Raw genomic sequence first — 55,226 nt, forward strand, 5'->3', positions numbered from 1 at the left:
GCCGACAAACCCACCGAGAATGACCGACTCGAACTAGCCGCCTAAACTCCCACTGGCCTCATTCACCTTGACAAATTCCGCGGCAGCGTCTGACAGGATCTCACAATGACCCACTCTGAGCTTCACGCCATGAGTGTCGGGGAACTTATCGACACCTACTCCGAGATCCTTGACGAGCTGCGCCACCGCGGCCTCGTTCGCACCAAGAACGCCCCGGTCGGTGACCTTGCCGAATACGCGGCCTCGATCGCTTACGAGGGAAGGCTTGAGAAGAACTCTGCGAAGTCGTACGACCTGCTCGCGGGTGACGGTCGCCGGGTACAGGTTAAGGTGCGAAACGTAGTCCCGAGTACCAGCCCATCGCAGACGTTCTCCGCGATCAGGTCCGACGGTTATGACGTGTGCTTATTCGTCCTTGTCACAGACAACCGGGTCACCCTGGCCAAGGAATGGTCGATTGAAGACGTCAAAATGCATGGAAGGTTCCAAGCACACACGAACTCCGTCACCGTCCGGGTTGGGAAGGTCTTGGTGATCGGCACAGATGTCACGCCGATGTTGCAATCCGCTTGGACAGACATGCGAGGTATAGTCGCAACCGCCGATGTCAACGAAGTGCTCTGACTGATCGTTTGCTCAGGCCGGACGTCTCAGGGCTCTGCGTGCCGAAACACTTTCGCCGGCTTACCGACCAGGCCGGGCCGGTAGGCATCCGTTTCGACGAGCTGGCCCAGCATGTGCCGACGGAAGGTGTCCTTGCCGAGCGGTTCACCCGCAATCGCCGAGTGCAGGCGCAACAGTTCGAGCAGGGTGAACTCCGGGCCAAGCAGTCGCTCTGGGTCGGCCGAGGCCCGGTATGAAGTCCGCAGTGTGCCTACCGCCAACTCGAGAATCAGTTCGTGGTCATAGATCAGGTCACGAACCTCTGACACCGGTTTCAGGTCGTCGTGCGAGACGGATGCCGGCGGCACTACTACGAGGTGCGCCACTGAGATCACCCAACCACGATCATCCCGTTCTGGGGCGTCGAAAACATGCAACTGGCGCGGGTGCAGGCCCATAATATGGGCCTTGTCGCTCAGTGAACGGAGTACGGCATCGGCAAGGGTTTCGCGCTCGTGCACGAACGTTCCGGGCAGGCGCCACCCAGTCTGGTTCTGCACGAGCGCCACACAGAGCTTGCCATCTTTCACCGAGAGAACGGCCGTGTCCACAGCCACCGAAGGGCGCGGATAGTCGGTTAAGAGCTTGTCGGAACTGTCGCGGTAGATGGTCACTCGGTAATTATCTCAGATGTGATCTATATTGGTAATAGATCAAATATGATCTAAAAAACAGGGGAGACCAGATGAAGTAAACACGCGAACACCTCGACACCGCCCAACGCGACCGCGCCGCCGGCGTGCTCCTCGGAATGGCCTGCGGCGACGCGCTCGGCGCCGGGTACGAATTCGGTCCTCCTCTGTCGGCGAGCACCCCGGTGTTCATGAAGGGCGGAGGGGGCTTCGCCTGGGCACCGGGGGAGTGGACCGACGACACCTCCATGGCCGTTCCCATCGCCCAGGCTGCCGCGGACGGTCTGGACCTCCGCGACGAGAACGTTGTCGACGGCATCGTCGCCCAATGGGTTCAGTGGGCAAAGATGGCGCCCGACGTGGGGATTCAGCTGCGGGCGGTGCTGTCGAAGACCGAGCCCACGGCATCCGCTGTGCGTTCGGTCGCGAAGGCGCACCACGAACGCACCGGGCGCAGCGGCGGCAACGGCTCGCTCATGCGCACCGCTCCATCAGCAGCCTCACCCACTATGAGGCGGATGCCGGCGATGCCTGCGTGCTCTGGTGCCTCGCCATTCGGCACGCGGTGCTTGAGGGCGAACTTGACGTGCGCGTAGGCCTTCAGTTTCTGCCCGACGACCGGCGGGACCTCTGGGAAACCCGTATCGCGGTGGCCGAAATTAGCCAGCCGTCAGACTTCGCTCACAACGGCTGGGTGGTCGAGGCGCTGCAGGGCGCGTGGTCGGCGATCAGCACCACCAAAGCGACGGATGCGACGCACCTGCGTCTCGCACTCGAAGCCGCGGTGCGCGGTGGCCGCGACACTGACACCGTGGCGGCGATCGCCGGTGGTCTGCTCGGAGCGCGGTGGGGCGCATCCGCTGTTCCGGCCGAGTGGCGCCGGATCGTGCATGGCTGGCCCGCCTTGACCGCGGCCGACCTGGTGCGGCTCGGGAGTCGAGCTACCGGAGACGAGGCCGCCGTGTCGGACGCGGAGACTGAGCGCTTCGACGAGAAACTCACGGGTGTTTATATCCGTCGACTGAAACGAGAGGCTCAGGTGTCGTAGGACGGAATTCGCGGCATGATGGGCGCGATGACGAAACAGCCTTCGTCGTGGGCGACAACCCCGGCGACGCGACGATCAATGCAAGGCAACAAGGCGCGCGACACGTTACCCGAGCTGGCCGTGCGCAGAATATTGCATGCCCAGGGACTGCGCTACCGGGTGAACGTGCGCCCGCTTCCGGAGCTGCGCCGCACGGCCGACATCGTCTTCACGAGGAAGAAGATCGCCGTGCTGATCGACGGATGCTTCTGGCACGGTTGCCCCGAGCACTACACGCGCCCGTCGGCCAACCGGGATTTCTGGGATGCGAAGGTCAACAGAAACCGGGAACGTGACGCAGACACGGATCGTGCGCTCGAGAAGGCGGGTTGGACGGTCGTGCGGTTCTGGGAGCATGAGGCGCCGACGGACGTAGCTGAGTCGATAAGGGTTGCCGTGGAGTGCACGCCTAGGGCCGACGTCCAGGCCATTGGCACATCGGAATAAGGCGACTACTAAGCCGCAAACTGTTCGTATCGCGTGGCCAGTGCCTCTCGGGAAGGGCGATCGGCAGCGCGGCGGGGGAGCACGAGCGCTCTTCCGTGCATGTCCTGAAGCCCATGCCGCAGCATCGGTCCGTCGACCTCATCGAGAAGTGCATGGTCGATGCGAACGATGAAGTCGGGCGTGATTCCCAGAAGATCTCGGTCGTACGCGGCGTGGTGGATTTTGCAGAGCGCCAATCCGTTGGTCACGCGTGCAAAGCCATCTCTTTCGCCGTCAGGAATGATGTGGGCGGCGTCGAGGAGCGAGACATGCTTTAGGGAGCAAACGGCACAGCTGTCGGCATACGCATGCATGACCTTGGCACGAAATGCGGGTTGGTGAAGTCTTGCTCGCACGGTGCGTTCGGCGTACGCACGTTGGTCGGGTGGCAGCGTGGTGGGGTCACCGAAAAAGCGAAGAGACTCGTCCATCGTGATTGTGAATACCCGTGCGACGGGGTCATCCGCGACCACGTATACGGGGTAATGAGCTGCGTAGACGCCCGTGCGGATGGCTTCGAAATAGATGAGAGGAGCTTCAAGCTGATGTGCCCGCTGCAGCTTGACGTTGTCGCTGCTGTTCCCCGCTCGATAGTCGTACTTCACGAACGCTGCGGTATCGAGCACGTCTGCGTACGGACCGTCGACGGTCGTCATGATGCTCAGCGTGGAGCTGAATTCGGCGGGATTTCGGATTCCCCTGCCGCGATCGATCAATGGGAGCCGGAGCTCGCCGATGTAGAAATTTGCGAGCTCGTCACGACCGAATTCGTATTGCCCAGTGACCTCTCGCTCCTCGAGTAGGCGAAAGATCTCGAGGCGAAGCGCCTGCTCCTGTTCGTGCGAATACATACTGCAGTTCTACCAGCTCTCTGAGGGCTGCGCGCAGGGAAGAGCCATCGCCCGAAATTTGCTTATGCGGAAAGTTTGCGATCGCGCGAGCCACGTGGCGACCAGCTGGTTTGGGCACACGCGTTCCTCGACGGCCGGTATCGAGAGCGATCGCCGCACCTTAGGGCGGCGCGGAGCAGCCTGACGCCACTGAATTGGCGCCTCAGCGCCGTGCACGGAGCAGTGTCGGTGGCTCCTGCGACACTCATCTTGTTCCCGCCGGGAGCAACTTTGAAGGGGGAACACCATGACTGATCCGAACTACACCGCCATGCTGCTGGTCATCGATCGCAGTGGCTCGATGACAGGCATCCGCGATGACATGGTGGGCGGCCTCACCACGATGCTCGCCGAGCAGGCGGCCGAGCCGGGCATGCTCACCGTCGACATCGTCACGTTCGACACTGAGATTGAAACGCAGTGCTCGTTGGCCGACCCGAAGAACGTCACGATCTCGCTCGAGCCGCGGGGCGCCACGGCGCTCTTTGACGCCATTGGTCAGTCGGTAACTGGCTTCGGTCGGGTTCTGGCTGCGTTGCCCGAACACGCCCGCCCCGAAATCGTGCAGGTCGTGGTCGTCACCGACGGCGACGAGAACTCCAGCCGCGAGTTCGGCCTCGACGCCGTGCGCGCTCTCGTTACGCGCCAGAAAGAGCAGTACAACTGGGACTTCATGTTTCTCGGGGCTAACCAAAACGCAGTGCTGTCGGGTGAACGCCTCGGGTTTGACGCCGGCAGCTCTATGACCTTCATGGCGAGTACCGACGCGGTATCGAACATGAGTGCCTCCATGGGGCGTTACGTGAAAGACGTGCGCGGCAAGACCAAGCGCATGTTCGATGACGACGAGCGGTACGACGCGATGATGCCGGACCCGGAGGCGCCCATCCGCCCTTGATCTGCCCGGGTGTGATCAGCCCAAAGTGGGGGCGCGAAACGCGCCTAGGTAATTACCTAACCTGTCATTCTTGAAAAATATTGCAATCTATGGGGAGCCATAATGAATCGTCGCAGCCCGGCAGCACCGCTGCTTCTACCGATCGTCACTTTTGGCATTTATAACCTGGTCTGGTTCGTTAAAACCAAGAACGAAATCAATCTCATCGCCCAGAGCAGAATCCCCACTGCATGGCTCATCATTGTGCCAATCGCTAGCATCTGGTGGATCTGGAAGTACGCTGTCGGCGTTGAACAGACAACAAACGGGGGGATCAGTCGGCACGCCACCTTTTGGCTGCTTCTGTTGCTCGGCTTTATCGGTACGGCCATCGTGCAGAGTGCGTTCAATTCAGCGATTGACACTTCCGCACCGCACGGGAATCCCCTGGCGGAGCAGATCGCAGCCTGACCGGTATCGCGGGGAAGGCTACGACGACTAGCGTTTCTCGGCCCGAGTTCGGAAGCGCCTTGAGAAAGCCGATGAGCGACGATGGCTTTGGCATGTCTGCAACAATTCGCAGGTGCGTGACTTGAGTCGTGATCGCGAACAACTTCCGGTGTCGGGAGCGCACCAGCGCCCTCTCGACACCCCATGGACAGCCCCATCCGTGGGCCGCGCGCACGCTTCGTGTGTCGCTACAGTTCGAAGTGCCTGTCAAGGGCTCGGGTGGCTCGTCCGCTCTGTTTGCGGTGCGGTCTGGACCGTCCGCGAAATAACCGAGCCGACAGGAAAAAAGCAAGAAGAACCCGGGGGTCCGCCATTATTGGTTCAATGATTGCATCGCAATTCGCAGGAGTGGCAGCCGTGAAGTTGTGGGCGGGAATCTTGCCGTTCGTTGCCATGGCACTTCTCGTGCTCTTTCAACGTGCCCGTGCAAAGCGGATGGCGGCACGAGCGCACGCGGACGGCGCCTAACAGACGCCGTCTGGCCCTTGCCTTGCGCCCGGCTGCAGATCTGCACTGCACATGTACATCGCGATCACGCTGATGTACATTTGAGGCATGTCGAAGTCAAGCGTCACCGACGCCAGGGCGCGCCTACCCGAGTTGATTGCCCAGGCCAGCTCAGAGGCCGTCTTCTTGGAGCGTCGCGGAAAAGTCGCTGCTGTGCTGGTGAGCCCCGAGCAGTATGCACGCATGCAAGAAGCGCTTGAGGATGCTGAGGATGTCGCGGCGTTTGATGTGGCGATGGCCGACGAGGGCGACAACATTCCCTGGGAGCAGGTCAAAGCGGATCTCGGCTGGATGTGAGCAAATACCGGATCGAATTGCGCCCGGCAGCGGTCAAAGCGTTGCGTCGCATTGATCCGCAGGACCGCGGTCGGGTACAAGGCGCCATCGCCCTGCTGGGCGAAGACCCCCGCCCGCCGGGGGCGAGAGCGTTGCAAGGACGGGACGGCTATCGGGTGCGGGTGGGCAGCTATCGGATTATCTACACCATCCGCAACGACATCCTTGTGGTGGTCGTGGTCACCGTCGGCCATCGCCGGGACGTGTACGAGTAGCGCGTGGTGCAGTTGGGGATTGGGTAGGTCACGCAGACGATCCCTGCGCCGCGATGCAGCCGACCCACACCCCGTCACGAGCTCGGGTGATACCCACGAAGAGTTCGCGGCGGTCGCGCTCGTCGCGTTCGATCTGAGAATCGGTCCACCCCGCTCCGGTAATGCCCGGGAACATCAGGTGTTCGGCGATCCAGGGCAGCAGCACCTGCTTGAACTCCAGCCCCTTGGCGCGCTTGATCGTGCCGACCTTCACAGCACCCGTCGGGCCACCGTCGTAGTCGGTGAGTTCGACCACGGGAATCCCCGCGGTGCGAAGCAGCATTACCGCGTCACGCACCTGCCAGGTCGTGAAGCAGAGCACACCCACGTCACCCCAGCCCACACTCACACTCTGCGCGGCCCGGCGGATGTGCTGCACCAGTTTGCCATCGTGCTCGATTCGGGTGCGCGCCCGGGCGAAGAGGGGACGCTCGCCGTGTCGCGGCGAAATGATCGCGGCGGTGTCGGCTGCGGCACCTTCGATGTCGACGTAGCTGGCTCCGTCGACGACGCGGGTCGCCAAGGCGAGGATCTCGGCGGTGTTGCGGTAGTTCACGTCCATGACCACCCCGCGGCCGGCGACAGAGAGGCCGGCCTCGGCCAAGGTGTAGCCGCCGGGGTAGATGGTCTGTTGGCCGTCGCCGATCAGGGTGAAAGCATCCGCACCGTCACCGGCCACGGAGGCGAGCATGCGGATCATTGCGCACGACAGGTCCTGAGCCTCGTCGACGATGACGGCCGTGTACCCGACCATCGGTTTAGCGCGCAGAGCCGCTTCGGCGAGCAAAATCAGGTCGGCGTAATCATGTACGTTGCGGGTGCGCAGAAGTGATTCGTAGCGCTGATAAAGCGCCCAGACCGAGTGGCGCTGGTCGAAAGTGAGGCGGCGGCGCCGGCCAATGCGGGCGCAGTCGGCGTATTCATCGAAGGTGGTGAGACCTCGGCCCTTGATCACGTGATCAAGCTCCTCCCGCCAATACCGGGAACTGGTGTCGATCGCCATGAGCGGGCCGCTGGTCTGCTTCCAGGCATCGTTGAAGGCCTGATCGGCCAACTTTGGTTTGACGCGCACGTCGATGCCGCGCTCGTCGAGCACTTTGCGGGCGAACTGGTGAACGCCGCTGAACTCCACGCGACCCGCGACATCCGGTGCCATGCGGCCGAGCAGGTTGCTCAGCACATCGGGCAGCGTGCGCACGAAAGTGGTCACGAGCACGCGGGCGTTCGTCTGGGACCGTGCCAAGTAAGCGGCACGGTGCAACCCCACGACGGTCTTGCCGGTTCCGGCAGCCCCACGGATGCGGGAGGGCCCGTTGAAACTGCGGCGCACCAATTTGGCCTGGTCGGGATGCAGGAACGTCATCCACTCTTCGATTGGAGGGGCAAGAAGTCCCTCGAGGATCGCTGCCTCGATGTCGCTCTCGCTCGGAAGATGGTCTAGATTAAGAGCTGGTTGCGGGCCGATGATCGGTTCGGGCAGGGTCACATCGATTGGTGCCGGCTCGCCGATCAAGGGGAAGTACTTGATCGCAGCGGCCAACACCTGCTCGACGGCAGACGCGGTGAGCCGCTGTCCGCGGCGGGCGATGTGGCGCACGATGTCGCCTTCACCCACAATCTCGACGTTGCCGACAGACGCGTTCACCCCCTTGTGCCCGGCGAAAACGACCACGGGCCGCACCTCGCCTGGGGCGAGGCCGATCTCGGCCAGAGCCGCCTCCGTCTTCCAAGCGAGGTCGGCCAGACCGTCGAACTCGTCGGTGACATCGGCTTGCCCGCGGAATACCCGGCCCGCCGCGATGGTCGGGTCCTTCCAAGCTTTGGTGTCCACGATGAACAGGCCGCCGGGCCCGACGACGACCATGTCTACCTGAGCGCGACGGCTGCCGGGCCACTGGCGATCAGGCAGGAAATGGTAGCCAGCCGCGGCGAGTGGGGCGAGAACGTGGGCGATGCGTTTTTCGCTGTCGGCTGCGGCGAAGTAGTTGGCGGCCTTGGCCCGCGAGGATTCAGCGGCGAGCGCGTGCGCTTCTGAGAGCGCCAGCTGACGCGTCGCTTCGCTCCATGCCGATCCGCCTGCCGACATACGCCCCCCGCCTTTATATACACGTGAGCTTATCGGCATGTACTTGATCGGGGCGCCGCCTCGTTGCGGGGAGGCGGTGGTGCTGCCCCTGCAACGCACGGACTTCTCGCAACGGCGGCCGTGGGGCCTTGCTACACCTGTTTCTGATCAGTGTCTAAGTGTGGACGATCTCCCTGCCGAGCGGCATGCCCGCGACGGGAATCAGTTTGAAGTTGGCGATGCCGAACTGGATGCCGATAATCGTCAGGCATAGGCGATGCTAGAGATTGATTTTTCGAGAGCGACTAAGCAGACGGCATCCGCTTTTCTGGCTCGCAGCAGCGTGCGACTGCCCGAAATTAGCGGACCGGCCGAACACCAGGACTACCTTGCCCTGCTCGACCGCTGCCTGCTCGACCGCCACGGCTGCAAGCTGCTCCACGGCATCGACCCGTCAATATGTATCGCGACTCTGCCCTCAACTCATCCTGGCTCCGCTGAGAATCGCAAAATACGACGACGGTCGCGAGCGCGGCCGGGAGTCGATACCTCAATGGCCGGCCAGGCTGGCCAAGCGTTCTACTTTTCACCTGTCGGCGGTGATCAATGCCGTGGCGCTCTGATTCGCCAGAACCTCCCTAAATGAGCCCTGTCCGAGGGCCGTGGACGGGCTACGTGTTTACTAGAGTGCGGAGTACGGGCTGGAGCCCGCCTCGCGCACTCAGGACGATTGTTGGACTGCACGGCCATTCAGCCGTGGGCCCTGCAACCGGATCGAATTCGCCGAGCTAGCGAGAGGACAGCCAGCATGCCGCCGACTTGGCAGCCATCCGCCTGGGGCAAGGCACTCACACGCGCCGGCGACTGGAAACTCGCACTCCACGGCGACAAGGTCACGGTCACTCTCGGTGGCGTCGCTATTGTGACCGCGGTTGAGGATGTCGAGGCTGTCGTCGTCACCCGCGGCCTGTTCTGGAGTCATATCCGGATCGAGGTGGGGGAGTGGGTGAGTCGGCTCTACGGTATCCGCTCGAAGGACGCTGCCGCGTTTGAACAAGCCTTCGCCGCGTCACTTGAGGCGCTGCAACTTCGGCAGCGCATTGCGGAGTTCGATGCGGCGGCCCACCGAGCGAACCTTGACTGAACGGCTTCACTGTCGCGCTCGCGAAACACCTGCAGATCAAAGGGCGAATCACCGCCGGATTCAAGCCCGCACGATACACGTGGAGCTGTCTCGGGCTACGCGGGACCGGGCCAGCGCGTACACTCTTGCTATACGTATAGCATCAGCATACGGTTAGTCTGTGATCAAATCGTTTCGACACAAGGGACTCGCGCGGTTCTACGAGTCGGGCAGCAAGGCGGGAATTCGCCCGGATCACGCTGCAAAACTACAACGGCAACTCGCCGTGCTTGACAATGCCGTGTCGGTTGACGATGTACCGCCGTCCTGGCGGCCGCACGTGCTGCATGGGGACGGCGAGTCGGGTCGCGACGTGCACGGGCACTACGCGATTTGAGTTTCGGGAAATTGGCGCCTCACCTTCACGTTCGAGGGCACTGACGTCGTGCTCCTTGACTACGTGCACTATCACTGAATCAAATCGACACGAAAGGAATGAAGATGACCGGAATGTACAACCCGCCGCACCCGGGCCTGCTCCTTGAGGACTACCTCGGGGAGATCAGCCTGGCCGAGGCCGCGCGACGCCTCGGCGTCACTCGTGCGACGCTGTCTCGCATTCGCCATGGCCATTCTGGCGTGACCGCAGACATGGCGGTGCGGCTGAGTCTGCTACTGGGGACGAGCGCGGAACTCTGGCTGGGAATGCAGACCGCGTACGACTTGTGGAATGAGAAGCAGAAGCCGCGGCCGGATATTCTCCCGCTCGCAGGTTGATCGAATCGTCCGTTAGACCCAATCGCGTTCCTGATGTTCTCGGGGCCGATCTCACCTGGTCCAGTTCCTCCGGCCTGTAACGGGAGTTCGTGTCGAAGGTCTTCAGCGGCCTGCAGGTCTGCTCCCACCAGAGCGCTACGTGAGTCTCAGGAGTATGCTGCCTGCGTCGATTCGGATGGGAGCTGTGGCGATGGGTAACGTGGGCGCAGGCGAACCGAGCAACACTGCCCTCGCGAAATCCACCGGAGTTTCAGAAAGCACACTCGCGGGCTTTCCCTCTGAACGCGTCATCAGCGTCAATGTAGCCGAGGCCGGCGCCGCCGACGGAACAGGGCGAACCTACGATGTGGTGCTGGCGCCGGCTTCTGGCGCAAGCACTGACTTTGCCGAGACGATTTTCGCCACGCTGTCGACGGTCGTCATCGCAATCGTCGGCTTTTACTTCGGGCAGCGGGCCGCTACTTCGGGGGTTCAAGCCGCACAAGACCTACAGGCAAACGCCCAGCTGACCCGTGCGGAGATCGCATTAGAGCAGAAGAAAATGCAGACGACACCGGTGCCAGGATCGGGCTCAGGACTCGTTTCGGACGGTCTAGCCAAAGAGCGAGCACCGGCATCGCCGGAGAAACCAACGAATGGGGTGGGATCGACATGACACATGACAGCATCCGCTTAGCATCGCCCAAGCGGCCGCACGCCTCAGCCCGCACGTTCTTGGTGCTCGTACTTGCGGGGTTTCTCCTCACGGGCTCCAGTTGCGCTCGAAGTGGCACGAGCAGCCTCGATGATCTGGGGCGCATGCTCGGCCGATCTGCAAACGAGACCGAACTCATTGTAGGAGGCGGTTCTGCTGGTGCGGAGAAGAATGCCGCGCGTTGGCTCGAGGAAATGAAGGCCTATGGTGACAGCGATGTGCGGGCCGTCTGCAACCTTGCCCTGGCCATGTCGGGCTATGGAACACCGAAGACTCAGGCCGATCTTGAGCAGCTTCTGCAACTTACATCTGCCATCACGAATCCCACGGCTGAAGTGACAAACCTGCGGGACACGACGGCGTCTGCATTGATCGAGGGTTACGAATCAGCCTCCCTGGCAGCGGCAATAGTGGCGTTCGACGAGACCCTTTGCTGACCAGACGGGTGTGGTCAGGAGAACGTTGATCAACGTGATGAGTAGACGCAACTGAAGCAGAAACCGCGGCCGGATATTCTCCCGCTCGAAGGCTGGATGAGAGTTGCCGGGGCGCTGATGAGCACCGCCGCAGCTGCAGACTCAGGATCGGTGGAACGCGCCATAACCGGCCAGGTGCTGCTTACCGATATGGTTCGAGAAGGGGCTTGTCGCTGCGATTTGTTGTGGCCGTTCCACCGCGCGGTATTGCGACGGCGTTTCGACGTCGAATGACACTGGAGACTGAATAGTCATGATCTTTTTCAAAGCGCGGGTTCTGCTCTGGCCTCTTCTGCTGATCACCGTGCTGGTTGTCGCGGGGATGGGCGCCTCTTTCGCATTCGGGGGGATCAACGCTCTCGCTCTCAGCTCGCTGTTCAGCAGCAGCTCGAGCGAACGCGATTCGCAGGTGATTCAGTCCGTCACGCGCGTGCAAGAGATCACCTTGCTGAGCCTTCACATCGAAGGCATCAAGACGCGAGAAGACAATCGAGAGATTCTAGGTGTGGTCGTACCCGAGAGCGAGAAAACGACGATTCTCCAGTATGAGTTCGACGCAAAGTTGGGCTTCGATGGGTCACAGGTGAAGATCGAACCCACCGGCCCCGAGTCGTTTCGCGTGAGTATTCCTAAATTCATCGGCATCGGCTTTGACGATGTCGTGTTTAAAGACGCCCTCGAGAGCAACAACGCGCTGGGCTGGCTGGCACCGCGAGCCGCGCAAACTGAAATGATCAACAACATTCTCAGCGACGAGAACAAGCAGGAGTACATCAACCAAAACGAGGCAGAGCTGCAGGAACAGGCCACGGCGTTCTACTCCGGAATCATCGCAAGCATTGACCCTGAGGTCACCATCGAATTTGAGTTCGCAGGGTAGCTCCCTGCAGCGCGCCGTCGTCGCCGCATGAACCTAAGAGTGACGATGGCTGCCTTGTCTGGAGCGGTGACTACTACGCCGGAGAAAGTCTGTGGGCCGCTGGATGGGAACCCACCTAGTTGACCATCGCCATCGGGCGAAACGTACGACGGTTCTGAGGAGCTGCGGCACAACCGCTACATCAGCGCGCTGCCGCCATTCGTGGGAGCATGACGCATGCACAACTTCGTGAGCGAGATCGTCAATCAGGCACCGCAGCAGAACGGCTGGTGGCTCAACGGCGGCGGCTGGTTTGTGCTTGCCCTCGTCAATGCGGGCCTGGCCGAACAGAAGAACCGTTCCCGCTGGAACTGGTTTCTGGTCTCGTTGTTACTTGGGCCTATCGCCACGTTCTTCATCGTGGTCTGGGAACCCGTGACCGAGCCGCCACTAGAGCAACAGCTTGAGCCTATGCATCCGTTCAAAAGGCTGGACGACCGCTACCTCACCCTCGCCTTCTTGGCCTTGGTGCTCACGATCGGCGCGCTGCTCTTTGCGGCAGTCGGGAGTATCGGGTATATGTGGGTGGTTGCCGGTGTCGGTGCCGCGACTGTCGTGGTCTTTCTCGTACTCTTTCGTCGGGCACGTCAAAAGCGCATGGCGGCACGCACGCGCGCACTCAGCTCCTGATCGCCGACGGCATTACCTGAACGCTACGGCGTGTCGACGATCTGCTTACCGAGCGGCATCAGGGCCACCCGAATCAGCTTGAAGTTGGCGATTCCGAAAGGGATACCAATGATGGTGAAGCAGAGAGCGATGCCCGAGATCAAATGTTCGAGGGCGATCCACCAGCCGGCCAGAATGACCCAGACGACGTTGCCGAGAAGCGACGCGACGCCGGCATTCGGCGTCTCAACCACGGTCTTGCCAAACGGCCAGAGGGCGTAGACGCCAATGCGCGCGGCCGCAATTCCCCAGGGGATGGTGGCGATGAGCACGCACATGATGACCGCGGCCACCATGTAGCCGAGGAACAGCCAGAAGCCTGAGAGCACGAACCAGATGATATTGAGGAGGGTCTTCATGATGGTCCTATTCTCTCAAACCCCAACGCCGCCGAGATCAGCGCCGCGCACTCAACGACCGGCTCCGTATACCCTGGAACCGCGGTCGCCTCGTTGAGCCTTGAAAACGGGGCTACGATGCCCACCACGGCCACCACATTGCCGTGGTGGTCGAAGACGGGGGAGCTCACCGAGGCGACTTCGGGCTCGCGCTCCTCGAACGACGACGCCCAGCCCTGGGTGCGAATCTGATCCAGCAGCTCGGCGGGCAGCGCCTCCTCCGGCGCAACGGTCAGCAGCTCCTGTCGGGCGAATTCATCGAAGGCCAGAAAGACCTTGCCGGCCGAACCCAGGTGCAGTGGCATGACGGTGCCCACCTCGAGCACGCGGGAGATGGCGCGCGGCGAGCGCGCCGTGGCCACGACGGTTCGGTACTGCCGCCAGCGCACATAGAGCACCGATGACTCCTGGGTCTGTTCTCGCAGGGTCTGCAGCATCGGGCGGGAGGCCTGGATCACGTCGAGGCCCTGTGTGGCATTGATCGCCCAGCGCGCCACGCCCAGACCAATGCGGTAGCCGCTGCCGTCGCGGTCGAGAAAGCCCTCCGACACCAGGTTCTGAACGAGGCGCTGCGTGGTGCTCTCGGGTAGTCCGGCGCGTTTGCGAATCGCGCTCAGCGACAGGGTGGGTTCCTCCACGGTGAAGCAGTCCATGATTTGGCGAATCTTGCCCAGCACCAAAATGCGGTTGCCAGCTGTTTCAGTCACGAGGTGTCCTTGTCTGCGCTCTGCGAGCGAAACGTTCGTTTGTCACAGAGCCATTATTCATTGCGTTCGGGTGCAAAACGCCACTAGGGTTCATGTAACCACATTGCGAGTGGTTCACTCTCAATGCGAGTGAGCATCTCGACACCCGGCCTGTAAGGAATGCATGACGATGACGTCAACAGAAACAGCGCACGTACCGGCGGTTCAGCTCGATGCCTGCACCAAGGAGTTCGTGACGCCCCAAGGCGGCTCGTATTTCGCGGTGAAGGGCATCGACCTCACGGTGATGCCGGGCAAGTTTGTGTCGATCGTTGGCCCAACAGGATGTGGCAAGTCCACGGTGCTCAACATGGCCGCTGGGCTGATGGCGCCGAGCCAGGGCGAGGCGCGCAGTTTCGGCGCCCCGGTGGTGGGCGTCAACCGCCGAGCCTCGTACATGTTTCAGCAAGACGCCCTACTGCCGTGGAAGACCGTGCTCGACAACGTGTCGCTCGGCCTCATCATGCGCGGCGTTGGCAAGAAGGAAGCGGCCGCCGAGGCGCGCCGCTGGCTCGCCAAGGTGGGCCTGTCGAACTTCGAAGACCGCTACCCGCACCAGCTCAGCGGCGGCATGCGCAAGCGCACCTCCATCGCGCAGGCCTGGATCGTGAACCCCGACATTCTGCTCATGGACGAACCCTTTTCCGCCCTCGACGTGCAGACCCGCCAGATCATGGAGAACGAGCTGCTCGACATCTGGCAGGAGTCGGGCAAGGCCGTGATCTTCATCACCCACGACCTCGACGAAGCCATCGCCCTCAGCGACGAGGTCGTGCTGCTCAGCGCCGGCCCCGCGAGCCACGTGGTGGCCCGCTACGACATCACCTTGCCGCGCCCGCGCAACCTGCTCGAGATTCGTGACGACCCGCAGTTTGTCGAACTGCACCGGGAGATCTGGGGCAAGCTGCGCGACGAAGTGGCCAAGACCTACGCGGCAAAGGCGGCCTGACATGTCAACGACGACTACTCGAACGGATGCCGCGCCCGCCGCATCCGCTGCCCGCCGGCCCCGCAGCGGCGCGGCCCGGCCTCGCAGCGAAACGCCCGCGGCGCTGATGCGCTTCTACCAGCTGCTGCTCACCGCGGTGGTGCTCGGTGCCTGGGAAATTCTCGGCCGGGCCGGCGTGATCGATACGTTCTTCTTCTCGCTGCCGAGCGCCATCGGCGTGGCCGTGTGGGACTGGATCGTGACCGGGTTCATCTTTCCGCACCTCTGGATCACCCTGCAGGAAGCCCTCTACGCCTTCATCATCGGCACCGGGCTCGGCCTTATTCTCGGCTTTCTGCTGGCCAGGGTGCGTTTTCTCGAGCGGCTGTTTGAACCGTTCGTGCAAATGTTCAACGCCCTGCCCCGCGTGGTGCTCGCGCCCATCTTCCTCTTGTGGTTCGGGCTCGGCATCGAGTCGAAGGTGGCGTTCGGCGTCACCCTGGTCTTCTTCATCGTGTTCTTCAACGTGCTGCAGGGCGTGAAAAGCGTCGACAGGGTGTTGCTCGACAACGCCCGCATGCTCGGCGCCACCGAACGCCACCTCATTCAGCACGTCGTGCTGCCGAGCGCCCTCACCTGGATTTTCTCCAGTCTGCACATCAGCGTGGGCTTCGCCATCGTGGGCGCGGTCGTGGGCGAATACCTCGGCGCCGCCGCTGGCGTCGGCTACGTCATCGCTCAGGCCCAGGGCGTGTTCGACACCGAAGGCGTGTTCGCGGGCATGTTCATCCTCATGATCGTGGTGCTCTTCGTCGACCTCGGCGTGAACCGGCTCGAACGCTACCTGCTGCGCTGGCGCCCGGTTCCCGGCGCGTAAATACTGATCCTCCTAGAGAAAGAGAACACCGTGTCCCTGCCCAAAAAGTTCACCGTGGCCGCCGCAGCGTTGCTCACCGCCACCCTGTTCGCCGGCTGCAGCAGTACCGCAAGCGGGGGAGCGGATGCCGCAGCCACCCCCAAGGTCACCATCGGCATCGGCGGCCAGACCCTGCTCACCTACCTGCCCACCACCCTCGCCGAGCAGCTCGGCTACTACGAGGAGGAGGGACTCGACGTTGATCTGCAAGATCTGCAGGGTGGGTCGAAAGCCCTCACCGCGCTACTCGGCGGCAGCGTGAACGTAGTGAGCGGCTACTACGAGCACACCATTCAGATGCAGGCGAAGAACCAGAGCATCACCTCGTTCGTACAGATGGGCAAGTCACCCGCCATCGCCCTCGTCGTGGCTCCAGGATCAACCTCCGAGATCAAGTCCCTCGACGACCTCATCGGCAAGAGCGTTGGCGTCACTGCGCCGGGCTCCTCCACCCACACCATGCTTCGCTTTCTGCTCGAGGAGGCGGGCTTGAACCCCGATGGCGTCAGTGTCGTCGCGATGGGGGCCGGGGCCTCCGCTGTGGCCGCCATGGAGTCGGGTGGAGTTGTGGCCGGCGTGATGCTCGAACCCGACGTGTCCGTGCTCGCGGAGCGCACCGGCGCCGAAACCGTGAGCCTCGCCGACCTGCGCTCGCCCGCAGGCGTGGAGGAGCATTACGACACCGACATGTGGCCGTCGTCGTCGTTCTACGCGCAGAGCGACTGGCTCGCGAAGAATCCCGAGACCGCGCAGAAACTCGCGAACGTGCTCACCAAGACGCTCGCCTACATTGCCGAGCACACCGGAGCCGAGATCGCGGCCGAGATGCCGGAGACCTTCAGCGGCGGAAACCTCGAACGCTACGCCGCGCTCATTGAGGAGCTCAAGCCGCAGCTCACCGAAGACGGACGCAACAGCGAGGCCGGTGCCGAGGCCGTGCTCGACACGCAGCGCATCGCCAACCCAGAGGTCGGTGACGCCGAGATCGACCTCGCCGCCACCTACACCAACGAGTTCGTCGGCGGAAAATAACCACGTTGGGCGCCGCAGCATCCGCTTGGAAGGACTTGATATGACCAACGTGGCCCCGCTTGCCGGTGTACGTGTGCTCGAACTCGGCAACTTCATTGCCGCGCCAACGGCCGGGCGCATGCTGGCCGATTTCGGCGCCGAGGTGATCAAGGTGGAACGCCCCGGAACCGGGGACGAGCTGCGCAACTGGCGGCTGCACGCCGGAAGCACGTCGATGCTGTTTCGCACCATCAACCGCAACAAGAAGTCGATCGTGCTCGACCTCAAGACCGAGCTGGGGCGCGACACCGTGCTGGAACTCGTGGCGCACTGCGACGTGGTGCTCGAGAATTTTCGGCCGGGCACGTTGGAGAAGTGGGGGCTTGGGCCCGCCGAGTTGAACGCGGTGAATCCCAACCTCATTCTCACCCGGGTGTCGGCGTTCGGGCAGACCGGGCCGCTCTCGCAGCGCCCTGGATTCGCCGCGGTCGCCGAGGCGATGGGCGGATTTCGAGACCTCGTGGGCGACCCTGACCGGCCTCCCGTTCGGGTCGGCGTGTCGATCGGCGACTCGATCGCCGGGCTCTATGCGGCCTTCGGCTCGGTCATGGCCCTGTTTCAGCGCGAGGTACGACAGGGTCGAACGGATGCTGCGCTCGAGTTGCACGAACGCGTCATCGACGTAGCGCTCAACGAATCGATGCTGTCGATGATGGAATCGCTGATACCCGACTATTCCGCGTATGGCGTAGCGCGGGAACGTGTCGGCGGGCGGATGGACGGCATCGCCCCCACCAACGCCTACCTCTGCAGTGACGGCGCCAGCATCGTGATCGCCGGCAACGCGGATGCAATCTACCAGCGTTACATGCACGTGATCGGCCGCGACGACCTCGGGCGCGACCCGGAGTTGCAGAACAACGCGGCGCGGTGGCTGCGGCGGGATGAGCTCGACGCCGCCATCGGGGCGTGGACGTTGGGGCTTTCGGCGAGCGCGGCTTTGGGCGTCTTGGAAGAGGCGGGGGTTCCGTCTGGTCCTATATACACCGCCGCCGACATCTGCGCGGACTCGCAGTACGAGGCGCGCAACATGATCCAGCGCTTCGATGTCTCCGATGGGTCGCAGGTTTTGCCTGACGTGGGTTTCCCCGGCATTGTGCCGGTGATCGGCGAACGCTCGCTCGATATAAAGACCCTCGGGCCAGACCTCGGGGAACACACTCGAGAGGTGCTGTCTCGGGTTCTGGGCAAGACTTCTGCCGAGATAGACCACATCATGAGCGAATTGCAGCCCGCCTGATGTTCAGTTTCGAACCCACCGCGGTGCTGCGCGACGTCACCCTGCGCGACGGCCTGCAACTCACCGGCGGCATGCTCTCCACCGAGCGCAAGCTCGCGACCATTCGGTCATTGCTCGCGCTCGGAGTGGAGGCGCTGGAGGTCGGGTCGATGGCCCGGCCCGCCCTCGTGCCATCGATGGCGAATACCCTCGAGGTGCTCGGGGAGCTCACGCCCGCTGAGCTGGCGCGGTGCTGGGTATGGGTCGCCACGCCGCGGCATGTGGAGCGCGCCGCCGCCGCGGGCGCCCGCAACTTTCAGTACTGCTTCTCTGCAACGGATGCCCACAACCAGGCCAACATCGGCCGCACCACCGAGGCGAGTCTTTCCGCCATGCCGGCGGCCGTGGAGATCAGCCGTGATGTGGATGGGCAGATCCAATTGTGCATCGCGACCTCGTTCACGTGCCCGTTCGACGGGCAGGTCGACCCGTCGCGGGTAGTGCAGATTGCGCAAGACGAACGCGCAGCCGGGGCCGCGCACGTGGTGATCTGTGACACGCTCGGGCAGGCGGTTCCGGCTCAGGTGTCGTCACTCATTACGCGTGTGCGCCTCGAGACGCCGGCCCGCGAGATTGTTTTTCACGGGCACGACACGTGGGGGCTGGGCGTGGCGAACACGCTCGCGGCTATTTCCGCCGGGGCCACCATGGTGGACGGAGCGCTCGGTGGTCTGGGCGGATGCCCCTTCGCGCCGGGAGCCAGTGGCAACACCGCGAGCGAGGACATCCTCTTTGCCACACGCCCGCCGTGGCTGACACCCGACGTGTTCGGGTCACTCGTGCGCGTATCGGAAACGTTGCTGATGGAACTCGGCGAGCCGAACCGTTCGAAAGCCGCCCAGGGCGCCCGCTCACCCGCGAAGGCCTTCGACTGGGTGCTGTAGTTCGTCGAATACGTGGCTCGAAAATCCGTGGCGTCTAGCCGATCAGGGTGAGCATCAGTCGTGACTCTTCGCGCGCCTCGACCTCGTGCTCCAGGCCGGCATCGAGCCGCAGTAGGGCGCCAGGCACGAGGTCGGTGACCTGTCCGCCGGCGGTGACGCGTAGGCATCCGTCTAGGGCTTGCATCAGTAAAATCTTGGGCGCTGAGTGTTTCTTAAGAATGAAGTCGGCCTCAAAAGTGAGTACAACCACCCGCACCCCGGGAGAGGAGAGAACCGTGCTGTGACCGAGTCGACCGGGTTCCACCGCTGCGTCGGCTCGAACGTTCACGATGTGGGTGACGGGCAGTGTTGGATGTTCCATGATTCAACGCTAGACCCGCGCGCGCCTTTCTCTTGATCGACGCTGATTGCTAAAATTAACGATGTCTGGGAGCCAGCCCTGAGCATTCGTTTTAGGTGTATCGCTCGAAAGCATCGCTGGGTATCGTTGACGTATCGCTGTATATCGTTCGCAATACTTACAGGAGGCAATCATGGGCAATTCATATCCAACCGGCGGGTTCAACGCTGGCAACATCGACGGCATCTGGCAGGCGATGGAGCAGTTTCGTTCGCGGTTCGAAAAGCAGACCGGCACCCGCGCCGGCCGTGGTGAGGTGCGCACGGCGGTGCTCGCGCTGCTCGCTGAGCAGTCGATGCACGGCTACCAGATCATTCACGAAATCGAAGAGCGCAGTGGCGGTAGCTGGAAGCCCAGCGCCGGCTCTGTCTACCCGACCCTGCAGCTGTTGGCCGACGAGGGCCTGATCAGCGCCGAGGAGTCCAACGGCCGCAAGATCTACTCCCTGACCGATGAGGGTCGCGCCGCTGTCGCTGACGCTGACATGAGCGCGCCGTGGGAGACTACAGCGCCCAATTCTGGTCACGGACATGGTCATGCGGCATTGCCGAAAGCTGGGATCGAGCTCGCCCAGGCAGCGGCGCAGGTTGGTCGCACCGGCTCGCCGGAGCAGATCAAGCAGGCCGTCATGGTGCTTGACGACGCACGTCGTAAGCTCTACTCGATCCTCGCCCAGGACTGACGGGGTGCCACTGGCTCGTCGAGGTAGCTACGATTCGAATTCGGGCGCGGGCAACATGCGCGCCCGATACCGCCGCATTCTGCGTTTCGCCAGCTGGTATCTGGCCATAACGTGGTGGTTCGAGTTGTTCCTGCCTCGCATCGGGCTGGTGAAAATCGCGGAACGCACACGCTCCAAGCGGATGCGACACTTCGCCAAGGGTTTTCATGTGCTCGCGGCCGACCTGGGCGGTCTCATGATCAAGGTCGGGCAGTTCATGTCATCGCGCCTCGACGTGTTGCCGCCCGAGATCACCAAGGAACTCGAGGGGCTGCAGGACGAGGTTGCCCCGGTGCCGTTTGCGGCCATTCGCGCGGCCGCCGAGACAGAGCTGGGCATGCCGCTCGAGCGAGCCTTCTCCTTTGTCGACGAGACGCCGGTGGCAGCGGCATCGCTCGGGCAGGCGCATCGAGCGCGATTGACCGCCCTCGATGCCGCTGACACCGGGCTCGCCGACGTCATCATCAAGGTGCAGCGACCGGGAATCGATGAAATCATCGACGTCGACCTCGCGGCCCTGCGCAAGGTGGGCGGGTGGCTCAGCCATGTTCGGCTGGTGTACAACCGGGTCGACATGCCCGCGCTGGTCGAGGAGTTCGCGCAGACCAGCCTCGAAGAGATCGACTACCTGCACGAGGCGGCCAGTTCAGAACGCTTCGCGGCGGCCTTTCCCGACGACGACCGGGTGGGCGTGCCTGGCGTCGTCTGGGAGCGCACCACCCGCCGGGTGCTCACCCTCGAAGACGTAACGGCGATCAAGATCACCGACGTCGATGCCCTGCGCAAGGCGGGCATCGACCCGACAGAGGTTGCCCCGGTCTTCGCGGAGGTCATGTTCGACCAGATGTTCACCATGGGGTTCTTTCACGCCGATCCACACCCCGGAAACATCTTCGTCACCCCAGACGCCGACTGTGAGCGCGGCTGGAAGCTGACGTTCATCGACTTCGGGATGATGGGTGAGATCCCCACCAGCACGCGCACCGGGCTGCGCAAAATGCTAATCGCCGCCGCCTCGCGTGACGGGCGCGGTCTGGTCAATGCCATGAACGACGTGGGTGTGCTCCTTCCCTCAGCCGAGACGACGGAACTCGAACGCGCGATGACGACCCTGTTCGCTCGCTTCGGTGGCATGGGATTCGCCGAACTGCGCGAGGTCGACCCGCGCGAGTTTCGCGAGTTCGCCGTGCAATTCGGCGACGTTGTGCGCTCGTTGCCGTTTCAGCTGCCCGAAAACTTTCTACTCCTCATTCGCGCCATGTCGCTCACCTCCGGGGTGGCCAGTGCGCTCAACCCCGCGTTCAACCTCTGGGACTCGGTCGAGCCCTACGCCGCGCAGCTGTTGCGTGACGAGAGCGGCAACCTGGTGCAGGACATCGCCAAGCAGACAGTGGAGACGGTCGGGATCGCCGTTCGCCTGCCGAAGCGGCTTGACGGGTTGATCACCCGGATCGAAGACGGCAGCGTGGCGTTCGCCATCCCGGGCCTCGAGAAACGAGTCGCGCGCCTCGAACGCACCGTGCGACAGGCGGTCTCAGCTGTTCTCTTCGGCGTACTGCTGATAGCCGGCGTGCTGCTGCGAGCGGATGACACGGTGCTCGGCACCGTGCTGATGGTCGCGTCGGTAGCCCCCCTGTTGCACGCCCTGTTCGCGGGGCGCCGCGGAGTCTGAGCGAGGGCGTGGCCGCCGTCGACGTGGGCGGCGTGCCGGGCGCCATCCGCTTTGCGACCGCTTAGACCCGCCATGACGGCGGAGGCGATGGCTGGGTCGGCCGGACAGCGTCTCCGGTCCGTTAGCTTTCGCAGCCGACGCCGTCGCCGTCGCGGTCTAGGTGTCGTCCGTAGCCGGCGTCGCCAACGTGCACCGGAGCAGCACCCGCTGCTCGTGCCGCAGTGCAGTTATCGTAATACGCACTTGCCGGTGCCGGTGCCGGTGCCGGTGCCGGTGCCGGTGCCGGAGCAACCGGTGCGGCCGGTGCCGGTTCCACGACGACAGGTACTGGCGCGACGGCCACGGGAGCGGGCGCGAAAGCGGATGCCGTAGCCCGTTCATCGGGGCAAGCCTTGAGAATTCGGGTCATCGCGTCGTGCTCGGCCGGTGTCACCCACAGCCCGTATGTTGCCTTCACCGAAATCTGGCGTGCCACATAGGCGCACCGGTACGACTTCACCGGAGGTAACCATGTGGCTGTGTCGCCGTCACCCTTGCTGGAGTTCGTGCGCCCATCCACAGCGAGAAGGTTGAGTGGATCGTTCGCTAGGGACACCCGCTGAGCCTGGCTGAGTTGCTGAGCGCCGGTCTGCCACGCATTCGACAGCGCTACCACGTGGTCGATCTGTACCAGCGACGATGTCGAGTTTCCCCGCACAAAACTAATCGTTTTCCCCGTGTACGGCCCGATCAGCGTTCCGGTCAGAATGCGACAGGTTCCGGATTTTTCCGTGACAGTGAGGTCGCGAGCCAAGATATCGTTACGCGTGTCGCAGCCGTTCCGGTCGACATCGAGCCAGGCGGTACCGAAGCCACCGCTGCGGTTGTATCCAGTCTCGGGTGCCCGGCCCTTCACTGGCAGGGTCGCCAGCAGCGCGACGGCCGTGGTGTCGGTCGCCGCGGTATCGGCAAGAACGATGCTCGCGGCTTCCGATGCCGGCATCGTGGTGGCCGGATCGACCGGCGCTTCGTCGGTGAAGGCCAGGGGAGTTGGCTTCGGGCTATGCGTCCGGGTCGCGCTCGGTGTCGGTGCGGAAGTTGCTGTCGGTTGTGCACTCGTGCTCGCCAGATTTGTGTCGATGGATGCCGCTGCCAGCTACGATCCCGCGATGACCGCCACGAGCGCCCCGGCCAGAACTGCCCCTGCAATCCTGCGCGATGGGATGACCGCCCAGGACTGGCGGCCGGTGGCCAAAACATAGATGGCGGTGAGGGAGCCGATCGTGCCAGCCATCGTGAACAGGCCGGAGAATCCGCCGGTCGATGCGGCCACGAGCAGTAACACTTGTGACACACCGAGCATGATCCAGGTGAGTGTAGAGAATTTGGGTCCGTGGAGGCGAGCCCGCGAGGACCGCGGCTTCCGTTTACTGGCAGAAAATTCTGAACACAAATCAGTATTTTACTGATATTCTCTCGTGTTTAGGGATGATTCCGGCTATAATTGGGGGTGAAGGAGGCACCGACGCCATGACCCTCACCGCTCCACCCGCTCCACCCGCTGCAACCGGCCTCGTGCCGGAACCCGAGGGTTCCCGAGTTGAAGTCATTGGTCAAGCGGGTGCTTTGCTGGGCTTCGTTCTGGACGGAACACGGTTTGGTCACCTGGATGACGCTGAAGCCGTCGCGGTGTTGGCGGCGTTGGAAGAGCTCGGTCGCAGGGTCGATGGTGCCAGGCTACGGGCAACCACCGACATTGGTGTGCGCGCCGAAACCGACCTCGGCAACGGGTCGCTCGCCTACAAAAACGGATGCCGCAACCGGGTCGAGTTCATCACCCAACTCGCCGGCATCTCCGGCCGCGAAGCTAAACGGCGCCTGAAACTCGGCGAGACCGTCGTGGAACGCACCCCGATGGGCCTGCCCGTGCCAGCCCGATACCCGGTCATCGCCGACGGCCTGGAGAGCGGGGAGCTCGGGGTGGAGTCGGCGGAGATCATTGCCACCACATTGACCGCGCTGCACGGCAAGGTGATGCAGGACGATCTTGACCACGTGGAACGCGCCCTCGTTGCGTCGGCTACCGGAGCGATCACCCCGGAAACGGCCGGGCTACCGGGCGCGGGCATCCGCTTCGCCCCCGACCTGCTGCGGGCACAAGCCCTGGAATGGCAAGGACGGCTCGACCCCGACGGCACCGCCCCCACCGACGACCTCACGGAAGCGAAAAGCACGCTCACCTTCGGGCTGCTGCGCAACGGCCTCTACCCGCTGCGCGCCGACGTCACCCCCGAACTACGCGGCATCATGGACACCCTCTTCGACACCTACCTCTCGGCCCGGTCTCGCACACCGCGGTTTGAACCCACCGAATCCGGCGACGACCCCAGTGAGCTGGACGGCGTCGACGTTAGTGATCCGAACGCAGATGGTGAACGCTTCAGCGCCGACCCCTTCAGCGGCGACATCCGCTACGACGGCGACCGCCGCACCGCCGGCGAAAAACGCGCTGACATCCTTCGCTCGGTGTTCGAAGCGGCCGCCCGCGACCCGAAAACCCCGACCATGGGCGGTGCCGCCCCCACCGTCATGATCCACGTCAATGCCATCGACCTCGACCAGGAGCGCGGGGTTGGGTGGATCGACGGCATCGAAGCGCCCGTCTCGTTGCGCCGAGTGAAAGAAGCCATCTGCGCTGGCGGCGCCCAAAAGGTCATCATCGGCACCAACGGCGACATCCTCCGCCTCGGCGACACAGTGCGCTGCTTCAGCCCCAAACAACGAGCCGCGATCAGTGCCCGCGACGAAGGCTGCATCATCCCCGGCTGCACCACCCCCGCCCGCTGGTGCGAAACCCACCACGTCATCCCCTGGCGCAAACACGGCCCCACCACCATCGACAACGGCACCCTCCTCTGTTGGTACCACCACCACACCATCGACACCAGCGGCTGGAACATCCGCATGATCAACCGCCGACCCCAAATACGCGGGCCCCTCCTCTGGGACCCCACCCAAACCTGGCGCCCCGCACACACCCACCGCGCCAACACCCCCAGCCCCGAACCACCCTGGCGCACCTAATTGAACTTGGCGTAGTTCATTGAACCTGGCGTAGTTAGTCGAACCTGGCGCAAATAGTTGAACCAATTGAACCTGCGCAGCTAGCCGAACGTGGCCGCACCGTGTTCAGTCGTGGCAAGAGTGGCACGATCGGCACGGCGAGCGCTCGAACTGCGTCAGGGCAGCTGTTCAAGCCAGATGCGCATCAGGGCGATGTCGTCAACGGTGATGCCTACCGCGGAGTGCGGTGGAATGAGCAGCGACGGTGTCTCCAGCGTGGCGTTGAGCACCTTCTCCCCGTGAAGTTCCACGTCGGCATCGTCGATCCAGATAAACGGTGCAGGCACGTTCTGATCTTCTTCGATGCGCTGGGACTTCCACAGTCCCGTCTCGCCATCGGTTCGGCCGGGGCGTTTCGGAGGGGTCGTCACGTCGAGCATGCGCCCGCCGGCCAGTCCGTGCAGCTCGGGTACGAGCAGCTGCCGGGTGGCATCGAACTCGTTCCAGGAGGTGAGCCAGACCAGTTCTACTCCGTATTGCATCAGCAAGGAGTCGAGAGCCGTAATCAGGCGGGGAGCCCAGCGCACGTCACGGGTGGAAGCATGACCGTCGCCGTACTCGATGTTGATCGATGCCTTGGCCACGTCGCCCCAGGCCGGGTCTGGCTCGGAACGGGGGCACAGGCACCCGTTGACGGAGAGATAGAGTCTTGGAACGGTCATTCTGCCTGCCCATCGTGATAGGTGGCGCTGCCCGCATCGATGATGCGTGCTCGATCTGCCATATTGGCCATAGTGGTATCGCTGTTTAGCGTGAAATTATAAATTGTCGGACTCCCAAAAAGCTTCTGGATCCAGCTAAGCACGCAGGAGCGAGATGCGCCTCCCCGCGAACTGGGTGAACTTTAGTGCCGTGTCGCGCGGCTTATTCGTGGCATGTGTGCATGGCAAGCGTCCGCTTTTGTGCGCGCACCGACTACGTGCGCGAAACCGACGACGTGGTGGGTCCACCGAAGCCGGCCAAGGCCTTAAACCGCCAGTTCGGCCATGCGCGACAGCGCCAGCTGCGTGTACAGGGCCGTGCCATCGGCCAGGACACCGTCGTCAAAGGTTGCCGCGGGGGAGTGGTTGAAGGCGGCGGGGGCATCCGCTTGCCGCGGCGCGGCCGAGAGAAAGACAAAGGTTCCCGGTACCTGTTGCAACACTCGCGAGAAGTCCTCGGAGCCGCTGAGGGGGTTGACCATGCGTGTGAACCGTTTTTCGCCGAAGAGTTCGCCGACGACGCGCTCGGCCCGGCCGGTTTCGCCCTCGTTTGTGACGGTCAGCGGATATTCGGTGACGTAGTCCACCGTTACTTCAACGCCGTGCGCGGCCGCGATTCCCTTGAGCAGCCGAGGCACCACGCGCGCCAGCTTGGCGCGCGACTCGGGAGTGTATGACCGCACGGTCGCTTCAAGTCGCGCGGAGTCGGGGATGATATTGCGCTTGGTGCCGGCGTGCAGCACCCCGACCGAGAGCACCACCGGGTCGAACATGTCGAACTGGCGGGTGACCATCACCTGCAGGGCGGTGACCATCTCGGCAATCACCGTCACCGGATCCTGCGCCTGGTGCGGGGCAGAGCCGTGCCCGCCAGCCCCGTGCACCGTCACCGTGAGGCCATCGCTGGCCGACATCAGGGTTCCTGTGCGACTGGCGAATTGCCCGTTGGATGCGCCGGCCGACGTGACGTGCAGGCCGTAGGCGGCGTCGGCGCGGCGGCCGGCAGCGTCGAGCACGCCCTCGCTAATCATCACTCCCGCCCCGTCGTAGCCCTCCTCGCCGGGCTGAAACATGAGTACGACGTCTCCGGCGAGTTGGTCACGGTGGTGGGCGAGCAGAGTCGCCGCGCCCACGAGCATGGCGGTGTGCAAGTCGTGACCGCAGGCGTGCATGGCGCCGTCAATGCGCGAGCTGAACTCCAGCCCGGTGCGTTCCTGAACTGGGAGCGCGTCCATGTCGCCGCGCAGCAACACCACGGGCCGTGAAGCGGATGCCCCGACGCCGGTTCCGCGCAGCACCGCCGTCACCGAGGTCGTGTCGGTACCAAGACTGATCTCGTACGGAAGGCCCTGGAGGGCCTCGAGTACCTTCTCCTGCGTGCGTGGCAACTGCAGCCCGATTTCGGGTTCCTGGTGCAGTCGGTGGCGCAGGTCGGTGATGGCTCCGGCAAGTTCACGGGCATCTGAGAGTATGGTCACGGTTTCTCCTTTGAAGGCGACTGGTGGTTACAGTGTGAGCCGCAACGGGAGAGTTGTCGAATCAAACCAGGGTCTTGCGCAGAAACTCCCGGGTGCGCGGCTGCTGCGAGTGGTCGAAGACCTCGGTCGGCGACCCCTGCTCAAGAATGACGCCGCCGTCCATAAAGACGACCCGATCGGCGGCTGCCCGAGCGAAGCCCAACTCGTGGGTGACCACGAGCATGGTGGCGCCACTGGCCGCCAACGCGGCCATTACATCGGTGACTTCGCTGACGTTTTCCGGATCGAGGGCCGACGTCGGTTCGTCAAACAAGAGCAGAGCGGGTTCGAGGGCCAGTGCCCGGGCGATGGCGACGCGCTGCTGCTGCCCGCCGGAGAGCTGGCGCGGGTAGGCGTTGGCGCGATCGGCCAATCCAACCCGGGCCAGCAGTGTCATGCTGCGCTCGATGGCGTCGGCCTTGCTCAATTTGAGAATGGAGCGGGGGCCGTCGGTAATGTTCTGCAGCACGGTCCAGTGCGGAAACAGGTTGAAGTTCTGAAAAACCATTCCCACGTTGCGACGCTGCACGGCGATCTGGCTTTCGGTGAGCCGGCGCACGGTCTCTCCAGACCCTTGCCGATAGCCCATCAGCTCGTCGCCTACCCAGATCGACCCGCCGCTGGCAACCTCGAGGCAATTCACGCAGCGCAGCAGGGTGGATTTTCCCGACCCTGACGCACCGAGAATCGCGACCGTCTCGCCGATACGCACCTCGAGATTTATGCCCTTGAGCACCTCGACCCCGGAGAATTGCTTGCGCAATTCGCTGATGCGCAGAAGGGGCAAAGTCACGATTCCATACCTCGATTCAGGGTGCGCTCGGCGGCTCGTCGATCGAAAAACCTGGCGACCAGAGACGAACTGCTCTTGCGGCTGGCCCCCCGGCCATAGTGACGCTCAATGAAGAACTGCACGCCGTTGAGCACGGTCGTGATGAACAGGTACCAGATACTCGCGACAATCAGCAGTGGCACGGTTTGATAGGTCTGGCTGTAGATCTCCTTGACCGAGAACAACAGCTCGGCTCCGCCGATCACGCTCACCAACGAAGTTCCCTTCACCAGCGCGATGATGGAGTTGAAAGTGGGCGGAACGATGAAGCGCATGGCCTGGGGCAGCTGGATTCGAAAGAAGACCCGAACCGGCTTCATGCCCAGTGCTTGTGCCGCCTCGAGCTGCCCCTCGTCGACCGAGATCAGCCCAGCGCGATAGATCTCGGCCTGATAGGCGGCATCGTGCAGACCAAGACCGACTATGGCCGCCAACAGCGGCGTCACCAGAGTGTTGGACTCAATGGAGGCGAATGTCGGACCAAACGGAATCCCGATGCTCAAGACCGGCACGAGCAGGCCGATGTTGAACCAAAAGATCAGTTGCACGAGCTGTGGTGTGCCCCGGAAGAGCCAGATGTACGACGAAGCGAGCACGCGTAACAGGGTATTGTCTGACAGCCGGCACACCGCCAGAACGCCGCCGAGAACCAGACCGATCGTCATCGCCGTTACCGTGAGAAAGAGAGTCATCACAACGCCCTGGAGCACGGTTTCACTGTTGAGGTATTGCCCGACGACGTCCCATTCAAAGTTGGGGTTCGTCAGGAACAGGTGCACGATTTGCGCGGCGACGACCACGGTGATTATGGAGAGTACCCAGGTAGCGGGCCGCCGGGGAGCCAAGGCGTGTGCGACGTCCACGGGGTGTTGCGTGAGAGGCAATTCGAAGTCAGTCTGGTTACTCGGCAGGGTAGCCATGACTATTGCGGGTTCGCGGCGAGCCAGTCGGCGTAGAGGTTGATGCCGGGCTGTTCGATAATCTCTCGATCGAGACCGTACTTGGTCATGATCTTCTCGTAGTCACCATTGTCAAAGAGCACCTGAAAACTCGCGAGCAGGGGGTCAGAGAGCTCAGAATCTTTAGGGAGCAGAGCTCCCATGAACTGACCGGCGAACCCGTTGGCGAACTCGTCGCCGACGACTTCCAACTCGCCGTTTGATTCCCTGGCCGCGTAGAACAGCGAGGCGCCGCCGGTGAAGAAGGCATCCGTTCGCCCTGATCGCAACGCCAGCACGCCGTCGGGAACGCTCGCGACGCTCAGCACGGTGAGGTTCTTACCCTGCTCCTGGCACTTCACTGCCTGAGCCTCGGCGACTCTGTACGTGGCGGCGTTGGCGAGTGCTGCCACTGTGACATCACACAGTTCGTCCATGTTGGTGACGTTCTTGGGGTTGCCCTTCTCAACCAGGAAAGGTACGACCTCCTGCAGAACGTCAACGAATTCGGCGCCTGGGCGCTCCTTCGGTCCGCCGACCGAGTCGGCGTAGGGGAAGAAACCGAAGGCGTAACGTTCGGCGCTGATCGCGGCGAATGCGCCGGAAATGTCCGGCACGGTGGCGATCTTGATATCCACGCCCATCACCTCCGCGATGGCCTCCATCAGCTCGGCGCCGGCGCCGGTGTACTCGCCGGTTTTTCCGGGCGTCGTTACCCACCACGGTGGGTTTGCACCGCTCGTGACGACAGTGAGCTCGCCGGCGTCCTGAACGTTTTGGGGTAAAGCGTCGTGAATGGCTTGGTCCATGAGAGTGGAAACTGCGGGGTCTGCCGGTTCAACCGCTGCGCTACAACCGGCTAAGAGCGAGACCGAGAGGGCCAGGCAGAGGGTTATCGCGATCTGGATACGCTTCATTGATGGTGCTCCGTTGCTGTAGTTGATTAAGCTGAACTCAACATGCCTGCGTGAAATGTGGTGTGTTTTGCAGGCGATTGGCGACGGAGCGTTGGAGTTGCTCGGTAGAAGCGCCGCTATTTTTGGTGGTGGCCGAGCGTTGCAGAAATGCGGTGGGCGGCGCTGACGACCGAATCCCTCCACGCACCCTCGACATTGCCCGACACCCGCGACATGGCACCCCCAATTACCAAGGCCGCGATCATGTCACCAGAGTAGTCGTAGACAGGCGCGGCGACGGCCCCGGCCCCGGAATCGACCTCGCCGAGGCTGAGGCTGTAACCGCGTTGGCGAATTTCCTCTAATTGTCGGCGCAACTCGCCCTCGTCGGTGATGGTGTGTTCGGTGAACGCTGGCCCCCGATGTTTGAGTACCTGGGTCAGGTGTTGCTCGTCCTGGCCGGAGAGCAGCATCTTCTGCCCCGCCCCCGCAGTTAGTGGTCGTTTCTGGCCGACATTCACCGAGATGCGCAGGGAATGGGTGCTCTCAATGCGGGAGATGCAGATCGCTTCCATGCCCAACGGAGCCAGCAGGTAGACCGTTTCATTGGTCTGCGCTTGCAACGCGTCCAGCTCGGGCTGCGCGGCGGCACGCAATGCCTCGATCGGTTGGGCCGCCACTTCGCCGAGGGTGAGCAATCGACTGCCCACCCGGTAGTGGTCGCCTACGCGTTGGAGAAAACCGCGCGATTCGAGGGTTTTAATCAGTCGGAACGCCTTGTTTCGGGTCACGCCAATTCGCCGGGCGATGTCGGCAACGCGCAGTTCCCTTTGTCCACTCTCGAACTCGAGCATGATGTCGAGGGCCGCGGCGACCGGCCCGATCATGTAGTCGGTGGCCGGGCCTGCTGCGACGGGCGGTGCCGTCGACGTCTCCGGGGTGTCGGCGGTGTCGGTCGTCATGCGGTTACCGCGATCGTTCGGCGGCTGCGCGCATCCGCTATAGAAAGAGGTGAACCACTCATGAACTGGCCACCTTTCAGCACGGCGGTACGACGGCTCGCATCCTGTAGCAAGCGGATGTCCCGGTGCAGGTCGCCGTCCACGATGAGCAGATCGGCGAATTTGCCCGCCGCGACGGTACCGACATTGGCTGACATGCCCAGGCACTGGCTGGACTGGTCAGTGGCGACCGCGATCGCTTCTGCTTGGGTCATTCCGGCCTCGACCAGCAATTCCAATTCCATCCCGGTGCGCCCGAATCCGTGGAACGGGTTGGTATCGGTGCCCGCCGCGATGCGCACGCCGAGTCGCACGGCCCGAGCAATGCTCTCTCGATGGCGCGCAGGCATGTCGGCGGTGTGGGCGCGCACGCTTGCCTGGGACAGGGTGCTGTGCCAGTTGGAGATGCACATTGTTGGAACATACCATGTGCCGCGATCAGCCATTTCGCGCGCGCACTCTTCGGTGAGATAGGTTCCGTGCTCAATGGTATCGACGCCAGCCTGCACGGCCAGGATCGCGCCGGGGTCACCGTGGGCGTGTGCGCACACCGGGATCCCCTCGATGTGCGCCTCGTCCACGATGGCTGCGAGTTCTTCCTCGGTGAACAGCGGGCGGTGCTGTCGTCGTGCGGCGAACGTCATGCTGCCCGACATGGCAACCTTGATGACGTCGGCGCCCATGCGAATAACCTCTCGGACCTTGGCCCGGGCAGCCACCGGGCCGTCGCACCACGGTTTGGGCAGGCCAGGCCAGATCTCGTACCGCCCGCGGGAATTGATCGCGCCGCCCGACACCGGGTGGTGATCCATCAGCGAGTTCGTCGGCGACACAATGATCAGCGAGGTCTGCAAACGTGGACCGGGAATGACTCCGCGGTCAACGGCTTCGACGAACCCGCGTTCCAAACCCCCGAGATCGCGGGCCGTGGTGATTCCCGCCTCCACCGTCACCTTCAGGGCAGCCACGGTCTGGGACACCAGCAGTCCAAGCGGTTCCGGGTGCGCGACCAGGCTCTGCGCCCACCCGGCGTGGTGCGTATGGCAGTCGATAAGGCCGGGCATCAGGGTGGCACCGCCCAGATCGACGACCTCGACCGTGCTGGGAAGGGGGCGATCGTCGGTCACCTCGACAATACGTTCGCCATCGATAATCACGGTCGACCGTGCGCGGGCCGGGCCACCGGTGCCATCGATGAGACGAGCGTTGACAAGGGCACGCAGCTGGGGGGTCATGACGGGCTCGTTTCGGGAGGTTGAAAGAAGGGTAGAGGCGCGCACCTCGCGCACTCGCCAGCGCCGACCGCCGCACGGTTCCAGATTCTTCGCGGAAGTTCGTGGGACAGGCAGTTTTCAAATTGTATCGCTGCATAGACAGGACATCTATATGATGAACAGAAATGGCCAGTGACATTCGCCGTGAGGGGCTACCAAATGTTGATGACCGAAGCTGACCGGGAGGTTTTTCTGGGTCGTGGAAGCGGTGCAGCAAGTGCGAGGCCACGCCGGTATGCCGGGCCAGTGACGTTATGACCATGGACGATGTCTACGCCCACATTGATTCCGGGTTTGCCGCAGCGCTCGACGAACTCGCCTGTCTCGTTCGCACCGCCGGCGTGAGTGCTCAGCCCACAGACGACCTTGCCGTGTGCGCCCAGATCGTGCTGAACAGTGTCTGCACGAGTGGTCTGCGCGCGCACCTGATCGAGGGCTATGGACCGCCGGCGGTGTACGGCGAACGCGTCGTCGATCCCGGTCTGCCGACCGTACTCATTTACGGGCACTACGACGTGCAACCGGCGGATTTTGATGCGCGATGGCATGACGATCCGTTCAAGTCGACCATTCGAGCCGGTCGCGTGTTCGGGCGTGGCACCGGCGAGCTTCCGGTTAATGTAAAGGTGCTCATTGAGGGCGAGGACGAGATTAAAAGCCCGCATCTGGCCGAACTCGTCCGCGACAACCGGCACTTGTTGGCGGCCGATCTCGTCATTACGTCGGAAAGTCCCGTGCATCGCAACGGTACTCCGCAGCTCGTGCTCGGCACTCGCGGACAGCGCGGCGTTGAGTTGCGCACCCGCGGGGCGAACCGGGAGGCGCACCCTGGAAGCCTCGGCGGGCTGCTGCCCGAGAACTTTGACCTGTCGCGATTCACAGACGAGATGAGAATTTTTGCCACCATCCTCGGTATTTTTTAGCCTGAATCCGCGCTCTACTCCGTTCTCCCGCCGATCGATACGATCAGGCTAAACACCCCGTCGCGCCGGTGACTGACCGGTCAGCAGTCGCAAAGTATGCCACGACAGAACACACGTGACCGATAATCAGGGGTTTCGCAGAAAATCGTGAGGTTTTGTTCAATAAGACCGGGCATGCTGGCGGCCTCGCCCGCGCCACCCCGAAGTGCACGGGCCAAAAACCCAGCGAACGGGCGTACCTAGCGTCCATCATTCGCGCCAGATGAAGGACATGCGCCCAAAACACACGGAAACGCCCCATGCCCACGTTGCCCTCCCAAACACTCAAATTCACCGTAAGATGCGCAAACCACGAACCCGCCGACATGAGATTGCCGTAGCGACCGGTACCGTACTCGTTATTGCCGGCCTGGTCGCCAGCAGCGGATTCGTCGCCCAATCGGCCGATGCCAGGCAGGGCAGCGTCGCTGCCACGGCCGTACTCGCCGAAAGCAGGGGCCTGCAGGGCGATCAGCTCGACTTCTACGTGCAGCGCGGCGAGACCATCACGCGCGATAACGCATCCGCTGCGCTCAGCGAGGCCCACGTCGTCATCGCTGCCAGCCAAAGCAAAGTGGACGCCACCACTCTCAGCTCGGTAGTCAGCTCGCTGGCCAGCTACGCGATCCTGCCCATCGAACGGGTGGAATCGCTCACGGCCGAGGCGAAGGCAGAGACCGCGTCGGTCGCTGCCGCCACGGCTGAGGTCGACCGCGTCGCCGCCGAGGCTGCTGCGGCTGCCGCGGCCGCTGCGGCTGCTGAAGCAGCGGCTCAAGCCGCAGCGCAAGCAGCTGCCGAAGCCGCTCGCATGCAATCCCTCGCGGGCGGCAATTCCGTCGACGGTGCGCGCGCTACAGCTCGTTCGATGGCCGCCTCGCAGTACGGCTGGGCCGAGGACCAGTTCAGCTGCCTCGATCGGTTGTGGCAGAAGGAATCCGGCTGGAACTACGCGGCCCTCAATTCCAGCAGTGGTGCGACCGGAATTCCCCAGGCACTTCCCGGTAGCAAGATGGCGTCGGCTGGCAACGACTGGGCGACCAACGCCACGACGCAGATCAGCTGGGGCCTTGGCTACATCAAGGCCTCATCTTACGGATCGCCGTGCGCAGCCTGGTCGCACTCGCAGTCTGTCGGCTGGTACTAAAAGCGGTTGGTGTTGTCCGTTTATGTGCCGGTCACGACCGAATCGACGAGCAGCTGTCTATTTCCGGGTGGCCGGCCGCAGGTTCTGCGACGACGTTCCAGAGTGCAGGGCCCGGCGCTACGATGGGCGAGCAAGGGTTTCCATGATTGAGTTCGGCGAGGCACACCGACGTGCCCGTTGCAGGAGCCCGCACACGCAGTTCGTTTGTGTGCACAGTGCGCTGGTTGTTGTTCGCAGGTTTCCGGTCATTGCCGTGCCAGATTCCCACCCGGGAATGTCGGCGGTGACCGGTAGCTTGTGAGCGTAACCAAGCCGCACCCGCACGGCGATGAATTTGATGGAGGCGTTTTTTCGATGTCGTCTGGTTTCACCCGAACGGGTCTGTCCCCAGCGGGTCTATTCCCCTTAGGCCCAACGTTCGAAACGTTCATAGATGATTACTACGAGCATCTAACAGGCGAAGATGCGGCGAGCTATACCCCCGAGCTTCTCGAGGCTCGGGCGCGGGCCCACTGGCAGGTCGCGCAGCACCGGGTGCCGAAGACCGCGACCGTCGAGATTCACAGTGAAGCCGGTCGCAGTGTCGTCTATATCGTCACCGACGACATGCCTTTTCTCGTTGACTCGGTCACGGCCGAGCTGGTGCGCCAGCACTCCGCCATCCACCTGGTCGTGCACCCCCTGCTCATCGTCGCTCGCAGCAAGTCCACGAACGACCTCGTCGACATCAACCGCATCCCGACCAGCGTCGGCGTCTCCAGTGCCGGCGTCTCCAGCGGTGATACCTCTGCCATGCCCAATATCGCCCACCTCATCGCTACCGGTGATGATGCTTCACACCTCGAGTCCTGGATCGCCATCGAGATCGACAGCACGAGCGACGACGAGCAGGCCAGCCTTATCGCCGGGTTGAGCGCTGTGCTCAAAGACGTGCGGGCCGCGGTCGAAGACTGGCCGCTCATGCGCACCAAGGCCATGCAGATCGCCAAAGCGCTCGACACAATCGTTGATGCCGAGCACATCAAAGACCTTCACCAGACCCAGCAGCTCTTGCAGTGGCTCGACGAGGGCAATTTCACTTTTCTCGGCTACCGCGAATACAACCTTGAAACGCAGGGCGGCGAGGATGTGCTCACTCTCATCCAGGGCAGCGGCCTCGGCCTGCTGCGTTTTGCCGACGACCGCCACCAGGTTCAGCACCTGACAGATGCCGGCCGTCAAAAGGCGCGCGAGCGTACCGCCCTGGTGATCACTAAGGCCAACTCCCGGTCAACCGTGCACCGTCCCGCCTACTTCGACTACATCGGAATCAAGAGTTTCGATGCCTCCGGCCAGGTCGACGGTGAGCAGCGTTTTATCGGTCTGTTCGCCGCGAGCGCGTACACCAGTTCGGTCACCGCCGTTCCGGTGCTGCGCGAGAAGGTCACGGCTGTGATGACCGAAGTCGGTTTTCCGCCCGAGTCGCACAGCGGAAAAGACCTGCTCGGCATCATGGAAACCTATCCTCGTGACGAGCTGTTCCAGATCGAGGTGCCCGCCCTCGTCACGGCGTCGCTGGCTATTCAGCGTCTGCAGGAACGCCGTCGTACCCGCCTGTTCCTGCGACCCGACATTTACGGCCGGTTCATGTCGGCGCTGGTGTACCTTCCGCGTGACCGCTACAACACCGGCGTACGACTGCGCATCGAGAAAGAACTACAGGAGACGTTCAAGTCGGAGTCGCTCGATTTTGAAGCGCGGATGACCGAGTCTGCGCTCGCGCGCTTGTTCTATCGCATCCGCTTGCCCAAAACTGTCTCGGCGGAGTCCGTCGATGTCGCCGCGCTGGAGCAACGCCTGGCCAGAGCCGTTCGATCCTGGTCCGAGGGAATCAGTGACGAACTGGGTGAGACACACTCGGTTGAAGAAGCAAAGCGGTTGGCCGACGTGTGGGCCAACGCTTTTCCCGACAGCTACCGGGTCGACTACGAAATTACCGACGCGCTGGAAGACATTGGGCGATTCGAGGCTCGTGCCGCGGAGGTGGCGGCATCCGCGCAGGCGCACACCCGCCCTGGGCTGCACGTATACCTGCCCAGAACGACTGGTGACCCGGGCGAAGACGCCCGCATCAAGCTCTACATGACCGAACCGAAAAGCCTCAGCCAGATTCTGCCGTTTCTACAGAACCTCGGCATCGAGGTGCTCGATGAAGTGCCGTTCGACATACAGACCGCTGACGGGCGCCGCTTCTATCTCTACGACCTCGGCTTGCACTACCCGGCCGGAGTTGACCCGGTTGCGACCGGAACGTTGCTCGCCGACTCTTTCGGCGCGGCCATCAGCGGAGCCATCGAATCCGACAGCCTCGACCGCCTGGTATTGCAAGACGGCATGCCCTGGCACCGGGTCATCATCCTGCGCAGTTACGCCAAGTACCTGCGGCAGATCGGTAACACCAACTCCTACGGCTTCGTCGCAAACGTTCTTCTCGCCAACCCGGCCGTCACCCGCGGCCTCGTTGCCCTGTTCGAGGCCCGTTTCGACCCCGACCTCACTGACGACGAGCGGATGCTCCGCGTCGCCGACGTGCGCGAACAGCTGCGGGTCGCGATGGAGCAGGTCGTCACCCTCGACGCCGACCGTGTGCTGCGCACGTTCGTCACTCTGATCGAAGCGTCGCTGCGCACGAACTTCTTCCAGTACAAGCCCTATCTCAGTATCAAGCTCGACCCGTCACAGATCGCGCAGATGCCTTCACCCAAGCCCATGTATGAAATCTGGGTGTACTCGCCGCGGGTGGAGGGTGTGCACCTGCGCTTCGGCAAGGTAGCCCGCGGCGGGCTGCGCTGGTCCGATCGCCGTGAGGATTTTCGTACCGAGGTGCTCGGCCTGGTGAAGGCGCAAACGGTCAAGAATGCCGTCATCGTGCCCACCGGCGCCAAGGGCGGATTCTTCGCCAAGAAGTTACCCGACCCCGGTCTTGACCGTGCGGCGTGGATGTCCGAGGGTATCGACAGCTACAAGACGTTCATTCGCGGGCTGCTCGACCTGACCGACAACCTGGTGGCCGAGGCCGATGGCGAGCATGTCGTTGCACCACACCGGGTGGTGCGCCATGACGACAACGACAGTTATCTTGTGGTCGCCGCTGATAAGGGCACGGCATCCTTTTCCGACATCGCCAATGGGCTGGCCGCAGAGTACGGCTTCTGGCTCGGCGATGCGTTCGCCTCCGGTGGATCGGTCGGCTACGACCATAAGGAGATGGGTATCACCGCCAAGGGAGCCTGGGAGTCGGTCAAGCGCCACTTCAGCGAACTCGGTGTTGACACACAATCCGAAGACTTCACCGTTGTCGGTGTCGGCGATATGTCCGGTGACGTGTTCGGCAACGGCATGCTGCTGTCCAAGCACATTAAACTCGTCGCGGCCTTCGACCACCGACACATTTTTCTCGACCCCAACCCGGACCCAGCGCTTTCCTCCGTCGAACGCGCCCGGTTGTTCGAACTGCCGCGCTCATCCTGGGCTGACTACGGGGCCGACCTGATCAGCGCCGGTGGTGGCGTCTTCCCGCGTCAGGCCAAGGTCGTTCCGATCTCGCCCGAGGTGCGGGTCGTGCTCGGGCTGCCAGAGGGGACCACTCAGCTGAGCCCGCCTGAATTGCTGCGGGCGATTCTATTGGCGCCCACCGACCTGCTCTACAACGGCGGCATCGGCACCTATGTCAAAGCGAGTAGTGAATCGGCCGCGCAGGTTGGCGATAAAGCCAATGACAGCATTCGGGTCGACGGCAAGGATTTGCGGGTCAAGGTCGTCGGGGAGGGCGGCAACCTCGGGTTCACGCAACTCGGCCGCATCGAAGCCGCGCTCGCCGGGGTCATCCTCAACACGGATGCGATCGACAACTCGGCCGGGGTGGACTGCTCCGACCACGAAGTCAACATCAAGATCTTCGTGGACCGAATGGTCGCCGCCGGCAAGCTCGACCCGGCCGAGCGGGCAGGGTTCCTCGCCGAGATGACCGACGAGGTCGGGCGACTGGTTCTTGTGGACAACGTCGACCAAAATATTCTGCTGCTCAACGACCGTGTGCTGGTGAACAACTGGAGCCCGAGCTACGAGCGCCTCATGAACTGGCTTGAAGAATCGGGAGATCTGCAGCGCGAGCTGGAGGCCCTGCCGACGACGGCCACTCTGCGGGAGCGCCTGGACCGAGGGCAGGGACTGACCAGCCCGGAGTTGAGCGTGCTCGCCGCCTACGCCAAGATCGAGCTGGCCACCGCGCTGCGCGACAGCGATCTGGCCGACGACCCGTGGTTCGGCAGTACCCTGCGCCGCTACTTCCCGACGCACCTGTCAGAACGTTTCGATGCCGAGCTGGACACGCATCCGCTTCGCCGAGAGATCATCGCGACCGTCGTCGCGAACGACATGATCAACCTCGGCGGCATCACCTTCGCCTTCCGCGCGATGGAGGAAACCTCGGCTAACTCAGCGACGATCGCGCGAGCTTTCGTGGCTCTGCGCGAGGTGTACGACCTCGACTCGATGGTCGACGAACTCAACGCGCTGCCGTCGTCGTTCCCGACCGAGAAATGGACGGCGATCCACCTGGACATTCGCCGTCTGCTCGACCGTGCCGTGCGCTGGCAGGTCAATCACGGCAGCAACATGCCCGTCAGTGAGGTGATTGCAAAGTACAAGCCGCAGATCGCGCTGGTGCGCGCGCACCTCGGCGACTTTCTGCAGGGCACCGATCGAAAGCGCCTCGAAGTGCAGGAAGAAAAGGCCAGAGAATGGGGTTTGCCCGACGACCTCGGTCGCCGCTGGTCGGAATTGTTTGAGGCTTATGCGCTGCTCGACGTGGCCAAGATCGCGGCCAGAGCAGACGTGCAGGTCACCCAGGTCGCCGAAATCTATTACACGATCTATAACCGGTTCGGCATCGACAATCTGCTCGAGCGAATCACCAAACTGCCGCGCAAGGACCGCTGGCAGGCCCTCGCGCGCGCAGCCCTGCGCGACGACCTCTACTCAACCGTCGCAGACATGACTCGGTCCGTGCTGGGCGAAACGGATACCGGTGCTGCCGACGAGCGCCTCCTCGCCTGGGAAGAACTCAACGCCGAACAGCTCGGCCGGGCTCGCAGCGTGTTCGACGAGGTCAACTCGCTCGCGCAAGACGACATGGCGTCGCTCTCGGTCGCCGTGCGCCTGCTGCGTTCCATCGTGCGCCGCTAAGCATCGGGTGACGGGGGAATAACTCACCCGTTGCCAACACTGCCGACTGGTGTCTTCGGCTGTCGCGACAACGGCGCTCAGGTATCCCAGCCGCGCGCCGGGAGATTGTCGAGCCAGTCCTCGAGCGAGACCGAACTAATCGTGCCGCCACCGCGCGGGGTTCCGTGCGCTGGCGGAACGCGAGACGATGATTGCTGATCGAAATCGACGACCGGAAGGATGGTCACAGTCGTTGGCAGAAGGGCTATTCCACCGGAAGTCGATGCCTCGCCGGAGAGCCTGCTGATTGGATGTAGGAACGTGTGAAACATTGGGACCCCTGACTCGGTGCGGTCAAAAACTGCTACCGGGGTCCGGGGTAACACTTCGACGTTACGCGTAAAAGTGACTAAACATCAATAGCTCCATTATTAACGGTAGAAAAACTCTCCAGCAGAAAAGCCAGGGAATCTTTGCGCAGGAGCGAACCTGGTCGGCTAAGTCAGGGAGACAATGACGATGGCGGCGGTCATCCAGAGCGGCATCGCCAGGACCATGAGTCCGAGGCCGACCCACTGCAGCCGCGCGTACGCCACGTTGATGTTGCCGCGATTGCGGGTGCGCACGATATCGACCACCGAGATGACCATGCCGATAAACATGAGCGGAGACACCATGAGCAGCACGAGAATGTTGAGCGGCACGTCGCGCACAGACAAGCTCACTGCCACGCCTGGCACGCAGTAGACGACGAAAAGTGCCGCGCTGATCCAAAGCGAAATAGGAATGGGTCGCGTCGACGTAGTGTTTGTTGCGTGCATGATGCTACCCCCGTTAGTGCCTGCGATTTCTGACAGTAGCACGGGGTGAAGCTGGGTCAGCTGATACAGCCGAGTTGGGTGAGCCTGGTGCGTACCTCGGCGTCGCTCGGCTCGACCAGGTGCGTGTCGTCGGGAAATACGATGACGGGAATGTTGGTGCGCCCGCTGATCGCGCGGGCGCGGTCGGCGCCGTCCTCGACGAGCAACAGATCGACGTAGTCGTAGTCCACCTCGAGGCGGTCGAGCAATGACTTGGAACGACGGCAATCGCTGCACCACTGCGCTCCATACATCGTGATGCGCGGCGCAGGAGCAGTCGTTTCAGTCATAACGACAACTCTAGGCGGCGCACCTGAGTGTCTCGGTGGGGCAGTACCCGTACCCTGAATCCATGCCTTCTTATCGCGTCACCATGAGTATCGACTCCCTGCACTCGGGAACCGCGCCCGCCACGGTCGTGCCGAGGGCAGCTGCGGCCGTCGCCGAATTCACCACGGTGGAAGCCTCCGACCTCACGATCGTCGCCGGCGCAGCCCGAGTCGTCGTGCGTTTCTCAGCGGATGACGCGGCGTCGGCCCTACAGATCGGCGCCCACGTTGTGGCAGATCTGCGGGTTGTTGCCGAGCTGCGGGCGTCGCTGGTCACCGAGCGAGTCAAGGGAACCTGGGTGCCGGTGCACTGAACTCGATGTTCGTGCGTTAGCGCACACCGGTGCGGGCGACAACCGTCGCCCGCACCGGTGTGTTTTTTGCGAAGCTACTCGACGGGCGCGGTGACCGTGTTGCTCTGCAGCGTCACGGCCGTCTGGGCCAGGAGGCGGCCGTTGATGGTTGCTCCGGTCTTCATGGCGATCATCGTCTGGCTGAGGATGGTGCCTTCGAAGTGCGCGGTCGTGCCGATGGCGACGGATCCGGCAACCTGCCAGAACACGTTCTTCGCCTGCACGCCGCCGGCGAGAATCACGTCCTGAGCTGAAGCCTGTTCCAGATCCTTGGAGATCTGAAAGATGAAGACGTCATCCGCGGTGCCGGTGAGGGTGACGTCGGTGGAGATGTTCACGTCGGTGCCCCACTTGTAGAGGCCCTGGGTGAGGGTCAGGCCACCGATTTCGCCGGCGCCCAGGTTGATGAAGTCCGGGGTGGTGCGCCCGGCGGCATCGGTGTAGGCGATTTCGAGGTCGCTGACGGCCTCGGTGAGGTACGTGTCATCGGTCACGATGCAGGAGGGGCCCTCGGCGTCGACGCTGTAAATCGTGCCGTTGGTCACCTCCGGGCAGGTGACGTGAATAGCGGCTCCCGTGATCGGGCTCGCTCCGACGTTCCCGCTGATCGCGGATGTGTAGACATCCGTGATGCCGGACTTCGAGAGGATAGCAAAGGTGCCGGCCTCGCCAAGCTCGACCGCAGCGCGCGGGGTGGGCTCGGCGGCGACGGCTCCGCCGACTCCGATGCTGCCAACTCCGATGATGCCGAAGGCCAGCAGTGCGCCAAGAAGTCGCTTGCGCGACGGTGAAAGCTGTGTGAACGAACTCATGTTTTTTCCCCTCTTTCGAAAGACCCGCACGATGCGAGTCGGGACAGGGCCACGTGCTGGCGTGGCCGCCGATGTTGCACATCGGGTTCTCCCGTTGACCGGGCTCGCGAGTAGATGACGCCCCAAGCCCCCACTGTCGTGCCCTCCGGGCGCAATCCGCACATTCGTTCGTGCGCCCCCACGACAAAAGTTCCAACGAATAGAATCTGTCTAACCCCAGACTAGGGGTAGTCCGGCCGTTTGTAGTACGACTAAACGATCGGGTCCATCGAGCTCAGGTGCGAGGAGTCGTTCCACATTTGCAACACCCGGTTTTCGCGCTCCCAGCCGAGCGTTGACACGGTTGCGGTGCCGAGGCTCAGACTCTTGCCGGCGACGGCGGGTAAGCCCATCCAGCGTGCGGTCATGATGCGCAGAAAGTGGCCGTGGGCGAAGATGGCCACTCGGCCCTCGGCTGCGAGGCAGGCGTCGATGGCGCGATCGGCCCGTGCGCCCACTTCCTCCACGGATTCACCACCCACAATCGGATCGCCCCACACGGTCCAGCCGGGAATTTCCGAGCGGATGTCCACGGTCCGGCGTCCCTCATACACTCCGTAATCCCACTCCAGCACGTCATCGGTCGCCACGCCCTGCGCGCCGTAACCGGCCCGTTCCATGGTTTCCCAGGCACGCACCAGCGGGCTCGAGTAGACCCGATCGAAGTGTCGACCGTCGAGCATCTCGCCGAGAGCATCCGCTTGTCGGCGCCCGAAATCGGTCAACGGAACGTCGGTGCGCCCGGTGTGCTGGCCGGAGATGCTCCACTCGGTTTGTCCGTGGCGAATGAGAACGATGTCGTTCTGGGTCATGCGGCTCCCTCGCGTGCGCCGCAGGAACGCGGCGGCCGGTCAAGTCTACGTTTCGAGCGGTTGGAGCAGGCCCGAGCAGGAATGCCTCGGCGTCGCCTTCGTTTGGGGAAGTCGGCAGGCTGGATGCCACCTGCGCATGTGTCAACTGACCCCGGATGTTCAATTTCGACCCCGTCGAGAGTCGTAGGCTGGAGGCACAGCCATCAAGTCTGAGACGGGTGCCATGAGGGTCATTAGTTACAACCTCCGCAAGAACCGTGCCAGCGGCGAACTCGTCGCTTTGGCAGAACGTTACAGTCCCAACATTCTCTGCCTGCAGGAATGCAACACGATCGATCTGCCGGCCGAGGTCGGCAACCTGCACCTGGCCGATTCCACCCGGCGCAACCGGCTCGGCCTCGCCATTTACTACAACAAGGACCGCTTCACCGCGGTCAAAACGCAGGCCTTTGCGCTCAAGAAGTCGTTGCACGATCATCTCGCCGCGCCAGCGCACGAGCGGCTGATCGCCACCCGCCTCGTTGATAATGTCGCCCATCGGGAGTTCGTCGTCGCATCGTTTCACGCCGCGCCGCTGACCGCACTCAATTCCCTGCGCCGCAACCAAATTCGCACCGCCCACGAAGAGCTGAGCTTGCTCGGACCTGGCCTGCCGACCCTCATGGTCGGCGATTACAACTACCCGATCTTCCAGGGCAAGCTCGGCAATAAGGTGAACCAGTCCGGCTACGATCTCACGCTCAGCGACACGCGCACCTACACCCGTTACAAGTTCTTTCGCGGACACTTCGACCTGGCGACCTCGATGGGACTGATGGTTTCCAATGTCGAGACCCTCCCGCAGGGCACCTCAGATCACATGCCCATCCTGGTAACGGCTACCTATTCCGACGAGAACAGGATGCAGACGGATGCCGCGCAGCACGGTGCCCACCGGTCCGAGTCGGTCTCCGCCGAGGGCGCCGACTTCATCATCTGAGCTAATGGGTAAACCTCCGGCCGCCTTAAACGAGCAGCTCGAGTACTCCGCGCACGATGGTCGCGAACGATCCCAGATAGGCAACGACCACGAGTAGGCGTCGGGCCACGTGCGGCTCGATCACAGTGGCCAGCCGGTCACCAACGATCAGCCCCACGATGCAGGCGCACCCGATGAACACCCAAACCAGCACGGGCAACTGGGGCAGGTCGGCCGATCCCAGCCCGAATTTTGAGGCTAGGGACGCCAGCCCGATCGAGAGAAAGTACGGCTGCATGGTCGCGGCAAAGGACCGCTGCGGCCACCCCGTGGCAATCGCGTAAATGCTCACTGCAGGGCCGCCGACGCCAGCCGTCGTATTCATGAACCCGCTGGTCAGGCCGGCCATGACGCGAAAACCCAGACGGTCGCGCACTACGACCCGGCCGAGGTTGACCGATACGGTCAGACCGGCCGCCACGAGGACGCCGATCGAAATTTCGAGCCAGGCTGCCGAAACGAACTGCAGAATGTAGGAGCCGGGCACGATGCCGACGACGGCGCAGACCGCCAAAAGGCTGTAGCGCCGCCAGTCAACCTGGCGAAATACTCGCATCAGGATAATGCTCGCCGTGAGTGCCCCGCACGCGTTGACCACGATAACGCCGTCAACCGGCCCGAGCAGTAGAACCAAGAAGGGCGCCGCTACCAGGGCGAACCCCATGCCGGTGATGCGCTGCATGCTCGAGCCCACCAGCACGGCCGCAATCACCAAAACGGTCGTCCACACGTCAAGGTCTCCCAGCTCGGTTGTTGCTGTCCACGATACCGGCCGCGGCCGCACCAAATGGCGTGGGCAATCGTGGGTGGCCTACCGTTGAAGCATCGGCAACCAGCCGGCGCGACGAAAGGACAACGGATGCCTGACCCCAGTTTTGTCACCGAGAACGTTTTGCAGGGGCGCACCTTCGACGCCGTATTGTTCGATATGGACGGCACCCTCATCGATTCCACGCCGGCGGTCAACCGTTCGTGGGCCGCTTGGGCAAACGAATGGGGCGTAGCCAAGGACGAAACCGCCCACGGTCGCCCGGCGCGCGACATTATCGCCGAACTCGTGCCAGCCGCCCGCGTCGACGAGGCGATCGACCGCATTCTCGCTCTCGAAACCGCCGACACCAATGACATCACCGTGCTGCCCGGTGCAGCAGCGCTCCTGAACAGCCTGCCGGAGAGTCGACGGGCCATCGTCACGTCCTGCGCGCGGCCACTGGCGGTCGCCCGGCTGGCGGCATCCGCTTTGGTGGCACCGAGCGTGATCGTGACTATCGATGACACCCCGCGTGGTAAGCCGTTCCCTGAACCGTTTCTGGAGGGAGCTGCCCGGCTCGGCGTCGACCCGGGGCGGTGTCTGGTGATCGAGGATGCGCCTGCCGGGTTGCAGGCCGGCCGCGCCGCTGGCTGCACCACGATCGGAGTCGCCGGAACCTATCCGGCGGCCGAACTTGAGGCCGACCTGATCGTGCCAGGGCTCGACCATCTCTGCATCGAATCCACTGACGATGGACTCATTGTTCGCGTCGAGTTGCCGAAAAACTAGAGAACGGTCAGCGCTGCCACACAAATGAACGTAACGTTAATAAGCGGTATGCGCGTTCGGCTTTTCCGAGTGGCGCGAGCCGCGTAACGAAAGGTTTTTCCCTCTTGGACGACGAATGCATCCACGGGCTCGAGGGCCAATTGTGCGCTCTGTGCTTTCCCAAAGTTGTTACTGAGCCCCTCACTCCGGTGAAGAAGACGCGCGCCCCGAAGCTGTCCTCCCTGCGCGATCCACTACCGACCGCGGCCATGCCCGTGGCGCGCGCCGCTCGCCCGGTTCGCGTCGCCGGCGCACCTCGCCCGGTGCGAGCGGAGGCGGTCTCGACCGACAACGTCGACGAGCAGCGCGTGTACCATCTCACCCACATCAGCAACCTCAGTGCGATTCTGAAGGACGGACGCCTGCTCGCCAACGGCGCCCTCACCGCGCGGCCCGCCGTCGACATCTCCGCACCGGCCACTCGCGACCTGCGCCGCGTTGCTCACGTCTCCGGCGACGGTCGCAGTGTTGCGGAGTACGTGCCCTTCTTTCTGTCGCCGAACGCGACCGTCTGGGAGAGCGTGCGCGCCGAAGCCGCTGACCCGCGCCTGGCACTCGATGCCCACGGCTCCGAGGCCTTCGACTTCGTCATGCTCGTGAGTACGGTCAAGAAGATCAACGATGGGATTGCGGCGCGTGCCGCAGCTGAAACCGCGCAGGATGCTGACGCCGCAACAGAACCAGCCCCGTTCGTTTCCAGCGTGGTCGCCGTCACCAACGGTGACGCTGCCGGAGCGTTGACCAGGTTCGGCGCAACGCCGGCCACCGCTGAGCGTATGCTGCAGACCCTTCGCGCCGAAGCAGACGGCGCGATGATGCTTGAAGCCGAGCTGCTCGTGCCCGACGCCGTGCCGATGGACCTGATCACGCTGATCGGCGTGTGCAATGACAATGTGCGCGCAACTGTGCGCGGCATCCTGAAGGCAAGCTCGTATAAGCCCAAGGTTGCGGTCTACCCGCCGTGGTTCCACACCTCCGCTGACCCCCAGTAGCGCTTTTTTTCGACCCTGGGCCCAGAGAGCGGGCCCAGGGTCTGGCCTGGGGGTGAATCCAGACCTAGACGACGCCGAGCGGGAGATGCTCACCGACGGGCAGCTCCACGCGAATTCGGTCGCCCGGTTGCACGATGCCGCCGGTCAGCACGACGCCCATAATTCCGCCGCGGCGCTGAACTGCACCGGCGGCATCCGTTCTGATGAGCTGCTTCATCAGGCCTTTCCGGTAGCCGTTGATGAGCGAGCACGGGCTGCGCATACCGGTGATCGAGACCACGGCCTCGCTGCCGAGGTACAGGCGGGTTCCGAGCGGCAGGGTCATTAGAGCGATACCGATGGTTGTCACGTTTTCGCCGAGCTCGCCCGGTGAGACCGTATACCCGGTCGGTATGAGGTCGTCGAACAACTCTGCAGCCATAAAGTGAACCTGGCAGAGGTTGGGCGCCGTGGGATTACGTTTTTTGGCGTAGCGGTGCTGCACAGTGGCGCCCGAGTGAGCATCACCATCGACACCGATCCCAGCGAGCAAACGTATGCTTGCGACCACCGGCTTGCTGAAGCGGTGCGCGTCATCGCGGCTGACGGAAACGACCGCGCCGGGACGTCCCTCGATTGCCATGCCACCGATTCTGCCATAGCGCACGCACGTTCGAGGGGACGCATACAACGATGACTGCGCAGACGTCAAAATGTCTGCGTCAAGTGGTTGACGCGCAAGCACGCTGGGCCTACATTTCATCAGTGGAAAGGTTGCCGATGACCAGTGTTGCCCCCGACAGTCACGACCAAGTTGATGGGGGTATCGCGCAACCAGTGCCACCGCCGGCAGACGGCTCCGCCCCGCACATCGCCCGGCCCTACCGGGCTCTGGAGCGCGAGTTGGAACGCGCGGTGCGCGATCGCGTCGAAGTCACCCTGCGGGTCACCGCCGCGGTCAACGCCATGCGCGACGGCGGCTGTTCCTGGGCTGATATCGCACGCATCCTCGGTACCGCCCCGCAAACCGCACACAAGAAGTACAGCAAGCCGCGCCCGCCACGCGCCCCCAATGACGAGTGAAGGGGCGAGATTCGGCCGTGCCAGGCTCCGCGCGCCCGGGAAGCCCGGGGGCCGCACGTCGGGTCTGCGGCCCGCGGTCGGGTCATTATATTGTGGCCCAGATTGTGCGGCCATGATATGGTCTCGAGGCAAATTCTCCCCGATTGGAAGGACACCATGCACGCCTCCGAAACACTCAGCGACAACCTGCAGTCCGTTTTGGTTGACCTGATCGAGTTGCACGTGCAGGGCAAACAGGCGCACTGGAGCGTCGTCGGAAAGAACTTTCGCGACCTGCACCTGCAACTCGACGAGATCATCCTCGATGCGCGAGAATTCTCCGACCAAGTTGCCGAGCGGATGCGCGCACTCGACGCGATGCCCGATGGCCGCAGCGAGACGGTCACCAAAACCACCAACCTGCCGAAGTTTCCCGACGGCGAAGTCGACACGACCGAGACGGTCACGCTCATCACCGAACGGCTCGACGCCACGGTCGACACGATGCGTAAGGTGCACGATGAGGTCGACGAGGAAGACCCCACCAGTGCCGACCTTCTGCACGCTTTCATCGAGAAGCTCGAGCAGTATTCCTGGATGGTCAGCGCGGAGAATCGTAAGCCGCGCAAGCGCTCCTCGGGAAAATCCCCGCACCGCGCTTCCTGACACTCGCTCGACCCGACAAGGCTTTGTGAGTCGAGAGGGTTGCCATGAAGCGTGAAGCTAGCCCGCGGCCAGCTGAGCTTTTTAGTGCGCGTGGTGACCTCGCTGCCGCTGCCGCTGCCGCCGAGGTCAACGGTGATGCGCGGCGGGCGCTGGCGCTGGCGACGACTTTCGTATCCGTTCCCCGACCGGGCCATGCGCCAAGACCGGACCATGCGCCAAGACCGGACCAATCGTGGGGCGTCTTCACCCGAACGGTTGAGGACGTCATATTTCAGATCGGGCACGCGCTCGGGCCGGCCCCGCTCGCTCTCGACGCCCGGCACGCCCAGCGGGTGGCCGACCAGCAACTGTATGTGCGACAACACCATGCCGAACGCGACGATGCGGTCTTGGGCCGGATGCTTGTTACGAGGGGGAGTGCACCATGGTGACGTTCAATCATTCCGACAGCGGAACGCCCGAGAAGGCCTGGCAGGCAGCCCACTTGCCCGATCGGTGCACTTCGCTCGGCGTCAGCGGGCTGGAACGCTTGATTGTTGTGTCGGCGCATCCCGACGACGAGAGCCTTGGGGTCGGCGGACTCATCGCTCATGTGGCCGGGCTAGGACTGCCGATCATTGTGATTGTGCTGAGCAACGGTGAGGCGTCGCACCCGAACTCGTCGACCCACGACCCGGCTCGTCTCGCACAGCTTCGCCGCATTGAAGTGACGGATGCCCTCGCCCACCTTGCCCCCAACGCGCAGGTTCGCCTGTTAGAGCTCCCCGACGGCAAACTTACGGAGAACGTGGATATTGCCGAAGGAGCGATCAACGAGGCTATTGGCGATGCGGGCGACTCGACCTGGGTGGTGGCGCCGTGGCGAGCCGACGGGCATCCCGATCATGCTGCGGCGAGTTCGGCAGCAGAGCGGGCGGTGCGCACACATCGAGCACGGCTGTTCGAATACCCGATCTGGGCCTGGCACTGGTCGACGCCCGATGACGCGGTGTGGTCTGCCGAAACCGTGCGGGTTTTCGAACTGAAGCCGGCCGAACGTGAGGCCAAAGCTCGAGCCCTCGCGCTGCATCGCAGCCAAGTGCGGCCCTTGTCGGAATCGCCGGGCGATGAAGCCATCGTTCCGGCCGGCTTTCGGGCGCACTTCGCGCGAGACTTCGAAACGCTCATTGAGGTGCATGTTCGGCCGAAACCACAACCGGATGCCCACGCTGACCCGAACCAGAGCCTCCCAGCCGGGTATTTCGACACCGTCTACTCGTACGGTTCGGACCCGTGGGGTTTCGAGACGCGGTGGTATGAAAAACGCAAGCGGGCGGCCCTTCTCGCAGCACTGCCCCGGCAACGGTTTGGTGCAGCACTCGAATTGGGATGCTCTACCGGCGTGCTGACCGCCGAGCTGGCCGAGCGTTGTGACACCGTGCTGGGAATCGACCTGGTAGAGCAGCCTCTCGGCATCGCCAGGCAACGACTGGCCGGCCGGCCCGGAGTGAGTTTTGAACGCCGAGCGCTGCCGGGGGATTGGCCGGAGGGGGAATTTGGGCTGATCGTGCTGTCGGAGGTGGGATATTACTGCTCGGCCGCTGACCTGCGCCGCTTGCTCGAACGGTGCCGAGCCAGTCTCGCCCCGGGGGGTGCGCTTGTGGCCTGTCACTGGCGGCATCCGGTGGTGGATTATCCGCTCACCGGAGACGCGGTGCACGCGCAGCTCACCCACGTCGTTGGGCTGCAACGCACGGTGCATCACCTGGAACGCGATTTCGTCCTCGAAGTCTACGAGCAGCGGCCAGCCCTGTCGGTGGCTCAGCGTGACGGGCTGGTGCCGTGACCGGTGCGTCGAGCATCGAAGCTGCGCGGATCAAAGATGTGGTGATCGTCGTGCCCGTGCGCGATGAAGAGGTGCTGTTGCCGCGCTGTTTGAATGCGCTGAGCGTGGCGATCGACGAACTGTGCGCCGTACCCGAGCCGGAACGACCACGAGTGGGTGTGCTTCTGGTGCTCGATCACTGCACCGACCTGTCGTCACGGGGCGCCGCGAACTGGAGTGCCTTCCGGCGCCTGGAGATTAACGCCGGAGCCGTTGGTGTGGCTCGTCGCGAGGGCATTCGGCAAGCGCTGGGGTACGGGCCGACTGCTACCTCGCTGATTCCGGTGCTGACATCTGGGCGGCTTTGCCGGTTATCAACGAGACCACGTCGATGTGGAAAAGAAAAGTGGGATCATAATCAGATGACCTATCTTCCGAATGAATCCCGTTACGAGTCCATGCCCTATCGTCGCGCCGGGCGCAGTGGCCTCAAACTTCCCGCCATTTCGCTTGGTCTGTGGCAGAACTTTGGCGATGACAAGCCGCTCGCAACGCAGCGAGCTATTCTCCGCCGGGCCTTCGACCTCGGCATCACCCACTTCGACCTGGCCAACAATTACGGTCCGCCCTATGGTTCGGCCGAAACGAACTTCGGCCAGCTGTTTCGCGAGGACTTCGCGGCGCACCGTGATGAGGTCGTGCTCTCGACCAAGGCCGGCTACGACATGTGGCCGGGCCCGTATGGAAACTTCGGAAGCCGCAAATACCTGTTGTCGAGCCTCGACCAGTCGCTCTCGCGCATGGGCGTTGACTATGTCGACATTTTCTACTCCCACCGCGCCGATCCCGACACACCGCTCGAAGAGACGATGGGGGCACTGCACACCGCTGTCACGAGCGGTCGCGCCCTCTACGCCGGAATCTCGTCGTACTCGCCCGAACGCACCCGCGAAGCGGCCGCGATTCTGGCCGACCTCGGCACCCCGCTGCTGATTCACCAGCCCTCGTACTCGATGTTCAACCGGTGGGTCGAGGACGATCTGCTCAACACGCTCGACGACATCGGCGCGGGCTGCATCGCGTTCTCGCCGCTGGCCCAGGGGCTGCTCACCGACCGGTACCTCGGGGGCATCCCGGCGGACTCGCGCGTGGCGCGCGAGGGCTCGGCGAAAAAATCCATGGTGACCGCGGAGGCGCTGACCCATATCCGCGCCTTGACCGAGATCGCCTCCGGTCGTGGACAGTCACTGGCCCAGCTGGCCTTGGCCTGGGTGCTGCGCAATTCCGAGGTGACGAGCGCCCTGATTGGGGCGTCGTCGGTGGCGCAGCTCGAGGCGAATGTGGGGGCGCTGCACAACCTCGACTTCACCGCTGAGGAACTGACCGCCATCGACGAGCACGCCGTCGACAATGGAATCAACCTGTGGGCGGCATCGAGCGCGGTCTAGTCAGGGCTCCAGCAGGCCTCTAATGTCGTCGGCGGTGAGCGCGGTGCTAAACATGGCGTCGTCGTCGAGCACAGCGCTGAACAGTTGTGATTTTTGCTTCTGGAGCGCCACGACCTTCTCCTCGATGGTGCCGGTTGCGACGAGCCGGTACACCATGACGTTGCGGGTCTGGCCGATGCGGTGGGTGCGGTCGATGGCCTGCGCCTCGGTTTGCGGGTTCCACCAAGGGTCGAGCAGAAAAACGTAGTCGGCTTCGGTCAGATTGAGACCGAAGCCGCCGGCCTTGAGACTGATCAGGAACACCGGAGCCGCACCGTTTTTGAACCGGTCGATCACTTCGCTGCGCCGCTGCGTCGACCCGTCGAGGTAGCAATACGGAACGCCCTGCGCGTCGAGCCGGGCGGCGGCGAGCTTCAAAAATGACGTGAACTGGCTGAAGATGAGCGCCTTATGTCCCTCGGCGATGACGTCGTCGAGCTGTTCGAACAGGGCGTCGAGCTTGCTCGAACGCACGCCCGCATACTTCTTGTCAACAAGGGAGGCGTCGAGGCTCAGCAGCCGCAGCAGGGTGAGCGAGCGAAAAATGATAAACCGGTTCTTGTCGAGTTCTTCGATCAAACCGTAGAGCTTCTGCCGTTCCCGCTGCAGAAACGTATCGTAGAGCTTCTGGTGCGCCGGGTTCAGCGCGATCTGCAGCTCCTGTTCCTGCTTGGGCGGCAGGTCACGGGCCACGACGTCTTTGGTGCGGCGCAGAATCAGCGGGCGGATGCGTCGTCGCAGCTTCGCGAGCCGCTCGGGGTTTTCACCCCGGGTCACCGGTCGAACGTAGTCCTCGATGAATTTGCGGGATGATGCAAACAGGCCCGGTGCGACGACGCTGAACAGCGACCACAGGTCCATCAGGTTGTTCTCGAGCGGAGTGCCCGTGATGGCCAGTTTGAACGGTGTGTTCAGCTCCTTCGCGCAGGCATAGGCACGGCTCATGCGGTTCTTTATGAATTGCGCCTCATCGAGGATGAGGCCGGCCCAGGCCACCGCCTGGTACGCGTCGAAATCGAGGCGGAACAACGCGTACGACGTGATGAGCACGTCAACGTCGGTGGCGGCATCCGCTATGAGCGTGCCGCTTTTCACCTCCGTTGCTGTGAGGGTTCGCACCCGCAGTCCGGGGGCGAATCGAGTCGCCTCGTTTCGCCAGTTCGCCACAACGGATGTCGGCGCCACGACCAGAAATGGCCCCGGCCCCGAGACACTCGCGTGCACCAGCAGCGCCAGGGTCTGCAGTGTTTTACCGAGCCCCATGTCGTCGGCGAGTACCCCGCCCAGCTGATGCTTCCAGAGAAATGCGAGCCAGGCAAACCCCTCCTCCTGGTAAGGGCGCAGGGTGGCGCGGACGCCGCCCGGAAGTGGAGTCGGGTCAATGCCGGCCAGATCTTTGAGGCCCGCGGCGGCCGCCCGCCAGGACACCGCCGGCACTGTCTCGTCGGCGAGATCCTCGAAATCGCTCCATAAACTAGCCTGGTACCGGCTGATGCGCAGGCCGGTTTCCCACTCCTGCAGTGCGCGGGCCTCGTTGATGAGTTCGTGCAGCTGCTTGAACTCGGGGCTCTGCAAAGGGAGATAGCTGTTGTCGACCAGCTTCAGGCGGGTCAGCCCCTTCGCCAGCGCTTTGAACAGCGGGCCGAAGGGCACGGTGATCGCGCCGACCGTTACGATCACGCCAAGGTCGAACCAGTCACGCTGGTCGGTCTCCACCGTCGTGATCACGAGGTGCGGCGTTTCGGTGCGCTCGAAGTTGTCGGGCAGTACCTCGGGAAACCGTACCGAGGCATCCGTGCTGGTGATGGCGACCGTGCGCTGCAGCGTCGGGTAAATGGTGCCGAGAAACTCGGTCGTGTCGGCCGCTGGAACACTGGCCGCATCGACCTGCCCGACGAGGTGCCGCTGCTCGCGGTTCAGCGGGCCGGCGGTCGGTGCGAGCGTGAACACGGTCGGCAGGCCGAACCGCACACTGTAGAGGCCGTGGCCGGCGATGATTCCGGCGGCCTCGAGCGGATGGTCCTCCCCGTCGATGTGGAGGCGGGCTTGCAGGGTTACCGGGCCGGCGGCATCCGTTCGAGAGGCGTCGAGGCTGATCTCGGCGACCGAACCGACCCGAACGACGACGTTCTTTTTGGTGCCGACAAAGCCGATGCCGAGCTGTTCGGCTTCCCGCAGCAGCGGCCAGAGCAGCGGGCTGGTGAAGTTGTCGAGGTAGATCCAGTCGGTTTCCTGGCTCGTGTACACCTCGCGCACGGCCTTGTAGAGTGCGGCGAACTGCGAGATCCAGCGGTGGTGTTCGGGGTCGAGGTTGAACCGGTTCAGCTGAAAGGTGAGGTGGCTCCAGGTGACGTTGCTGCGCACCCAGTTGCCGTTCGCATTGTGAATGACCGGCCGCACGCCGAGCCGAAACTCGCCGTGGCCGGACTCGAGCGCTTTCACCGGTTTGGCGGTCGGCCCACGCCAGCGGTCATTCGTGCGCGGAGTCTGCTCGCGCAGCTCAAACTGCAGCCCCATCGGCACTTTCGGGCCGGTGGCCGGCGGTCGCGGTTGCCCGAAATTACCGATCCGGGGCAGAGCGGATGCTGGCTGCTCCGGCGCCTGCACCAGCCGCTTCCATGCCGGGGTCAGGTCTGGCCCGTTCGGCATTCCCCTAGCTGTCGCTCTCAGATGGATTCAGGCCAGCGGCGCCCAGCACCCAGGCGTAGTTGAACGCGCGCTCATGCCACGCACTGTAGCGACCGGAAACTCCGCCGTGGCCGGCCGACATCTCGGTCTTGAGGAGGGCATCCGCTCCGACTTCGCGCAGCTTAGCCACCCACTTGGCCGGCTCGACGTAGAGAACGCGGGTGTCGTTCAGGCTGGTCACGGCGAGAATTAGCGGGTAGGCGACGGCGCGCACATTCTCGACCGGAGAATATGACTTCATATAGGCGTACACCTCGGCATCGTGCAGGGGATCGCCCCACTCGTCCCATTCGATCACGGTTAGCGGCAGTGACGGGTCAAGAATGGAGGTAAGAGCGTCGACGAATGGAACCTCGGCGAGAATGCCGGCGAACAGCTCGGGCGCAAGGTTCGCGACGGCGCCCATGAGCAGTCCGCCGGCGCTGCCACCCTCGGCGACCAGTTGGTCTGGGGTCGTGAAGCCCGCGTCGATGACGTGCCGGGCGCAACTCACGAAGTCGGTGAAGGTGTTGCGCTTGGTCAGGGTTTTGCCGGTTTCGTACCAGGTTCGGCCGAGTTCGCCGCCGCCGCGCACGTGCGCGATGGCGAAGATCATGCCGCGGTCGAGCAGGCTGAGCCGGGCGATACCGAATCCGGGGTCGATGCTGTGCTCGTACGATCCATAGCCGTAGAGCAGCGTCGGCGCCGGGGTGCCGGGCGTGACGAGGTCGCGGCGGTAGACCAGTGAAATCGGTACCCGGGTGCCGTCTTTTGCGGTCGCCCACTCGCGGCGCTGTTCGTACAGTGTCGGGTCATAGCCGCCGAGCACCGGCTGCTGCTTGAGCAGGCGGCGCTCGCCGGTAGCCACGACGAGGTCGTAGACCGTTGACGGGGTGACAAAGCTTGTGAAGCCGAATCGAAGGGTCGGCTGCGTCCACTCCGGGTTGCCGGCGGAGCCGACGGCGAACAATGGCTCGTCGAATTCAAGCTCGGTGAGTCCTTTCGCGTCGTGCCGGTCGATGGCGAGGCGGGTAAGGCCGTCCCTGCGGTACTCCACGACGAGAAAGTCAGCGAACGCGTCGACGCTTTCGAGGCGGATCTGTGGGTCGTGCGGCAGCAGCATGCGCTGGGTGCCCTGCGGATCTCGTGCTGCAACACTGACCAGCTCGAAATTGACCGCGCCGCCGCCGTTATGCACGATCAGCAGGCGGTCTT

Annotated in this window: 59 protein-coding genes and 2 pseudogenes (1 of these 61 running past the window's edge); 35 read left to right on the forward strand and 26 right to left on the reverse strand. The window is 63.3% G+C overall.

Going from position 1 to position 55,226, the window contains the following annotated elements; all coding sequences use genetic code 11:
- Positions 1–105 precede the first annotated feature (105 nt).
- Positions 106–624 (forward strand): hypothetical protein, encoded by a 519-nt coding sequence (locus CXY70_RS02510; RefSeq protein WP_104190821.1) that lies wholly within the window; start codon positions 106–108, stop codon positions 622–624.
- A gap of 26 nt (positions 625–650) precedes the next feature.
- Here CXY70_RS02510 and CXY70_RS02515 read toward each other — a convergent pair whose 3' ends face one another.
- On the reverse strand, positions 651–1,277 hold the full coding sequence (locus tag CXY70_RS02515; protein ID WP_104190822.1) for an NUDIX hydrolase: 627 nt from the start codon (positions 1,275–1,277) through the stop codon (positions 651–653).
- Between the two features lie 137 nt (positions 1,278–1,414).
- On the opposite strand from CXY70_RS02515, the pseudogene CXY70_RS02520 reads away from it, so the two are divergent.
- Together CXY70_RS02520 and CXY70_RS02525 are read left to right on the forward strand one after the other, a co-directional pair.
- Positions 1,415–2,343: pseudogene (locus CXY70_RS02520) on the forward strand (ADP-ribosylglycohydrolase family protein).
- A gap of 27 nt (positions 2,344–2,370) precedes the next feature.
- Complete coding sequence (locus tag CXY70_RS02525; protein WP_199183347.1) at positions 2,371–2,829, forward strand: very short patch repair endonuclease; 459 nt, start codon at positions 2,371–2,373, stop codon at positions 2,827–2,829.
- Positions 2,830–2,837: 8 nt separating this feature from the next.
- Here CXY70_RS02525 and CXY70_RS18180 read toward each other — a convergent pair whose 3' ends face one another.
- On the reverse strand, positions 2,838–3,719 hold the full coding sequence (locus CXY70_RS18180) for an HNH endonuclease (protein WP_104190823.1): 882 nt from the start codon (positions 3,717–3,719) through the stop codon (positions 2,838–2,840).
- 286 nt (positions 3,720–4,005) lie between these two features.
- Between CXY70_RS18180 and CXY70_RS02535 the strand changes: the two genes are divergently transcribed.
- The 4 genes from CXY70_RS02535 to CXY70_RS02550 all read left to right on the forward strand — a co-directional run bounded on the left by CXY70_RS02535 (position 4,006) and on the right by CXY70_RS02550 (position 6,203).
- On the forward strand, positions 4,006–4,656 hold the full coding sequence (locus CXY70_RS02535; RefSeq protein WP_104190824.1) for a vWA domain-containing protein: 651 nt from the start codon (positions 4,006–4,008) through the stop codon (positions 4,654–4,656).
- A 102-nt stretch (positions 4,657–4,758) separates the two neighbouring features.
- The gene (locus CXY70_RS02540; protein ID WP_104190825.1) at positions 4,759–5,106 is read left to right on the forward strand and encodes a DUF4234 domain-containing protein; all 348 of its coding nucleotides are present in this window, start codon (positions 4,759–4,761) and stop codon (positions 5,104–5,106) included.
- A gap of 594 nt (positions 5,107–5,700) precedes the next feature.
- Positions 5,701–5,949, forward strand: coding sequence for a type II toxin-antitoxin system Phd/YefM family antitoxin (locus CXY70_RS02545; RefSeq protein ID WP_104089781.1), 249 nt, complete (start codon positions 5,701–5,703; stop codon positions 5,947–5,949).
- Positions 5,946–6,203 carry a type II toxin-antitoxin system RelE/ParE family toxin gene (locus CXY70_RS02550; RefSeq protein WP_092338846.1) on the forward strand — a complete coding sequence of 86 codons (258 nt, stop codon included), beginning with the start codon at positions 5,946–5,948 and terminating at the stop codon, positions 6,201–6,203. Before CXY70_RS02545 ends, CXY70_RS02550 begins: the two co-directional genes overlap by 4 nt.
- A gap of 28 nt (positions 6,204–6,231) precedes the next feature.
- Here the strand turns inward: CXY70_RS02550 and CXY70_RS02555 are convergent, their stop codons facing one another.
- Both CXY70_RS02555 and CXY70_RS18545 read right to left on the reverse strand, forming a co-directional pair.
- On the reverse strand, positions 6,232–8,328 hold the full coding sequence (locus tag CXY70_RS02555) for a nuclease-related domain-containing DEAD/DEAH box helicase (RefSeq protein WP_104190826.1): 2,097 nt from the start codon (positions 8,326–8,328) through the stop codon (positions 6,232–6,234).
- Positions 8,329–8,482: 154 nt separating this feature from the next.
- Positions 8,483–8,581, reverse strand: a pseudogene (locus tag CXY70_RS18545) (YccF domain-containing protein); the annotation flags it as partial.
- Between the two features lie 3 nt (positions 8,582–8,584).
- Here CXY70_RS18545 and CXY70_RS17465 point away from each other — a divergent pair.
- From CXY70_RS17465 to CXY70_RS18185, 8 genes are all read left to right on the forward strand, one after another.
- Positions 8,585–8,953, forward strand: a complete 369-nt coding sequence (locus tag CXY70_RS17465) for a hypothetical protein (RefSeq protein WP_146066031.1) — start codon at positions 8,585–8,587, stop codon at positions 8,951–8,953.
- Positions 8,954–9,115: 162 nt separating this feature from the next.
- Positions 9,116–9,451 (forward strand): hypothetical protein, encoded by a 336-nt coding sequence (locus CXY70_RS02565; protein WP_104190827.1) that lies wholly within the window; start codon positions 9,116–9,118, stop codon positions 9,449–9,451.
- A gap of 160 nt (positions 9,452–9,611) precedes the next feature.
- Positions 9,612–9,827, forward strand: a complete 216-nt coding sequence (locus CXY70_RS02570) for a type II toxin-antitoxin system RelE/ParE family toxin (protein WP_199183349.1) — start codon at positions 9,612–9,614, stop codon at positions 9,825–9,827.
- 104 nt (positions 9,828–9,931) lie between these two features.
- Positions 9,932–10,207 (forward strand): HigA family addiction module antitoxin, encoded by a 276-nt coding sequence (locus CXY70_RS02575; RefSeq protein ID WP_104190892.1) that lies wholly within the window; start codon positions 9,932–9,934, stop codon positions 10,205–10,207.
- 154 nt (positions 10,208–10,361) lie between these two features.
- Positions 10,362–10,862, forward strand: coding sequence for a hypothetical protein (locus tag CXY70_RS02580; protein WP_158250885.1), 501 nt, complete (start codon positions 10,362–10,364; stop codon positions 10,860–10,862).
- Between the two features lie 143 nt (positions 10,863–11,005).
- Entirely contained in the window at positions 11,006–11,338 is a 333-nt protein-coding gene (locus CXY70_RS02585) for a hypothetical protein (protein WP_158250886.1), read from the forward strand.
- Positions 11,339–11,630: 292 nt separating this feature from the next.
- On the forward strand, positions 11,631–12,257 hold the full coding sequence (locus CXY70_RS02590; RefSeq protein WP_104190830.1) for a hypothetical protein: 627 nt from the start codon (positions 11,631–11,633) through the stop codon (positions 12,255–12,257).
- A gap of 216 nt (positions 12,258–12,473) precedes the next feature.
- A complete protein-coding gene (locus CXY70_RS18185; RefSeq protein WP_233205704.1) occupies positions 12,474–12,926 on the forward strand; it encodes a hypothetical protein in 453 nt (150 codons plus the stop codon).
- A 23-nt stretch (positions 12,927–12,949) separates the two neighbouring features.
- On the opposite strand, the gene CXY70_RS02600 is transcribed toward CXY70_RS18185, so the two are convergent.
- Positions 12,950–13,324, reverse strand: a complete 375-nt coding sequence (locus CXY70_RS02600) for a YccF domain-containing protein (RefSeq protein WP_104190831.1) — start codon at positions 13,322–13,324, stop codon at positions 12,950–12,952.
- The gene (locus CXY70_RS02605; protein WP_198417811.1) at positions 13,321–14,070 is read right to left on the reverse strand and encodes an IclR family transcriptional regulator; all 750 of its coding nucleotides are present in this window, start codon (positions 14,068–14,070) and stop codon (positions 13,321–13,323) included. Before CXY70_RS02605 ends, CXY70_RS02600 begins: the two co-directional genes overlap by 4 nt.
- A gap of 169 nt (positions 14,071–14,239) precedes the next feature.
- On the opposite strand from CXY70_RS02605, the gene CXY70_RS02610 reads away from it, so the two are divergent.
- Genes CXY70_RS02610 through CXY70_RS02630 form a run of 5 tightly spaced genes read left to right on the forward strand, consistent with a single transcriptional unit; the run spans position 14,240 to position 19,187 of the window.
- On the forward strand, positions 14,240–15,058 hold the full coding sequence (locus CXY70_RS02610; protein ID WP_104190832.1) for an ABC transporter ATP-binding protein: 819 nt from the start codon (positions 14,240–14,242) through the stop codon (positions 15,056–15,058).
- A gap of 1 nt (position 15,059) precedes the next feature.
- Complete coding sequence (locus CXY70_RS02615; protein WP_199183350.1) at positions 15,060–15,914, forward strand: ABC transporter permease; 855 nt, start codon at positions 15,060–15,062, stop codon at positions 15,912–15,914.
- A gap of 30 nt (positions 15,915–15,944) precedes the next feature.
- Positions 15,945–16,985 (forward strand): ABC transporter substrate-binding protein, encoded by a 1,041-nt coding sequence (locus CXY70_RS02620; protein ID WP_158250887.1) that lies wholly within the window; start codon positions 15,945–15,947, stop codon positions 16,983–16,985.
- 40 nt (positions 16,986–17,025) lie between these two features.
- Entirely contained in the window at positions 17,026–18,264 is a 1,239-nt protein-coding gene (locus CXY70_RS02625) for a CaiB/BaiF CoA-transferase family protein (protein ID WP_104190835.1), read from the forward strand.
- Positions 18,264–19,187 carry a hydroxymethylglutaryl-CoA lyase gene (locus tag CXY70_RS02630; RefSeq protein ID WP_199183351.1) on the forward strand — a complete coding sequence of 308 codons (924 nt, stop codon included), beginning with the start codon at positions 18,264–18,266 and terminating at the stop codon, positions 19,185–19,187. Before CXY70_RS02625 ends, CXY70_RS02630 begins: the two co-directional genes overlap by 1 nt.
- Positions 19,188–19,221: 34 nt before the next feature.
- Here CXY70_RS02630 and CXY70_RS02635 read toward each other — a convergent pair whose 3' ends face one another.
- Positions 19,222–19,548, reverse strand: coding sequence for a hypothetical protein (locus CXY70_RS02635; RefSeq protein ID WP_104190837.1), 327 nt, complete (start codon positions 19,546–19,548; stop codon positions 19,222–19,224).
- Between the two features lie 172 nt (positions 19,549–19,720).
- Here CXY70_RS02635 and CXY70_RS02640 point away from each other — a divergent pair, with 172 nt between their 5' ends.
- Together CXY70_RS02640 and CXY70_RS02645 are read left to right on the forward strand one after the other, a co-directional pair.
- Positions 19,721–20,269 carry a PadR family transcriptional regulator gene (locus tag CXY70_RS02640; RefSeq protein ID WP_104190838.1) on the forward strand — a complete coding sequence of 183 codons (549 nt, stop codon included), beginning with the start codon at positions 19,721–19,723 and terminating at the stop codon, positions 20,267–20,269.
- 55 nt (positions 20,270–20,324) lie between these two features.
- Positions 20,325–21,980 (forward strand): AarF/ABC1/UbiB kinase family protein, encoded by a 1,656-nt coding sequence (locus CXY70_RS02645; protein WP_104190839.1) that lies wholly within the window; start codon positions 20,325–20,327, stop codon positions 21,978–21,980.
- A 121-nt stretch (positions 21,981–22,101) separates the two neighbouring features.
- Here the strand turns inward: CXY70_RS02645 and CXY70_RS02650 are convergent, their stop codons facing one another.
- Entirely contained in the window at positions 22,102–22,962 is an 861-nt protein-coding gene (locus tag CXY70_RS02650; protein WP_104190840.1) for a DUF1524 domain-containing protein, read from the reverse strand.
- Between the two features lie 153 nt (positions 22,963–23,115).
- A complete protein-coding gene (locus tag CXY70_RS18190; RefSeq protein ID WP_146066033.1) occupies positions 23,116–23,313 on the reverse strand; it encodes a hypothetical protein in 198 nt (65 codons plus the stop codon).
- A gap of 176 nt (positions 23,314–23,489) precedes the next feature.
- Between CXY70_RS18190 and CXY70_RS02660 the strand changes: the two genes are divergently transcribed.
- Entirely contained in the window at positions 23,490–25,043 is a 1,554-nt protein-coding gene (locus CXY70_RS02660; protein ID WP_158250888.1) for an HNH endonuclease signature motif containing protein, read from the forward strand.
- Between the two features lie 155 nt (positions 25,044–25,198).
- Here the strand turns inward: CXY70_RS02660 and CXY70_RS02665 are convergent, their stop codons facing one another.
- From CXY70_RS02665 to CXY70_RS02695, 7 genes are all read right to left on the reverse strand, one after another.
- Positions 25,199–25,744 carry an HAD domain-containing protein gene (locus tag CXY70_RS02665; RefSeq protein WP_104190843.1) on the reverse strand — a complete coding sequence of 182 codons (546 nt, stop codon included), beginning with the start codon at positions 25,742–25,744 and terminating at the stop codon, positions 25,199–25,201.
- A gap of 305 nt (positions 25,745–26,049) precedes the next feature.
- Positions 26,050–27,261 (reverse strand): M20 family metallopeptidase, encoded by a 1,212-nt coding sequence (locus tag CXY70_RS02670; RefSeq protein WP_104190844.1) that lies wholly within the window; start codon positions 27,259–27,261, stop codon positions 26,050–26,052.
- 61 nt (positions 27,262–27,322) lie between these two features.
- Positions 27,323–28,096, reverse strand: coding sequence for an amino acid ABC transporter ATP-binding protein (locus CXY70_RS02675; protein ID WP_369851552.1), 774 nt, complete (start codon positions 28,094–28,096; stop codon positions 27,323–27,325).
- The gene (locus tag CXY70_RS02680) at positions 28,090–28,995 is read right to left on the reverse strand and encodes an amino acid ABC transporter permease (protein ID WP_199183353.1); all 906 of its coding nucleotides are present in this window, start codon (positions 28,993–28,995) and stop codon (positions 28,090–28,092) included. Before CXY70_RS02680 ends, CXY70_RS02675 begins: the two co-directional genes overlap by 7 nt.
- A gap of 59 nt (positions 28,996–29,054) precedes the next feature.
- A complete protein-coding gene (locus CXY70_RS02685) occupies positions 29,055–29,987 on the reverse strand; it encodes a transporter substrate-binding domain-containing protein (RefSeq protein ID WP_104190847.1) in 933 nt (310 codons plus the stop codon).
- Between the two features lie 116 nt (positions 29,988–30,103).
- Complete coding sequence (locus CXY70_RS02690; RefSeq protein ID WP_104190848.1) at positions 30,104–30,928, reverse strand: IclR family transcriptional regulator; 825 nt, start codon at positions 30,926–30,928, stop codon at positions 30,104–30,106.
- On the reverse strand, positions 30,925–32,202 hold the full coding sequence (locus tag CXY70_RS02695; protein WP_104190849.1) for an amidohydrolase family protein: 1,278 nt from the start codon (positions 32,200–32,202) through the stop codon (positions 30,925–30,927). The genes CXY70_RS02690 and CXY70_RS02695 overlap by 4 nt, the downstream gene beginning before the upstream one ends.
- Before the next feature lie 293 nt (positions 32,203–32,495).
- On the opposite strand from CXY70_RS02695, the gene CXY70_RS02700 reads away from it, so the two are divergent.
- From CXY70_RS02700 to CXY70_RS02710, 3 genes are all read left to right on the forward strand, one after another.
- On the forward strand, positions 32,496–33,164 hold the full coding sequence (locus CXY70_RS02700; protein ID WP_104190850.1) for a M20/M25/M40 family metallo-hydrolase: 669 nt from the start codon (positions 32,496–32,498) through the stop codon (positions 33,162–33,164).
- 340 nt (positions 33,165–33,504) lie between these two features.
- Positions 33,505–34,347, forward strand: coding sequence for a hypothetical protein (locus tag CXY70_RS02705; protein ID WP_233205705.1), 843 nt, complete (start codon positions 33,505–33,507; stop codon positions 34,345–34,347).
- Between the two features lie 354 nt (positions 34,348–34,701).
- Positions 34,702–39,573, forward strand: coding sequence for an NAD-glutamate dehydrogenase (locus CXY70_RS02710; RefSeq protein ID WP_104190852.1), 4,872 nt, complete (start codon positions 34,702–34,704; stop codon positions 39,571–39,573).
- Positions 39,574–39,650: 77 nt separating this feature from the next.
- Here the strand turns inward: CXY70_RS02710 and CXY70_RS17695 are convergent, their stop codons facing one another.
- The 3 genes from CXY70_RS17695 to CXY70_RS02720 all read right to left on the reverse strand — a co-directional run bounded on the left by CXY70_RS17695 (position 39,651) and on the right by CXY70_RS02720 (position 40,702).
- A complete protein-coding gene (locus CXY70_RS17695) occupies positions 39,651–39,800 on the reverse strand; it encodes a hypothetical protein (protein ID WP_158250889.1) in 150 nt (49 codons plus the stop codon).
- 249 nt (positions 39,801–40,049) lie between these two features.
- Positions 40,050–40,277, reverse strand: coding sequence for a hypothetical protein (locus tag CXY70_RS02715; protein WP_146066034.1), 228 nt, complete (start codon positions 40,275–40,277; stop codon positions 40,050–40,052).
- Between the two features lie 152 nt (positions 40,278–40,429).
- The gene (locus tag CXY70_RS02720) at positions 40,430–40,702 is read right to left on the reverse strand and encodes a glutaredoxin domain-containing protein (protein WP_104190854.1); all 273 of its coding nucleotides are present in this window, start codon (positions 40,700–40,702) and stop codon (positions 40,430–40,432) included.
- A gap of 62 nt (positions 40,703–40,764) precedes the next feature.
- Here CXY70_RS02720 and CXY70_RS02725 point away from each other — a divergent pair, with 62 nt between their 5' ends.
- Positions 40,765–41,055 (forward strand): hypothetical protein, encoded by a 291-nt coding sequence (locus tag CXY70_RS02725; RefSeq protein ID WP_146066035.1) that lies wholly within the window; start codon positions 40,765–40,767, stop codon positions 41,053–41,055.
- A 74-nt stretch (positions 41,056–41,129) separates the two neighbouring features.
- Here CXY70_RS02725 and CXY70_RS02730 read toward each other — a convergent pair whose 3' ends face one another.
- Both CXY70_RS02730 and CXY70_RS02735 read right to left on the reverse strand, forming a co-directional pair.
- The gene (locus tag CXY70_RS02730; protein WP_104190856.1) at positions 41,130–41,906 is read right to left on the reverse strand and encodes an ice-binding family protein; all 777 of its coding nucleotides are present in this window, start codon (positions 41,904–41,906) and stop codon (positions 41,130–41,132) included.
- 251 nt (positions 41,907–42,157) lie between these two features.
- Positions 42,158–42,757: a histidine phosphatase family protein gene (locus tag CXY70_RS02735; RefSeq protein WP_104190857.1), complete on the reverse strand. Its 600-nt coding sequence runs from the start codon at positions 42,755–42,757 to the stop codon at positions 42,158–42,160.
- A 223-nt stretch (positions 42,758–42,980) separates the two neighbouring features.
- Here CXY70_RS02735 and CXY70_RS02740 point away from each other — a divergent pair, with 223 nt between their 5' ends.
- Positions 42,981–43,736, forward strand: a complete 756-nt coding sequence (locus CXY70_RS02740; protein WP_104190858.1) for an endonuclease/exonuclease/phosphatase family protein — start codon at positions 42,981–42,983, stop codon at positions 43,734–43,736.
- A gap of 25 nt (positions 43,737–43,761) precedes the next feature.
- On the opposite strand, the gene CXY70_RS02745 is transcribed toward CXY70_RS02740, so the two are convergent.
- Positions 43,762–44,505: a sulfite exporter TauE/SafE family protein gene (locus CXY70_RS02745; protein ID WP_104190859.1), complete on the reverse strand. Its 744-nt coding sequence runs from the start codon at positions 44,503–44,505 to the stop codon at positions 43,762–43,764.
- Positions 44,506–44,634: 129 nt separating this feature from the next.
- Between CXY70_RS02745 and CXY70_RS02750 the strand changes: the two genes are divergently transcribed.
- Together CXY70_RS02750 and CXY70_RS02755 are read left to right on the forward strand one after the other, a co-directional pair.
- Complete coding sequence (locus CXY70_RS02750; protein WP_104190860.1) at positions 44,635–45,315, forward strand: HAD-IA family hydrolase; 681 nt, start codon at positions 44,635–44,637, stop codon at positions 45,313–45,315.
- Positions 45,316–45,503: 188 nt separating this feature from the next.
- A complete protein-coding gene (locus CXY70_RS02755; RefSeq protein WP_104190861.1) occupies positions 45,504–46,346 on the forward strand; it encodes a DarT ssDNA thymidine ADP-ribosyltransferase family protein in 843 nt (280 codons plus the stop codon).
- Between the two features lie 64 nt (positions 46,347–46,410).
- On the opposite strand, the gene CXY70_RS02760 is transcribed toward CXY70_RS02755, so the two are convergent.
- Positions 46,411–46,968, reverse strand: a complete 558-nt coding sequence (locus CXY70_RS02760) for an MOSC domain-containing protein (protein ID WP_104190862.1) — start codon at positions 46,966–46,968, stop codon at positions 46,411–46,413.
- Positions 46,969–47,105: 137 nt separating this feature from the next.
- Here CXY70_RS02760 and CXY70_RS02765 point away from each other — a divergent pair, with 137 nt between their 5' ends.
- The 4 genes from CXY70_RS02765 to CXY70_RS02780 all read left to right on the forward strand — a co-directional run bounded on the left by CXY70_RS02765 (position 47,106) and on the right by CXY70_RS02780 (position 49,878).
- The gene (locus tag CXY70_RS02765) at positions 47,106–47,408 is read left to right on the forward strand and encodes a hypothetical protein (protein WP_104190863.1); all 303 of its coding nucleotides are present in this window, start codon (positions 47,106–47,108) and stop codon (positions 47,406–47,408) included.
- A gap of 156 nt (positions 47,409–47,564) precedes the next feature.
- On the forward strand, positions 47,565–48,053 hold the full coding sequence (locus CXY70_RS02770) for a Dps family protein (protein ID WP_104190864.1): 489 nt from the start codon (positions 47,565–47,567) through the stop codon (positions 48,051–48,053).
- Between the two features lie 44 nt (positions 48,054–48,097).
- Positions 48,098–48,484, forward strand: a complete 387-nt coding sequence (locus tag CXY70_RS18600; RefSeq protein ID WP_199183354.1) for a hypothetical protein — start codon at positions 48,098–48,100, stop codon at positions 48,482–48,484.
- Entirely contained in the window at positions 48,478–49,878 is a 1,401-nt protein-coding gene (locus CXY70_RS02780) for a PIG-L family deacetylase (RefSeq protein ID WP_104190865.1), read from the forward strand. Before CXY70_RS18600 ends, CXY70_RS02780 begins: the two co-directional genes overlap by 7 nt.
- Here the strand turns inward: CXY70_RS02780 and CXY70_RS02785 are convergent.
- Entirely contained in the window at positions 49,854–50,057 is a 204-nt protein-coding gene (locus tag CXY70_RS02785) for a hypothetical protein (protein ID WP_104190866.1), read from the reverse strand. The genes CXY70_RS02780 and CXY70_RS02785 overlap by 25 nt on opposite strands.
- A gap of 222 nt (positions 50,058–50,279) precedes the next feature.
- Between CXY70_RS02785 and mgrA the strand changes: the two genes are divergently transcribed.
- The gene (gene mgrA, locus CXY70_RS02790) at positions 50,280–51,305 is read left to right on the forward strand and encodes an L-glyceraldehyde 3-phosphate reductase (RefSeq protein WP_104190867.1); all 1,026 of its coding nucleotides are present in this window, start codon (positions 50,280–50,282) and stop codon (positions 51,303–51,305) included.
- Here mgrA and CXY70_RS02795 read toward each other — a convergent pair whose 3' ends face one another.
- Positions 51,306–53,993: a DEAD/DEAH box helicase gene (locus CXY70_RS02795; protein WP_104190868.1), complete on the reverse strand. Its 2,688-nt coding sequence runs from the start codon at positions 53,991–53,993 to the stop codon at positions 51,306–51,308.
- 4 nt (positions 53,994–53,997) lie between these two features.
- Positions 53,998–55,226 carry the 3' portion of a S9 family peptidase gene (locus CXY70_RS02800; RefSeq protein WP_104190869.1) on the reverse strand. Its footprint extends 919 nt past the window's final position, so only the last 1,229 of its 2,148 coding nucleotides appear in the window; the start codon falls outside the window, past its right edge — the gene reads right to left on this strand; it ends in the stop codon at positions 53,998–54,000.

It is taken from the genome of Cryobacterium sp. Y82 (assembly GCF_002929495.1).
GTDB lineage: Bacteria > Actinomycetota > Actinomycetes > Actinomycetales > Microbacteriaceae > Cryobacterium > Cryobacterium serini.

What these genes read in the sequence shown, in the direction of transcription:
- CXY70_RS02510 (WP_104190821.1), top strand. Translation starts at nt 106, where the DNA reads ATGACCCACTCTGAGCTTCACGCCATGAGTGTCGGGGAACTTATCGAC.
- CXY70_RS02525 (WP_199183347.1), top strand. Translation starts at nt 2,371, where the DNA reads ATGACGAAACAGCCTTCGTCGTGGGCGACAACCCCGGCGACGCGACGA.
- CXY70_RS18180 (WP_104190823.1), bottom strand. Translation starts at nt 3,719, where the DNA reads ATGTATTCGCACGAACAGGAGCAGGCGCTTCGCCTCGAGATCTTTCGC.
- CXY70_RS02535 (WP_104190824.1), top strand. Translation starts at nt 4,006, where the DNA reads ATGACTGATCCGAACTACACCGCCATGCTGCTGGTCATCGATCGCAGT.
- CXY70_RS02540 (WP_104190825.1), top strand. Translation starts at nt 4,759, where the DNA reads ATGAATCGTCGCAGCCCGGCAGCACCGCTGCTTCTACCGATCGTCACT.
- CXY70_RS02545 (WP_104089781.1), top strand. Translation starts at nt 5,701, where the DNA reads ATGTCGAAGTCAAGCGTCACCGACGCCAGGGCGCGCCTACCCGAGTTG.
- CXY70_RS02555 (WP_104190826.1), bottom strand. Translation starts at nt 8,328, where the DNA reads ATGTCGGCAGGCGGATCGGCATGGAGCGAAGCGACGCGTCAGCTGGCG.
- CXY70_RS17465 (WP_146066031.1), top strand. Translation starts at nt 8,585, where the DNA reads ATGCTAGAGATTGATTTTTCGAGAGCGACTAAGCAGACGGCATCCGCT.
- CXY70_RS02565 (WP_104190827.1), top strand. Translation starts at nt 9,116, where the DNA reads ATGCCGCCGACTTGGCAGCCATCCGCCTGGGGCAAGGCACTCACACGC.
- CXY70_RS02575 (WP_104190892.1), top strand. Translation starts at nt 9,932, where the DNA reads ATGACCGGAATGTACAACCCGCCGCACCCGGGCCTGCTCCTTGAGGAC.
- CXY70_RS02580 (WP_158250885.1), top strand. Translation starts at nt 10,362, where the DNA reads ATGCTGCCTGCGTCGATTCGGATGGGAGCTGTGGCGATGGGTAACGTG.
- CXY70_RS02585 (WP_158250886.1), top strand. Translation starts at nt 11,006, where the DNA reads ATGCTCGGCCGATCTGCAAACGAGACCGAACTCATTGTAGGAGGCGGT.
- CXY70_RS02590 (WP_104190830.1), top strand. Translation starts at nt 11,631, where the DNA reads ATGATCTTTTTCAAAGCGCGGGTTCTGCTCTGGCCTCTTCTGCTGATC.
- CXY70_RS18185 (WP_233205704.1), top strand. Translation starts at nt 12,474, where the DNA reads ATGCACAACTTCGTGAGCGAGATCGTCAATCAGGCACCGCAGCAGAAC.
- CXY70_RS02600 (WP_104190831.1), bottom strand. Translation starts at nt 13,324, where the DNA reads ATGAAGACCCTCCTCAATATCATCTGGTTCGTGCTCTCAGGCTTCTGG.
- CXY70_RS02610 (WP_104190832.1), top strand. Translation starts at nt 14,240, where the DNA reads ATGACGTCAACAGAAACAGCGCACGTACCGGCGGTTCAGCTCGATGCC.
- CXY70_RS02615 (WP_199183350.1), top strand. Translation starts at nt 15,060, where the DNA reads ATGTCAACGACGACTACTCGAACGGATGCCGCGCCCGCCGCATCCGCT.
- CXY70_RS02625 (WP_104190835.1), top strand. Translation starts at nt 17,026, where the DNA reads ATGACCAACGTGGCCCCGCTTGCCGGTGTACGTGTGCTCGAACTCGGC.
- CXY70_RS02630 (WP_199183351.1), top strand. Translation starts at nt 18,264, where the DNA reads ATGTTCAGTTTCGAACCCACCGCGGTGCTGCGCGACGTCACCCTGCGC.
- CXY70_RS02635 (WP_104190837.1), bottom strand. Translation starts at nt 19,548, where the DNA reads ATGGAACATCCAACACTGCCCGTCACCCACATCGTGAACGTTCGAGCC.
- CXY70_RS02640 (WP_104190838.1), top strand. Translation starts at nt 19,721, where the DNA reads ATGGGCAATTCATATCCAACCGGCGGGTTCAACGCTGGCAACATCGAC.
- CXY70_RS02645 (WP_104190839.1), top strand. Translation starts at nt 20,325, where the DNA reads ATGCGCGCCCGATACCGCCGCATTCTGCGTTTCGCCAGCTGGTATCTG.
- CXY70_RS02650 (WP_104190840.1), bottom strand. Translation starts at nt 22,962, where the DNA reads ATGCCGGCATCGGAAGCCGCGAGCATCGTTCTTGCCGATACCGCGGCG.
- CXY70_RS02660 (WP_158250888.1), top strand. Translation starts at nt 23,490, where the DNA reads ATGACCCTCACCGCTCCACCCGCTCCACCCGCTGCAACCGGCCTCGTG.
- CXY70_RS02665 (WP_104190843.1), bottom strand. Translation starts at nt 25,744, where the DNA reads ATGACCGTTCCAAGACTCTATCTCTCCGTCAACGGGTGCCTGTGCCCC.
- CXY70_RS02685 (WP_104190847.1), bottom strand. Translation starts at nt 29,987, where the DNA reads ATGAAGCGTATCCAGATCGCGATAACCCTCTGCCTGGCCCTCTCGGTC.
- CXY70_RS02690 (WP_104190848.1), bottom strand. Translation starts at nt 30,928, where the DNA reads ATGACGACCGACACCGCCGACACCCCGGAGACGTCGACGGCACCGCCC.
- CXY70_RS02695 (WP_104190849.1), bottom strand. Translation starts at nt 32,202, where the DNA reads ATGACCCCCCAGCTGCGTGCCCTTGTCAACGCTCGTCTCATCGATGGC.
- CXY70_RS02700 (WP_104190850.1), top strand. Translation starts at nt 32,496, where the DNA reads ATGACCATGGACGATGTCTACGCCCACATTGATTCCGGGTTTGCCGCA.
- CXY70_RS02705 (WP_233205705.1), top strand. Translation starts at nt 33,505, where the DNA reads ATGCGCAAACCACGAACCCGCCGACATGAGATTGCCGTAGCGACCGGT.
- CXY70_RS02710 (WP_104190852.1), top strand. Translation starts at nt 34,702, where the DNA reads ATGTCGTCTGGTTTCACCCGAACGGGTCTGTCCCCAGCGGGTCTATTC.
- CXY70_RS02720 (WP_104190854.1), bottom strand. Translation starts at nt 40,702, where the DNA reads ATGACTGAAACGACTGCTCCTGCGCCGCGCATCACGATGTATGGAGCG.
- CXY70_RS02725 (WP_146066035.1), top strand. Translation starts at nt 40,765, where the DNA reads ATGCCTTCTTATCGCGTCACCATGAGTATCGACTCCCTGCACTCGGGA.
- CXY70_RS02730 (WP_104190856.1), bottom strand. Translation starts at nt 41,906, where the DNA reads ATGAGTTCGTTCACACAGCTTTCACCGTCGCGCAAGCGACTTCTTGGC.
- CXY70_RS02735 (WP_104190857.1), bottom strand. Translation starts at nt 42,757, where the DNA reads ATGACCCAGAACGACATCGTTCTCATTCGCCACGGACAAACCGAGTGG.
- CXY70_RS02740 (WP_104190858.1), top strand. Translation starts at nt 42,981, where the DNA reads ATGAGGGTCATTAGTTACAACCTCCGCAAGAACCGTGCCAGCGGCGAA.
- CXY70_RS02750 (WP_104190860.1), top strand. Translation starts at nt 44,635, where the DNA reads ATGCCTGACCCCAGTTTTGTCACCGAGAACGTTTTGCAGGGGCGCACC.
- CXY70_RS02760 (WP_104190862.1), bottom strand. Translation starts at nt 46,968, where the DNA reads ATGGCAATCGAGGGACGTCCCGGCGCGGTCGTTTCCGTCAGCCGCGAT.
- CXY70_RS02765 (WP_104190863.1), top strand. Translation starts at nt 47,106, where the DNA reads ATGACCAGTGTTGCCCCCGACAGTCACGACCAAGTTGATGGGGGTATC.
- CXY70_RS02770 (WP_104190864.1), top strand. Translation starts at nt 47,565, where the DNA reads ATGCACGCCTCCGAAACACTCAGCGACAACCTGCAGTCCGTTTTGGTT.
- CXY70_RS18600 (WP_199183354.1), top strand. Translation starts at nt 48,098, where the DNA reads ATGAAGCGTGAAGCTAGCCCGCGGCCAGCTGAGCTTTTTAGTGCGCGT.
- CXY70_RS02780 (WP_104190865.1), top strand. Translation starts at nt 48,478, where the DNA reads ATGGTGACGTTCAATCATTCCGACAGCGGAACGCCCGAGAAGGCCTGG.
- mgrA (WP_104190867.1), top strand. Translation starts at nt 50,280, where the DNA reads ATGACCTATCTTCCGAATGAATCCCGTTACGAGTCCATGCCCTATCGT.
- CXY70_RS02795 (WP_104190868.1), bottom strand. Translation starts at nt 53,993, where the DNA reads ATGCCGAACGGGCCAGACCTGACCCCGGCATGGAAGCGGCTGGTGCAG.